Raw genomic sequence first — 57671 nt, 5'->3', positions numbered from 1 at the left:
GCGGCATGTCGTGCTTCGACCTGAAGGGCGGCATCGGCTCCGCGTCGCGCGTGGCGGTCGCTGCCGGCAGGCCCTATACGGTCGGCGCGCTCGTGCTCGCGAACTTCGGCCGGCTGCCGATGCTGACGCTCGCCGGCGTGCCGGTCGGGCGCATCGTCGCGCAGCGGCGCGCTGTATCGTGCGTATCGCGCGCGCAGGCAACCGACGCGACGGCGCCCGAGCAGGGCTCGATCATCGTGCTGCTCGCGACCGATGCGCCGCTCGACGCGCGCCAGCTGTCACGGCTCGCCCGTCGCGCGGGCGCAGGCCTCGCTCGGACCGGTTCGGTCTACGGGCACGGCAGCGGCGACCTCGCGCTGGCGTTTTCCACTGCGTACACGATCGCGCACGATGCGTCGACCGTGTCGCTGCCGGCGCTCGTCGCCGACGCGGCACTCGATCCGCTGTTCATGGCCGCGGCCGAAAGCGTCGAGCACGCGATCGTCGACGCGTTGCTGCAGGCAGTGACGGTGACCGGCCGCGACGGCCACGTGCGGCAGTCGCTGCGCGATGCGGTGAACGACCTCGACCGCCTGTTCGGCGGCCAAGACGACGGACTTCCTACCCGCTCATGAAAATTCTGATTTCAACCGATATCGAAGGTGTGGCCGGCGTATTCGCCGTCGAGCAGACCCGCGCCGGCAATCCGGAATACGAACGCGCGCGCCGCTGGATGACCGGCGAGGCGAATGCGGCGATCGAAGGCGCATTTGCCGGCGGCGCGCAGGCCGTGTGGGTCAACGATTCGCATGGCGGATACCGCAACCTGCTGCCGGACGGGCTCGACGCACGCGCACGCGTCGTGCTCGGCAAGCCGCGCACGCTGGGGATGATGGCGGGCCTCGAGCAGCGGCCCGATCTCGTGTTCATGATCGGCTTTCACTCGAAATCGCAGACGCGCGGCGTGCTGGCGCACACGATCAACAGCTTCGCGTTCGCGCAGGTCTGGGTGAACGGCGTCGAGCTCGGCGAAGCGGGGCTGTATGGCGCGCTCGCGCACGAATACGGCGCGCACGTCGCGCTGGCGTCCGGCGACGACGTGTTCGTCGACGAAACGCGGCCGCTGTTTCCGGACGCGCGTTTCGAGGTGCTCAAGACGGCCGGCGGCGCATCGAGCGGCGACACGCTGACGCCCGCCGCGGCGTGCGGGCGCATTGCGGTCGCGGCACGCGAAACCGTCGCGCATGCGCTCGCGTCCGGCTGGCACGCGGATGCGCATCGGACTGCCCCGGCCGCGTGTACGGTGCGCGTGCAGAGCGCCGCGCTCGCCGATCTGTTCTGCGTGCTGCCGTCGCTCGAGCGGGTCGATGCGGTGACGCTGCGCTTCGACGGGCCGTCGGTCGAGCACGTCGTGCGCACGCTGAACAGCCTGTCGGCCATGTCGTTCATGCTGCGGTGATGCGTGCCGAGCCGATGCCGCGCAGCGGCGGCGCATCAGGCGGGCGCGGTCGCTGCATCGTCGAGAAAGCGTTCCATCGCCGCGACGAGCGCGAGCGGCGTTTCGTTCATCGGGTAATGGCCGGCATTGCGTAGCACGTCGACGCTTGCGCGCGGGTAGCGGCGCAGATAGGTGCGCGCCATCAGCGCGGCGTCGAACGCCGGGTCGTGTTCGCCGATCAGCACCTTGACCGGATGACGGCCTGCAATTTCGTCGCTGAAATCCGTGTCGGCCCAGGCGCGGAAGTACGCGCCGAACGCCGTCGGCGACGAGCGGGATGCAGAATACGCGGCTTTCCACTCGACCCAGGCGGCGGGCAGGCGGCTGCCGGTGCTGCGCTCGATGATGGTCCGGCGCGCGGCGATGCTGTCGGCCGCGCGTTCGAATAGCGCGCGACGCGCCGCGTCGAACGGCAGGCCGCCGCACGGGACCGGCGCGATCGGCACCAGCGCGCGTACGCGTTCGGGCGCGATGGCGGCAACCTTCTCGATCGCCATGCCGCCCATCGAGTGGCCGACGAGGCTGAAGGTGCGCCAGCCGAGTGTGTCGGCGAGCGCGAGCGTGTCGGCGGCGATTTCGGCGATCGAATACGCGCCGTGTGCGTCGCGCATGCGGCCGTAGCCGCGGTAGTCCATGAAGACATAGGTGAAGCGCTCGCGCGACAGCCACGGTTCGACGGGCTCGAACGCATGTGCGTCGCCGAACCAGCCGTGCAGCACGAGAACAGGGTGGGGGCCGTCCCCCACGCGATGAAACGTATTGGGCATGTTCGCTCCGATGAAGTCGCTATCCGGCCGGTTCGGCCGTCGGGTTGCGCGGCCGTCCGGTCGCGCAGGCGTGGAGCGGATCGTAGATCGATCGAAGGTGACCCGCCTTCGATATCGGGTCATTGACGATGGAATTCGGGCCGTGAGAAATACGCTGCTGGACCCTTACGAACATATCCCGCGGAGCGTGGTGGTCACTGCCAACGACTACGCGGCGGGCACGACTTTCCGCGAGCACGCGCATGCGCGCGGGCAGTTCGCGTTCGCGTCGCGCGGCACGATCAGCGTGTCCACGCCTCACGGGCGCTGGCTGGTGCCGCCGCAGCGCGGGTGCTGGGTACCGGCCGGCGTGCGGCACGAGATGACGATGACCGGGCCGGTCACGATGCTGAACGCGTTCGTGTCGCCCGATGCGGCGCAGTCCGTCGGCTTGCCGGACCGGTGCGGCGTGTACGGCGTGTCGTCGCTGTTGCGGCAACTGCTCGACGACGCGATCGATCTGCCGCCGATGTACGACGTCGAGGGCCGGCCGGGCAAGCTGATGGCGCTGCTCGTCGCGGAAATCGCGACGATGCCGCAGCTGTCGCTGCACGCGCCGCTGCCGGCCGACGCGCGGCTCGCGAAGATCTGCCGGCATTTGTTGGAGTCGCCGTCGATCTCTGCCGATCTCGACCAGGTGGCGACCGATGCGGGCGTGAGCCGGCGCACCTTCACGCGACTGTTCCGCGCGCAGACCGGCGTGAGCTTCGCGGCGTGGCGTCAGCAGGTGTGCATGCTCGCGGCGATCGCGCGGCTGAGCGACGGACAGCCGGTCACGCGTGTCGCGTTCGACCTCGGATATGCGAGCGCGAGCGCGTTTACGTCCGCGTTTCGGCGGATTCTGGGCGAGACGCCGAGTCGGTATGTGGAGGTGCGGCGGTAGGGAGTGGCAGCAATTGCAGAAATGTGGGGGCCGGTAATTGCCGTAGCGCACTTGCGCTTGTCCGTCTGTTGCTCAAGCTTTGTGTCGCGAATCCGTTAACGCGTGGGTCCAGTAGATGTTTGGCCGATGAATACGCGTGGAGATTAGACGGACATGTTGCTGAAAAAAACCGGTTTCGCCGCTTTGATGCTGTTGATTTCGATCGCGGGCCATGCGCGCGATACGACCTCCGAAGTCAATGCTGAAAGAGTGAGTGCGGTCAAGACTGTGACGGTCGTCTATCCAGGCAAGGCCGTGTACATCACGGTGGGGCCGTCCGGCCCGATTCATATTCCGGTTCCGATTCCAGGTGTCGGCGTAGTGGGCGCGCTCGCCATGGGGGCTGTCGCAGGGGCCGTCGGCGTCGGGCTCGGCAAGCACGACAACGATTCGCCGACATCCCTCAATGATCTCGTCACCGCCAGATTCGGCGATACGGGGCTTAACCGGCGCTTCACCGACAGTATCGAAACGGTCCTGCGAAATCATGGCTTCACGGTGCAGGAGGTCGATGCATCGGCGCCGGGCTTGCCGACGCTCAAACCGGACGCACACCGCATGTGGCAGGCAAGCGGCTCGCCCTATCAGGGTAGCGATGCGGTCTTGTTCCTGCGCGTCGGCACCGGTTATGTCACGCCCGGCGGTTTTCACGGTTTCACACGCCGGGTGATCGGCGACATCGTCATGTTCCAGAGCGACACATACGATGCGATTCTCCGACAACACGTCAACTGGAAACAGTCTGGCGACCCGTACAGCTATTCGTCGATCGATGCGCTGGACAGCGATCTCCGACGTGCGATCGATGGGCTCGACGAAGGTCTGATGGCGCAGGTCGATCCGTTCAACAAGTTGCTCGATTCGATTCCGCGTTAGCGGATAGCGTCAGGAGGGGGCCGCGGGCGACGAGGGTGCAAATAGGCGCGGCTCATGGAACGCGCGGTGTGGTGGCCAATGCCCGCAGAGGATGGTGGCGCCTTCGATACGCCGGCGCAGCGGTCTTATCCATTCGCTGCATCGACGGGATGAATTCGCATTCCCGGAACCGAAGGTCATGCGGGCCATGCCGGAGCCTCGGCCAACAGTTGGCGCAAGATTACGTTTCGAGACCGCGACCGCAATCGGCCAGTTCTCGTTGCCCGCAGAGTGCGGGCTTTATTGCATCAATATTTCGCGCGCTATCTGCCCAGCACAATACTGCGTTCCATATATCCGCCTATTCCCATCGCTCTCGACGACCGTTAACCGAGGTGAGCAGCATACGTATGCTCGCAACCTCTAGGAGATGTACATGAGCGTTTCTTCTGTTGGCGGTAACCAACAACTCCAACTCCCGATTCAGACTGCGCAAACGGCACAACGCGGCATGACGTCGTCGGAAGCCCGCGAAGTCGGTCCCGATGTCGACGGTGACGGCGACGATGCGGGCGCAAAGGCGGTCCAGGCAGCAGCTGCGCAGCCGGCGCCGAGCGTGAACAGCAGCGGCCAGCAAGTCGGGACGATCATCAACGTCAAGGCCTGAGCGCGCGATTCGTTTCAGCAACCGCGTTCCTTGGCATGAGGTTTCTCGCGGCCTGAACGCGTCCTTCGCACGTCTTCGCTGACGTGCGCTAAGCCCGCACACTGCACCCCAGAAGTTGGCTCCGATCCGACCTTTGGGGTGTTTTCCATGGCGAAGTACATGGCTGCGCTACCCGGCGCTACGGGCAGCGGGTAAGCAGGTAGCGAGCGTCCGGACGAGGACTAAAGCCCGCCGTTCGAGCAATCCGTGCCGGATCTGATGGAGCGCGAAGGCGCGTCTGATCGGCAAGCTGCCGCGCGCTTCAACATTCGCAATCGCCCGATCATGCTGAACGCGCAGCGTTTTCGGTCCGGATCGGAAAGACGTGCGGCAGCATGCCTCAATGATTTCCGAGGTCCTTATTCCGTAGTCGGCCTTACCGAACCCCGCCGCCAGGCAAAAGCAAAGAAGGCCGCGGCACCGAGGATCAGCGGGAAATAAAGCGTCGCGAAGCGCCAAAGAACCAGAGCCGACGCCATGGCGTCTTGCGGAATCCAGTTTGCAAATGCGGCCGCAAGCGCCAAGTCGCCGGCAGCACCGCCGGCCGGTATCCCGGTCCAAAGCGCCGCATGCAGGACCACGGCCTGCACCGCCACAACGAATCCGAATGGCAACTGGTAGCCGAGTTCGAGCAGCACGAACCACAGGACGCCATAGCGCGGCAGCCATTGCAGCGTAGTGAAGACGAGCAAGCCGGCAAACCGGTGGCGAGGCCCCATCATGAGCAGCCCCGCTTGCCGGCGCACACTCTGGCGGAACCCGTCCCACCGGGCTCGCTGGCTCCCGAGCCACTGAATGCGGCCACATGCAGCATCCAGCGCGCTCGCGACTTTCCGGCGGCACGCCCATAGCGTCGCTACAAGAATCGCGACACCTGCCAGCATTCCGACGACCATCGACACGTTTGGCCTCGGCACGACCTGAGCCAGCGGACCGACAGCGAACGCAATCGCGATCGGAACCGCCACGGCCAAGAAAGCCAGGTCGAGCGCCTGGTCGGCGCCGACGACCGTCGTGGCTGTTGCCCACGAGGCTCCAGCGCGCTGCAGCAACCCGATATTGACGCCATATCCTGCCGCCCCCAGGGGCGAGACGAGAAAGGCAGAATCGGTCACGAGGGCGATGCCATATGTGCGTCCGAAAGGAAGACGCAAGCCCAGTGCCGTTTGTATCAGGTGCTGTTTGCCAGCCTTGCCGAGCGCGCTCGCAGCGGCGCTTGCCGCCAACACCAGGAACATCTGCATCGAGACGGTCCGCAGCCAGGCAAGCGACTGGTGGGAGCCCACTATGAAAGGTGCCCCCACGGCCAGTCCAACGCCAAGCACAGCCAGCATCGTCGCCGTATTACGTTTGAAAGGCCTGCTCAAAGGAGCCGCCCCGGAACTCGCCGCGGGGCAACGTGGCCTGGCGTTCGCGAGGTGCGCTGCGTCGACGTAAGCGGAAGAATATGAATAAGCATGCGGATGTAAGGATCGTTCCAGCAGCAGCGGCGTTACCCCGAGTGCGAAGCGCGACGCTGCATAGCACGGCCGGCGGCCGCACTCGTACCAGCTTTCAGCGTTTTGAATGTAGCATGCCGTTCCGGTCCACGTGAAAAGTGAAGCCGCGCCAGGTGACCAGGGTCGAACTGTAGCTCGCGAGGAAGATCAGGAACAACGCAATATCCCATATCGGCAGCAGCCACAGCTCGCGATGGGGATGGCACAAGGCCCGGTCTGCCCGGAGCTTCAGCCAAAGGCGGGCCAGCAGGGCGATCGCGGCGAGCGACCACGACCAGCTTGCGGCGCCCGACAGTACGATGGTCAGCGTGGCGAACGCAAACGGATGCATCAGCGCAGAGCCCAGGTGGCCCGCCGGATCGATGGAGCGGATCGTGCGGCTCCAGCGTAATTCGTGCGAGATCAGGCTTGCGGCGCTCGTTTCAGCACAGGCGTGTGAAATGAAGAACGGTGGAATCACGACGCGCTCGCCGGCCTTGCGCACGGCCTGACCGATCGCGTGGTCCTCGGCGAGGTGATGCGCAAACTGTTCGAAACCGCCGATCTTGTCCACCGTCGCGCGGCGCATTGCGATGGTCGGTCCCATGCAGGGTTTGGCCAGCCCCAGTGTCAGGCCGGTCACCACGCCCGGAACGAACTGATAGTTGATCGCATTGACAGCCAGGCGTGGCCAGAACCCCGGCGCGGACTTTCCACGATAGATACAGCTCACGAGGCCCACGCCCGGCTTTTGCAATTCGCCTACGACGCTGCGCAAATACTCTGGGCTCACACTGACGTCGCTGTCCGCAAAGATCATCACATCATGGGCCGCCTGCGTCAGCATGTTCACGATGTTGGCGATCTTCCTGTTCGGCCCGTACAGGCGGGCATCCGCTACCACCGTGATGTACGCGTCGGGGTAGAGCGTGCGCAGCATCTCGACCGCCTCCAACGCAGGGTCAGCCGCATCGTGCACGCCGAACAGATACTGCACGTCGCCCGGATAGTCCTGCTGAAAGAAGCTCGACAGGTTATCGAGCAGGTTCCACTCGTTACCGTGTAGCGGCTTGACGACCGTGACAGGCGGATAGCTGGAGGGAACTGAAGTCGGGCGCGCAAAAAAGCGCGACATCAATACGCTTGCCAGCAACGTATAAATGATGCCGCCTACGGCCGCCGAAGCTGAGATACCCAGCAGCGCAACGAGCAGCAGATGGGCTGCCCGCATCGTACCTTCGAATGCGGCCAGTCCGGTCATGAGCAGCAGACCGGGTGGGAGAATGATCGACTCAGGCAGTGGTCGATCAGTGCAGCCGAAAAATTTTGACGTGTGGAGGTGTCGAACACGCTCCTGATGGGACTAGCGTCGGTCAAAAGATCGTTCCGGTTGTCGTGAAAACGGTCATGTGCTCTGTCCGGCATGGAACTAGCTATCCTGAAAACGATCCAGGTTGGCAAGACTACGCCTAAATTCTTACATCTTGATGCTCGCCGCTGGATTGTTCCTACCGTCAGGTCGTGCAGCTCCTTTACAGGCTGCGGTATTGCTGCGGCATACGTTTACGTGTACGGACGCCGAGCATCAGAACGCTCGGTTTGCGTGGTGCGGGAATCCGGGATGCCATCTTCGAAGATTTTCGTCCGCCAAGCGCCACGGGGTCTGCACCGGCCCGTGCCTCGGCGGATTTCGGACGGCGGTGCAAGTATCGTCCACCGCAGAGTTGCTATGCGGGGTCTGGATCAGCAAACTGCTGCCGTCTCCCTTTGCACTTCACCCAGCCCGTGGTCATCATCCGCAACAGGGATGGAGCGAGCCCGATTCAGTCGATCAGCTTGTTGAGCGTTCGAACCGCGGTCTCCAACACCGCGCGTTCTTCGCGGCTCGTCTTCGTCAGCAGTTGCTCGGTAAGCCATTGCGAACGTGCATCTCGCGCCTGCGCAGTCTGCGCACGCCCCGTATCGGTCAGATCCACGACCCAGGCGCGGCGGTCTTCATTGTCTACCGTCAAGGTCACCAGCCCTTGTTCGACCAGTTTCTGCACGATCAGCCGCATGGTCTGATGGGTCACCGCTCTGCGCACGGCGAGTGTCGCGATACTGACCGGGCCGCAGCGTTCGAGTAGCGCAAGCGTCTCGTTCTGCGCGTTCGATTGCGTACCGCTTTGCTCGCGAACGACCTTGACCAGACGGCTGACGACATCGCGAATCGCTTCGCCCAACGCCGCGGCTTCAGCGACGCGGTCGCTAGAGGCATTCCTGGAGATCCGACTCATTTCGGCTGCACCGCGCGTTCGCGAAGTCGCGCAACGACGGCGGCAAGCGTATTGACGCCCCAATGCTCGACATATTGCCCGTCCCGAATGCGGACGATATCGATGACGTCGATCGAAATGTCGTCGCCAGTCGCGTCGACGCCCAGCAGTGGCCCGACATGTTTGCCGGTGATCGACTTCCGCGTCGTGACTTTGTCACCGTCGCATAGTTGCTCGTGAATGTGGATCTCCATGTCGGCAATGGCCGGCCGAAGCACGGACGCAAACGTTGCCCACATCGCTTCGGCACCTCGGCTCGCCTCATTCGGCGCGGACCAGTTGACGAAGTCGGGCGCCATGAGCGCTTCGAAGCAGGCTCGATTGCCATCGCGGATCACTTCGTAGTTGAACCGCTCGACGACAGCTTTGGGATCGTTGCTGTTCATGCTTGTCCTCAATTGTTCGGAAATTCGTTCGCCCCGGCCGAAGGGGGGGGGAACGAATAATATACAGCAAGGCTGTATATTTCAACCGAATGAGTGCCCGGCTCGGTAGGTGCCCGACCCGGGCGTTCGACTATTCGATATGAACGAGGACTTGCTACGCCGCCTGGTGCCGAAAGCGCGCATATCGGGATGCCCGCCGTAATCAAGCGGTCGCGCACATCAACGCATTCAATCTGTTGCCATTGACGAGGCGCCCGGTCCGTTCACCGGCGCTTCCCGGACGGAAAGCCGTGGGTCTTCGCTCGCCATGCCGTGAACAGCCCAATCGCAAGCAGCGACGAGACCACCCACGGAAATGCAACGACACCAGTCGTTTCAAGTAATACGCCACCGATGATCCCACTGCCAGCAAACGAGAGATTGAACACCGTCACCAGCGCGGATTGCGCAACGTCGGCGCCATCGCCGGCTGCATCGGCCAGGGCAGTTTGAAGAAGTGTCGGCGCACCGCCGAAACTGAAGCCCCATATCACCACGCCGACCCAGATAACCGCGGGTGACGTGACGCCCAGCCCGAATATCAGCGAAACCAACGCGAAGGCCGCCAGTCCAGCCAGCACCAGCAGACGCAGCGATCCGTCAACGAGAGCACCGATTACCCAAATCCCGAGCATGGCGGAGATACCAAACAGCAACAGCACCGAATCCATGTCGCGGGTGAGTCCGACGGATGCGAGGAACGGCGCAATGTAGGTGTAGAGAATGTAGTGCGGAAGAATCCACGCGCTGACCACGAACAGCACGGACCGCACGCCCGGGATAGCGAGAACTCGCCGCATCGGCAGACGCTGGCCCGCCATCTCGCCGGGATAGTCGGGAACCTTCCAGCACACCAGGGCCATCAGCGCGAGCGACATTCCGGACATGATGCCGAAGATGCTGCGCCAGCCGACCATACTGCCGAGCCACACGCTTAACGGCACACCGACCGACAACGCCAAAGGGATGCCGATCATCGCCACCGCGAGCGCGCGTCCCTGCATCGCCGGGGGAACCATACGCCGCGCGTAAGACGCCAAAAGGCTCCACGCGAGCCCGGTGGCGAGTCCCACGGCAAAGCGCGTCGCCAGCGTCAGCATGTAGTTCGACGACACTGCGGTGATCGCATTGCAAGCCGCAAAGACGCCGAGCACCAGTAGCAGGACATGCCGGCGCTGCCACCTGCGCACGGCTGCGGTCAGCGGGATGGCCGCTACACCGGAGCCGAGCGCGCAGCACGTCACCAATTGCCCGGCCCACGCTTCGCTCACATGAAACCCTCGTGCAATCTCCGGAAGCAAGCCGGCCGGTACGGCTTCGTTTGCCGTGGCGATGAAGCTGGCCATCGTCAACGCGAGCAACGCTGCCATCGGGAGACGATTTACCGTCGCCGCGCATCCAATACCAATGGCCGCTACACCGCAATCTTCATCCATCTTTCTCTCCATGTTTCCTCGCTTGCCTGCATCCGGGCTTGCGAAGTGGCAGTCTGCTTGGTAAATACGGATTTGATAATTGGCCGCCCGTTTGAATACATCTCAAATCTGGATGAAGAATGGCAACTGATCGACTGGGTGATATGCGTTTGTTCGTGGAAGCGGCGGCACTGGGCAATTTGTCGGCCGCCGGCCGGAAGCTGGGATTTTCCCCAGCAGCAGCGAGCGCACGGCTCGCCAAATTGGAAGCGGCACTATCGACGCGGCTATTCGACCGCAATACGAGGCAACTACGCCTGACCGAAGAGGGGCGGCTATATCACCATCACTGCAGCATTGCATTGAGGGCCATCGAGGATGGCGAGGCTGCTCTCACTGCGAGCCGGGGCATAGCGCGGGGCAAAGTCCGGATCTCGGCATCGGCCGATTTCGGTCGCCATCTGCTGAACTCCTGGCTGGAAGCCTTCGTCCGCACGCAGCCCGAGCTCAAAATCGCACTCGACCTTACCGACTCGGTATCGGATTTGCTGCAAGACGAGGTCGATCTCGCGATCCGATTTGGCCGGCCGAACACCCCCTCACTGATTGCACGCCGGCTTGCACCGAACTGGCGAGTGCTATGTGCGTCCCCCGACTATCTGGCCAAATGCGGCACGCCGCTCGTTCCGGCCGATCTGGTTGCGCATGAGTTCGTCGTTCTGGTTACGGCTGCAGGGCCACTGAACGAGTTTCGCCTGGTGTCGGAAGGCAAGCGTTGCAATCACACCGTGGCAATGGAAAATGCGTGGGAAACCAATGACGGCGCGTTGGCTCGCGCGTGGACACTGGCCGGATATGGCATCGCTCGAAAAACGATCTGGGACGCCGCAGCGGATATTCGCGCCGGCAAACTCCAGGTCGTTCTGCCGGACTGGATCGAAAGCGAACCCGGCATTTATGCCGTGTTGAACCGGAATCGCTATATGACGCCGCGGGTGAGAGTGCTACTGGACTTCCTGGTCGAGCGCTTCCAACGTGCGATATCTGACGGCATCCTGGCCGGGCTCCCGTCGCCATCCGTGTCGGAAAACGCGGACTGATTGCCGTCGCGCGAGTGCTGTGCGCCGGTTGTACGCCCGGCGCGGGCCCACCCGCGCTCCGCCTCATTCAAAACCGCCCCACGCTCGCGCATTCGACGAAGCGCAGCATCGCCCCGTGCGAAACCGCTCCCTCGACCACCACACCGCGTTCGCTTCGCCGCATCTCGACGCCGGCACCGCCCAGCACATCGGCAAGCCGATCGAGCGACTGCACCGTGAACGCGAGCTCCGTGAAGTGCGGTCCGGTGCGCAGCGCCTCTGCGCGCGCTGCGCCGTCGATACGAACCTCGACCTTCCCGCAGCGGATCAGATAGCTTGCATCGTCCAGGCGCGTCGCGCTCGCTGCGAGCACGCGTTCGTAGCGATCGACGGTCATCTCGAGCGCGGCAGCGTCGACGGCAATCGTTATCCCCGCAAGGCTCGTTACGCCGTTCGGATGCAGCGCGCCACCGGGCGGGTAGACGAGTTCCGGCGTCAGATGTTCGCAAGCGAACACGCGGCCGCCCGGCGTATAGGCGACGTCGACCTGCGTGATGCGGAAGCTCGCATCGCCGGTGCCGTTGCGCGTCGCGACGGGCCGCGAAAACGCCACCGGCGGCTCGGCCGGTACGCCCGCCGCGTGCCAGTCGCGATACAGCGCGTCCGCGCTGTCGGTCGCGACCACCATCGCAGCCGCTCCGTCACCGTGTTCGAGAAAGTCGGAGAAGAATGCCGTGACGGGATGCGGCCGGCGAACCGTCAGCAGTTCGAGGTAGCAGCCGTCGAACATCGCGCAATGATTCTCGGAGCCCATGGTGTGATAACCACGCGGCGTGAGTGCGAATCCCATCCGCGCAAAGTCGTCGCGCGCGGCATCGAGGTCGCGCACCGCGATGACGAAATGGTCGATTCCCGAAAGATGCTGTGTCATGGCAGGTTCCTAATCGCGGTGATCTTTCCAGCGGTAATAGAGCATCGCGCCGATCGCAACACGCCTGACGAGCCCATGGGCGGCGATCGTCCGCAACGTGGAAAACGGCAGCCGCGACGCGCGCTCGTCGCCCGTCAGTGCCACTTCCGCAAGCTCGGGGCCGACCGCGGTCGACAATGCGACGCCGCGACCATTGCAGCCGAACCACGTGTACAGACCGTCATCCAGTTTCACGAAGCGAGGCATCCGGTCCGGCGTGACGGCGAAGTCGCCATGCCACAGATATTCGAAACGAAGCGGCACGTCGTTCAGCTGCGGAAACATCCGCCGCACGCGCGCACCGATGCGCTGCGGCAGCCGGCGCTCATAACCCATCGGCACGACGAGCGCGCCGCCGGTCACAAGCCGCCCGTCGCGATCGAAGCGGGCGAAGTGGAGATCCGATTGCGTATCGGACATCGCGTGATCGAGCGGCAGGATCGAGGCGCGCAGATCGGCCGGTAGCGGCTGGGTGGCCATCTGATACGAGCGCATCGGCAGCAGCGCCTTCGCAATGCCGGGCCACGGCGCGCGCGTTGCGTGGCCGCTGTAACTGTGCGTGGCAATCACGACCCGGCTGGCATGCACCGCCGCGTCGCCGTGCGCGGCTACCCAGTGCGTGCCCTGTCGCGTCAGCGACGACACGGGCGTGTGCGTATGGATGCACGCGCCCGCGTCCTGCGCGGCGCGCGCCAGTCCGCGGACGAACGCAAGCGGATTCACGTGCCCGCCGGTCGGGTTCTGCCAGCCGCCGTGCCAGAACGACGAGCCGGTCAATTCGGCGGTGCGATCGCGATCCAGCAACTCCACTTCGACGCCGCGCCGCCGCCATTGCTCGACGCGCGAGCGCGCAAGCGCCAGGCGGCTCGCGCGATGTGCGGGCTGCATCCATCCAGCCTGCACGGCCGCGCAGTCGATCCGGTGCCGGCGTGCGAGCTCGAACACGGTGTTCGCAGATTCGCCGATCAGCGAGACGAGCGTTTCGCCCTTGTCCGCGCCGTACTCGGCAACGATCGCGTCAGGATCCGCGCGCGTCATGGCCGGGATCACCTGTCCGTTGTTGCGGCCCGACGCGCCCCAGCCGATCTCCGCTGCCTCCAGCACGACCACCCGGGCGCCGCGCTCGGCCGCATGCAGCGCGGCGCTCAGGCCCGTGAAGCCGGCGCCTATGACGAGCAGGTCCGCGAAGTACGTGCCGCTCGGCAGCGGCGCAGTTGCAGCGGCGGGCGCGGCGGTGGCCGCCCACAGCGATGGAGGCAGGCGGCTCGGGTCGAGGCTCGCGTCAGGCATGGCAGATTCCCCGTCCGGAATGGTCCGGTGCGTTTGCATGAATAGGCGTCGTTGAAGAAAACGGGCGGGTGAGGTTCGCCGAGGGTAGGCCGAGCGTGCCTGGCAAACGGCCGGGATACCGTCCGCCATGACTGAGACGGGCTTGCATCGAAGGTTGTCTTGCGTCGAGGGCCATGCGTGTCCTTTCCGTTCAGAGCGGGCACCGCGCGAGCCGGTCGACGACGGCTCGCTTGCTGCGCGCGACTGCTTCCCACATATCGGGTAGTGCGTGCGATTGGGGAATCATATCGTCCGGCAAGGAGAAGCCAATTTCCCTATCTTTTTTGATTCCGATGATTTGGAGATATTTTTTCTATCTGACGCAGGCGCGGCACACGATGCCGAGCGGCGCGGGGAAGCCGGGCGAACTTGCGGACGCCGCGGCGGCTCATTCGAGCCGCTCGTGCGAATCCAGATCGGGGGGCTTCGACGTCGCGCCGATTCGGCGCGGAGCGTTCGCTTGCCGATTGGCACGTCTCGGCATCAGCCACTTCCGGACGACGCGGTTCGACGGCTCGGCGTAGTTGCGCGCAATGGTTGCGCCCAGGCCGACGGAAAGGAGCAGATAGCCGACGAGAAGCGCCAATTTCTCGTCGCCGGTGACATGCGACGGCGGATAACTGGTCCTCAGCAAGCCGAGCACGATAAGGTGGAACAGATAGAGCTCGTAGCTGAGCTTGCCGAGCGCTTCGATGAGCGCGGACACGCGCGCGGGCCGCAGCGACGTGCCGGCTGCGCAATTCGCGGACAGCAACAGAACCGCCGTGCCGAAGGCAATGGCGGTCACGCCGAGCACGTTGCTTTGCCCGATCGGCCAGGACAGGTAGACGAGCGCCATGCCCGCGGCCGTCAACCCCGTGAACATGGTCTGCGCGCGGCCGTGCCATTTGACTTTGCGTGCGAGCAGGGCCGCGCAGCAACCGATGGCGATGGCATCGAAGCAGGCGAGATACGCATAGAGATAGCCGCCCTCGTCGCCTTGGTGGAAGAAACGATAGGCGGGGCCGGCGACGATGCACGCCAGCCAGAACGCCACGAGCCGCGCCTCCCGGCGAAGCGCGACGCACAGCAGCGGAAACGACAGATAAAACACTTCCTCGACGGAAAGCGACCACAACACGCCGAGCGCATAGTTGGTCCAGCCGTGAGAGCCGACCAGCACGTTCATCCAGAACGTCAACGACGCGAGATTCACCAGCCAGAACGAAACCGGCGTGCCGGCCGGCGAATGATTCTGAAAGATCGCGATGCCGGCCAGCGCCAGCGCGTTGACGATGGCCAACAACAGCAACAGGCAGGGGACGATGCGGGCGATGCGCAGCGCATAGAACGTTCCGAGATCGACGTGGCCGAGTTCGGACCAGCGCCGCATCGCGTTCGTCGTGATCAGATAGCCGGAGATCACGAAGAACATCGTGACGCCGTAGTTGCCGTTTCGCGCAACGGCACGCACCGCATTCCAGCCGAATACGTGCGACAGCGCAGTGTCGTCGAGCCGGTAAGCGATATTCAAATGGTGAAACAGCACGAGCAGGATCGAAAAGCCCCGCAGGAAATCGATCTTCCGGTTTCGCATGTCGGCGCCGTTCATCCCGCGTTCGTCGCCCACTGCACGAATGCCGAGCCGGCCTCGCGCAACACGGCCTCGCGTGCGTCCATGCTGACACCCGGCGCGTCGTAGTAGACGGCGACGAGCAACGGCGCGCGCCCGGGCGGACGGACTAGCGCGTAGTCGTTCGTCTCGCGGTCGACGCTGGTGCCGGGCCGGTCGGCGGCTTGCCAACCGGCGGGCAACACGGCGCGAATCCGGTTGAGCCCCGGCTTGCAGTCGGTCATGCCGCGCTCCAGTCGCGCGCGCGAGCCGGCGCTGAGCACGTCGCCGAGCAGCAGGCGCTGCGCCGTGGCGGCGATGGCCTTCGGCGTGGTGGTGTCGAGCACGCCGTGATAGCGGTTCGAGTCGGGCTCGTAGCGGTCGGAGCGCGTCACGGTATCGCCGAGGCCGCGAACGAAGCGCGTCAGCGCCGCAGGGCCGCCGGCGCTGCGCATCAGCAGGATCGCGGCCGTGTTGTCGCTCTCCACCAAAACCGCGCGGCAGAGCGCCTCGATCGACATCGCACCCTGAGCGACGTTGGCCTTCGTCACCGGCGACGTGAAAATCAGGTCCTTTTCCGTGTAGTGGACGAGGCGATCTAGCCGCTCCGAGCCGCTGTCGACGCGTGCCAGGATCTGCGCGGCGAGCAGTCCCTTGAACGTGCTGCACATCAGGAAACGTTCGTCGGCGCGATGGCCGAGCGTGCGTCCCGAGCCGGTATCGATCGCGAACACGCCGAGGCGGCCGCCGCTTCTGCGCTCGATTTCGGCAAGCGGCGATTCTTCGGCTGCGCGCAGCGCGGGAGCCATGCACGTGCCGGCGAGCAGCGGTAATCCGATCAGTAGTTTTCTGCGCAGGAGCGAGTGGGGCACGGTCGGGTCCGGTGGGTTAGGGCAAGGAACAGGAGGAGACACGCTCGACACGTCGAAGCGTGTCACGCGAATCGAGTATCACGTCGCGACGGCCGATGACCGCGCGCGCTTCGAGTACATCGTCGCCGTACGTCGGGGGATTTTCGCAGAGCAGAGGCGCTGTTTGCACGGCACGTTCGAGCCGCTTGGGTCTCTCGCTGCGCTGCGACACACGGGCATCGATTACGGCCTCGAAGAACAAAAAAAGCGCCTGCCGGGTATGGGACAGGCGCGTTTAAAGGCACTCGGTCAGAAAAACCGCGCGAATGAGCCGCCGCTTGAATCACGCATCGCTCGGGCAATTGCTGCGCGGCCCGATTCAATCGCGGCACTTCGCTTGCGATAAGAAAGCATACGCCGCACAACACGCAAACGATATCGCGTGTCTGAGGAAATCGATGTGCTCGTGCAGCATGCGTTTCAAGCGCATGTTTGATACATGTTCAGAATTCGCCGAACGGGCGCGCATCCGCCCACGCCGGTCGTGGATGTTGCGACACGGCATCGAAGCTCGCGAGAAAAACGAAACCGCCGGACGACGCGCCTGCTGGCGGCGCGTCGACCCGGCGGTCCGGTGTGATCGACCGGCCGATACCGGCCGGCGCAATTACACGTCGAAGAACACGGTTTCGTCCGGCCCCTGCATGCGGACGTCGAACCGATACACGACCGGGCGCCCCGGCTGCGCGTCGCGCTTCGCCACCAGCGTCGCGCGACGCTCGGCGGGCACCAGGTTGAGCACCGGATCGGCCGCGTTCGCCGCGGCTTCGTCGTCGAAATACACGCGCGTGAACGCATGCGTGAGGATCCCGCGCATCATCACCGTCACGTTGATGTGCGGTGCTTCGTCGGCGGCGATGCGGCCGGGCTTCACCGTCTCGACGACGAAGCGGTGCTGCGCATCGGTGCCCGTGCCGACCCGCGCGAAGCCCGTGAAGCCGGACTTCGCGACGTCGTCGCGCGATGCCGGAAAGCGGCCGGCGCCGTCCACCTGCGTGAATTCGAGCATCGCGTCGCTGACGACGTTGCCGTCGCCGTCGAACACCTGCCCGACCAGCAGCACGTGCTCGCCGTCGGCATGCGGTGCGGCGATCGTCGGCGTGAACAGGCTCTTCAGGTCGTAACCGTATTGCTGCGGGCACAGGCCGTACGCGAAGTACGGGCCGACGGTTTGCGAAGGGGTTTGCTTCAGCGTCGTCATGGTTCAGCGCTCCATCGGGGTAGCGTCACGGCCGCGCAGCACGATGTCGAATTCGTAGCCGAGCGCATGGCCTTCTTCGGTGGTGTCGAGCGAGAAGCGCGAGATCAGGCGATCGCGCGCGGCCTCCGGCGTGCCCTGGAAGATCGGGTCGTACGCGAGCAGCGGGTCGCCGGGGAAGTACATCTGCGTGACGAGGCGCGAGCCGAAGTAGTCGCCGAACAGCGAGAAGTGGATGTGATTCGGACGCCACGCGTTCGGATGGTTGCCCCACGGATAGGCGCCGGGCTTGATCGTCAGGAAGCGGTAGCGGCCTTCGGCGTCGGTCATGCAGCGGCCCGCGCCGAGGAAGTTCGGATCGAGCGGCGCGTCGTGCTGGTCGACCTTGTGCACGTAGCGGCCGGCCGCGTTCGCCTGCCACACTTCGACGAGCGTGTTGCGCACCGGTTTGCCGCCCTCGTCGAGCACGCGGCCCGTGACGACGATGCGCTCGCCGAGCGGTTCGCCGTTCTTCACCGCGTTCTTCGTCAGGTCGTGGTCGAGCGGGCCGAGATCTTCCGCGCCGTAGACGGGCGCGTACTGGTCGCGCAGCCGCTCCTTCAGCGGGATCATCGGGCGCGTCGGGCCGCGCTTGACCGACGAACGGTAGTCGGGATGGACATACGCGGGATGCGACGGCCAGTCGCGCGGCGTGAGAATCGTGGGGGAATCCATCGGGCGTCTCCTGTTGGGTTATTTCGCGTGAGTGGATGGCAGGACTTTAGCTAATCCGGAAAGTTATGAAAAATGACCTTTTTTCGCGAATTGCATAACCGGGAGTTATGGTCGGCCGCCCAATGAAAGATCCGCCGGACAGAAGATCCGTCCGGCGGAGAAAGCGATCGGGCGTCGCATCGTCGGTGACGACTCCGTGCACGGCCCTCCAGCCCGCCCGTCGCTGCTTTTTGTCGGTTCTTCTTGTTTTTGTTCGAAGGTCTCCCCGCGCGCCGCGCGGTTCGCCGTTACGGGCGGGCGGGATCGAACACGATCCCGTCGAACTCGACCGACAGCCGGCCGCTGCGCAGTAGCGCGGCGGCCGTCGCCGCGCGGTCGGCGCCGATCACGTCGGCGACGTAGTTGGCGCAGAACCCGCGCCCCGCCAGCATGCCGAAGCGGCCGCCGAGCAGCACATCGATCCGCTGTTCGGCCAGCGCGTGCACGCTGCGCTGCGCGTCGGCAGTCGCGGCCGCGACGCGGCGCGCCAGTGCGATGCGGCCGCCGTCGGCCCGGGCGACGAAACGCGACAGCGGCGTGAGCTTCGTACGCGCCCAGGCGGGTTCGGCGATCAGCGGCTCGTCGCCGGACGTATCGACGACGATGCCGAACCGGTCGGCCCACGAGCCGCCGTGGTCGGCCGCGGCGCCCGGCTTGCGGGACGGCGCGCGGATGAACAGCAGATCGCCGACGTGCGCGCCGGCCGCCAGCGTGCGCAGCGTGGCGAGCGGCAGCATGCGCTCGGTGTCGCGCGCGGCGCGCGGCGCGGGGTGATGCGGCTCGAAGGCAGGGGCGTCGGTTCGGGTGTTCATCGCGGCTCCGTCGGTGGGTGACAGCACGGAGCGGATTATGCAGACGAGTAACCCAAAGTGCTCACGCGGATGCGCCGGTAGCCTAATATCCGACCTGGAGCATCATTTTTCGATACTGGAATGACCGAAACCGCCCAACTCATCCACACGTTGAAGCGCCTGTTGAAGGCGCATGGAATGACCTATCGCGACGTCGCGCGTGCGCTCGACGTGTCCGAGACGAGCGTGAAGCGCCTGTTCGCGAGCGGTCGCTTCACGCTGGAGCGCGTCGTCGAGATCGCGCAACTGCTCGGCTATACGCTGGCCGAGCTGGTGCAGGAGGCCTCGGCGTCCGCGCCGCGCCTGCGGGTGCTGACCGAGCAGCAGGAGGCGCTGCTGGTCTCGGACGAGAAGCTGCTGCTGGTCGCCGTCTGCGCGGTCAATTACTGGACCGTGCAGGACATCGTGTCGGCCTACTGCCTGACGCACGCCGAATGTGTGAAATACCTGCTGATGCTCGACCGGATGAACGTGATCGCGCTGCTGCCGGGCGACCGCATCCGCGTGCGCGTCGCACGCGATTTCGACTGGCTGCCGGGCGGGCCGATTCGGCGGTATTTCCACGCGCACGTGCTCGACGATTTTCTCGGCAGCCGCTTCGACGGGCCGGGCGAGACGATGATGTTCTCGCAGGGGATGCTGACCGACGCGGCCGCGGCGGAACTCGAGCAGGAACTGCGGCGGCTCGGCAGCAAGGCGGCGGCGCTGCATGCGGAGTCGTCGTCGGCGCCGCTCGGGCAGAAGCGCGGAACGGGCCTGCTGATCGCGAAGCGCATCTGGGAGCCGACCGGTTTCCACGCGCTGCGGCGTCACGGGTAACGCCGCAGCGGCGCGCTTGGGTCTTTCCGGAAAGTTATGCAAAATGGCGCTACATCGTCATTCGTATAACTGCCCGTTATGAATAACCGTATCGCGGACGGCCGCGTCAAGTTCCGGCACCTGCAGTGTTTTCTCGCGGTCGCGCAACTGGGCGGCGTGCAGAAGGCGGCCGAAAGTCTGTCGATCACGCAGCCGGCCGTGTCGAAGACGATCGCCGAACTGGAGGCGATCCTCGGCGTGAAGCTGTTCGAGCGCGGGCGGCACGGCGCGCAACCGACCCGCGAAGCGCAACTGTTCATCCCGCATGCGAACGCGTGCGTGCTCGCGCTGCGGCAGGGCGTCGGACTGCTCGCGCGCGAGGGCGGGGCTGCTGCGGCGACGCTCGAAATCGGCATGCTGCCGACGGTCGCCGCATCGCTCGCGCCCGCGTTGATGAAGGCGTTGGCCGCGCGCTGGCCGCGCGTCGTCGTGCGGATCGCGACGGCCGCGAATGCCGAGCTGCTGGAGCGGTTGAAGGCGGGGGCGATCGAATGCGCGATCGGGCGTCTGTCGGAGCCCGAGCGGATGATCGGACTCGCCTTCGAGCAGTTGTACAACGAGCCGCTGGTCGCGGTCGTGCGCGCCGGCCATCCGCTGCTCGCCAGCGCCGCGCCGGCCGCCGAACTGGCGCGCTATCCGGTCGTGCTGCCGCCGTTCGGCACGCTGATCCGCCAGTCGGCCGAGCAGGTGCTCGGCGCATGCGGCGCGCCGCCGCTCGATTCGTTCATCGAGGTGTTGTCGGTGTCGGTCGCGCGCGCGCTTGCGCTCGAGAACGACGCGGTGTGGTTCGTGCCGCTCTACGCGGCCGAATATGATCTCGCGGCCGGTACGCTCGCGCGCTTGCCGTTGCCGTCGGCCGGTGCCGACGAACCGGTCGGGCTCGTGCTGCGCACCGATGCTCAGCCGTCGCCCGTGGCCCGGACGCTGATCGACGCGCTGCGCGAGATCGCTCGCACACGGTTGCGCGACGTGCAGGCGAGCCGCGCGCCGCGCGCTGCACGCAAGCCGGGGCGCCGCGAGCGCTGAGTTGGGCTGGCCGGTGCGCGGTGCCGGGTGTCGTCGTTCGCGGCGAAGCGTCCGGTCGGCGATGCGGCTGGCGCCGGCAGCGGCTTCAGCGCCGGCCTCACGTCATCGGGGTGATTCGTTGCGCCGACAGATTCGATCGGCGACGCGCCGTGCGGCGACGCAACGCGGCACGCTGCCGCGCCTCGCGCACGAATGCGCGTTAGTGCACGTTAGTGCGCCGGTCACGCGCGCCGTCGCGCGAGCCGCAGATAAAGCAGCGCCGCGCCCGCCAGCAGCAACGGGAAGAACAAATACCAACCGGTCGTCAGAAACAGCCCGGCCACGGCGATCAGCGAAACCCACGCGCAGCGATACGCGGCGCTCGCACGTGGCAGCAGCTTCAGCGCGGCGGCGGCGCCGAGCCCGTACACCATCACGAAGCAGCCCGACGTGACGAGCACGAGCGGTTTCGGCCCGACGTCGGAGAACGCGGTCGCGGCCAGCGCGGCGGCGGCCAGCGCCGCGATCACGCCGAGGCTGCGGCGCGGCACGCCGCCCACCTGACTGCCTTGCGCGAGCCACGCGGGCAGTGCGCCGTCGCGCCCGAGCGCGGCCCCGAGCTTCGCCGCGCCGGCGAAATACGCGTTCATCGTCCCGAGCGTGAGCAGCAGCGCCGCGGCCGCGGCCAGCACCTGCGCATGGCCGCCGATGCCGCCCGCGATCAGTTCCGCGAGCGGCGCGCCCGACGCGCCGGCCGACGGGCCGAGCACCGTCACGCTGGCCGCGGCGACCGACAGATACAGGAACCCGACCACCACGACGGCGATGCCGGCCGAGCGCGGCATGTCGTGCGCCGGCCGGCGGAATTCGGCGGCGAGGTGCGTGATCGCCTCCCAGCCCGCGAAGCTCCACACCAGCAGCGCCGCGGCCTGGCCGACCGCGAGCCAGCCGTGCGGCGCGAACGGCTGCAGATTCTCCGGGCGCGCATGCGGCGCGGACGCGAGCACGGCGGCGAGCAACAGCGTGACGAGCAACGCCGACAACACGAGCTGCATGCGGCCCGACACCGTGACGCCGAACGCATTCGCGGCCGATACGGCGGCGATCAGCGCGGCGGCCGTGACCACGACAGTCGTATGCCCGCCGCCGATCACGGCCGCCACGTATGCGCCGCCGAACATCGCGGCGGCCGGTGCGCCGGCCGGCACCGCGAAATAGAAACACCAGCCGACGATCGCCGCGGCCTTCGGCCCGAACGCGCGGCGCGCGTAGGTGGACACGCCGCCCGCGTCGGGATAGCGCGCGCCGAGTGCGGCGACGGTCGCCGCCAGCGGCCCGGACAGCACGACGAGCGCCGCCCACGCGAGCAGCGAGGCCGGCCCGGCGACCTCGGCGGCGAGCGCCGGCAACGCAATGACGCCGGTGCCGAGCACCGCGCCGATATACAGCGCGGCGCCCTGGAAAATCGTCAACGAGCCTGCGTGATGGACGGCAGGCGAATCGGCATGCGAGGGCATGAAAGGCAGTCTCCGGAACGCGTGAGATGCGCGCGGTCGGGCGCGCGTCGAGTCGTTCGATGCTACCCGAACCGGCATGGCGAAACGGCGCGGCGTTCAGTAGTCCGCGACCTGCGGCGTGTCAGCCTGTGTCAGTGGCGGCGCGCGAGCCGCAGCCGCGCATCCTCGCGCGCGGCGGGCATCAGGTCGGCCGCGTAGTGGAACGTGCCCGAGACGAGCGAGGCGATCGGCACGCCGTCGCGGAACAGCAGGCGATTGCCGGCGAGCGCCGGCACCTTGTCGCCGGGCAGCAGCGTGCCGGCAAGGTTCAGCGGGTCGACGCCGGTCACGCACACGAACTGCCCGTCGCCCGGCTGCCGGCGCACTTCACGCAGGACCGGGATCGCTTCCGGCAGCGCGAACTGCTCGCCCGCGATGCCGGCGACGAAGCGGCCGCCGCGAATCTCGCCGCGCGCCTCGAGCCGTTGCAGCACGCGCACGAGCTCCCGCCAGCTCGGCAGCCATTCGGCCTCGCGCTCGAGCAGCCGCCAGAACACCACGCCATAGCGGCGCAGCAGCGTCCACACGATGTGCTCGAGCGCATCGCGATCGGTCGCCGTTGCGCCGCGCTTCGGCACGGGCGCCGGCGCATCGTCCGGCACCGCGCCGCGCTGCACGAGCGCCCAGCGGCCCGCATCGTCCATCCCGCCGATCAATGCGCCGCCGCGCCGCGTGCGCGGCGCATACGTCGCGCTGCGCTTGACCGCCGGCTTCAGCAGCGCGCGCAGCCCGGCGAAGCTGTCCGCATTCACGAGGCCGGCAGACACCAGCTCGCCGAGCGCCTGCTCGAGCTCGACGGGGAGCATGTGCAACTCGTCGAGCAGCGCGTCGAAGAACATTGCGCCATGGGTGACGAGCGCGTCGCGCACCTGCGTCGCGCGCGCGGACAACGCCGGTTGCGCGTCGGGGTCGCGCAGCGCCTGCCATGCGCGCAGGTGGCGGCGCGGCAGCAGCACGACGGGCGTGGTCTTCACCGGCGTGCCGGCCGCGCGTGCCGGTGCGCCGATGCGCGTCCACACGAGCTTGCCCGAGCGGCACAGCTCGTCGAGGCCGCCGGCCGTGTAGTCGGTCAGGCGCGCAGGCAGCAGCGCGTCTTCCCAGGCGCCGGCCGCCGCCTCGTAGCCTTCGAGTTGCTCGACGACGGCCGCGAGCGCGTCGCGGCCCGTGCCGCGCGTGTCGGGCGTCAGGTGCTGCCAGTGCAACAGGAACCGCATGAAATCCGCGCGCTCGACCGGCTCGATCTCGCGGCGCAAGCGCTTGACCGTATAGCGATGAATCCGGGCGAGCAGGTGGCGTTCGCACCATTCGTCGTTCGTCGCGCCGGGCGTGAAGCGGCCGCGCATCACGTAGCCCTCGCGCTCCAGCGCGGCGAGCGCCGTCTCGACCGACGCGGGGGGCAGGCCGAGCGGCTCGGCGATCGCGCCGACCGTCAGCGGCCCGAAGCCGGTGAGCCGCGCACGGATCACGTCGACGAGCGCCGCGTCCGCTTCCCACGGCTGCGCGCACGCCGCGGGCACCTTCAGCGCGGGGCTGAAACGTGCGTCGGGATGCAGCGCGCGCATGCACACCAGACGTTCGACCGGCACCCACAGCACCTGGCCGTCGGGCGTGACGCAGCGCGTCGCGCGACGGTGTTCGGCGAGCGCCGCGAGCCATGCGGGCCAGCCGTCGTGCGCGTTCGCCTCGCTGTCAGCGACGCACGCGAGCGTGAGCAGCGCGTCGTGCATTTCGTGCGCATCGCGTGCGAGCGGCCACGCTTCGTCGCGCACCGCGGCGATCGCATCGGCGTCGAGCGCGCCGAGATCGTCGGCGGATTCGGGGTCGCTCCAGCGGCGCGACTGGACGGCCTGCGTGCGGCGCTCCTCGAGCGGCGCATCGTCGAGGAACGCATACGGTTTCGCGTTCAGGATCTCGGCCGCGAGCGGCGACGGCGCGGGCAGGTCGCGCGCGATCAGCTCGATTTCGCCGCTTTCGATCCGGCGCAGCAGCGCGAGCCAGCCGTCGGTGTCCATCGCGTCGTGCAGGCAATCGTCGAGCGTCTGGTCGACGAGCGGATGATGCGGGATCTCGCGTTCGCCGACGACGTTCTCGAGGCAGGCGGCCTGATCGGGGAACACGGTCGCGAGCAGATCGTCGCTCTTCATCCGCTGCAGTTGCGGCGCGGTGCGCCGGCCGCCGGTGAAGCGCGGCAGCGCGAGCGAGGTCGTCGCATTCCAGCGCCAGCGCACGCCGAACAGCGGCGCGTCGAGGAGGGCCTGCACCAGCACATGCTCGGCGCTGGCGGAGCGCAGGTAGCGCCACACTTCGTCGAGCGCGAAGCTGTGCGCGAGCGACAGCGACAGGACGATCGCGTCGTCGGTCGCGGCCGCCTGCAGTTCGAAGTTGAAGCTGCGGCAGAAGCGCTTGCGCAGCGCGAGCCCCCACGCGCGGTTGATGCGGCTGCCGAACGGCGAATGAATCACCAGCTGCGTGCCGCCCGACTCGTCGAAGAAACGCTCCATCACGAGCGTGTGCTGGGTCGGCAGCGCGCCCAGCGCCGCGCGCGTGCGTGCGAGGTAATCGACGATCTGGCGCGCCGCTTCGGGCGATAGCCGAAGCTCGTCGACGAGCCAGCGCAGCGCCGGCGCGAGACGGCTTTCCGCGGCGGCGAGGGCGGTGTCTGTCGCATTGCTGCGCGACGCTTCGATCGGCTTCGACTTCGATTTCGACTTGGCCGCTGCGCCGTTCGCGTCCGCGCCCGCGCTCGCGCCGCGCGGCCGATCGATCCGCGCGGGCTCGCGTTCGCCGGCCTGCACGAGCCGGTCGCCTTCGGCGAGCAACCCGTCGAGCCGCGCGCGCAGCCGGCCGACCGCTGCCGACAGCTCGTCGCTGCGTCCCGGCGCCTCGCCGAGCCAGAACGGAATGCTCGGCGGCTGGCCGCGCGCATCCTCGACGCGCACGCGGCCCGTCTCGACGCGAATGATCCGGTACGACTGGTTGCCGAGCTGGAACACGTCGCCGGCCAGGCTCTCGACCGCGAAATCCTCGTTGACGGTGCCGACCTGGATGCCCTGCGGTTCCAGCAGCACCGCGTAGTCGGCCATGTCGGGGATCGTGCCGCCCGACGTCGTCGCGGTCATCATCGCGTTGCGGCGGCCGCGCACCGTGCCGCCGACCACGTCGCGATGCAGATACGCGCCGCGCACGCCGCGCCGGCTCGTGAAGCCTTCGGCGAGCATCTTGAGCACGTCGTCGAAGCGCTCGCGCGACAGGCGCGCATAGGGCGCCGCGCGCGTGAAGGCCGCGTACAACGCATCTTCCTGCCACGGCGTGCAGGCGACCTCGGCGACGATCTGCTGGGCGAGCACGTCGAGCGGCGCTTCGGGAATGCGCAGCGTGTCGAGCTCGCCGCGCCGCACGCAGTCGAGCAGCGCCGCGCATTCGACCAGCTCGTCGCGCGACAGCGGAAACAGGCGGCCCTTCGGCACGCCGCCGACGTGGTGGCCCGAGCGGCCGACGCGTTGCAGGAACGGCGCGATGCCGCGCGGCGAGCCGACCTGGCAGACGAGATCGACGTCGCCGATGTCGATGCCCAGTTCGAGCGACGCGGTCGCGACCAGCAGCTTCAGTTCGCCGCGCTTCAGCCGCTGTTCGGCCTCGAAGCGGTGTTCCTTCGCGAGACTGCCGTGATGCGCGGCGATCGCGTCCTTGCCGAGACGCTCCGCGAGATGGCGCGCCATGCGTTCGGCGGTGCGCCGCGTGTTCACGAATACGAGCGTCGTGCGATGCGCGGCCGCGAGCGCGGCGATGCGGTCGTACACCTGGTCCCACACGTCGGTCGCCATCACCGGTTCGAGCGGCACGTTCGGCAGTTCGAGCGCGAGGTCGCGTTCGCGCGTGTGGCCAGTATCGACGATCGTGCAGTCGCGCGGCGCGTCGGCCGGGCCGCCGACCAGGAAGCGCGCGACCGCCTCGATCGGCTTTTGCGTGGCCGACAGCCCGATGCGCGGCAGCGCGCGGCCCGTCAGCGTGTCGAGGCGCTCGAGCGACAGCGCCAGATGGCTGCCGCGCTTGGACGACGCGAGCGCGTGGATCTCGTCGACGATCACCGAACGCACGCTCGACAGCATCTGCCGCCCGGACGTCGACGACAGCAGCACGTACAGCGACTCCGGCGTCGTCACGAGGATGTGCGGCGCGCGTTTGCGCAGCGCGGCGCGCTCGGACTGCGTGGTGTCGCCGGTGCGCACCGCGGTGCGGATCGCCGGCACCGGCAGGCCGAGGCGGGCGAGTGACTCGGCGATGCCGGCGAGCGGCGCGTCGAGGTTCACGTGGATGTCGTTCGACAGCGCCTTCAGCGGCGACACGTAGACGACGAGCGTCGCGTCGGGCAGCGCGCCATCGTGGGCGAGCGCGTCGCGCACGAGATCGTCGAGCGCGCACAGGAACGCGGTGAGCGTCTTGCCCGAGCCGGTCGGCGCGGCGACCAGCGTCGAGCGGCCCGCCTTGATGTGCGGCCACGCGAGCGCCTGCGCGCCGGTCGGCGCGGCGAACGTGCGGCGGAACCACGCGGCGACGGCCGGGTGGAACGCGTCGAGCGCTTGGGCGGGGCGGGTGGCGGTGACGTCCATCGGTGCGTTGAAATGGGGTGCGAGCGGGCGGGCGCGCGAACGGCCGGCGCGCATCGTCAGTGTGCCAGACGTCGCGTGCGCGTGTCGGGCGTGGGCGGCGCGGCGAATGCGCGCTTCAGGAATGCAGATGAGGTGCGCGCGCGGGGTTTCAATAGGCGCGCGTGGGGATGGCGCCGGTTGGTTACGGGGGGCGGGTGGTTGGGGGAGGCTGTGTTGTTGTGTGAATGGCACTGGGAGCGGCCGGCCGGGCGAGCTGCTTGCGGGTGCACGTGCGGCTCGTGCGGCCAATGAGACCGACGAGACCGATTCGACCGATTCGACCGATTCGACCGATTCGACCGATTCGACCGATTCGACCGATTCGACCGATTCGACCGATGCGACCGATGCGACCGATGCGACCGATGCGACCGAGGAGACCGATGCGACCGACGCGACCGACGCGACCGAGGAGACCGACGAGACCGACGAGACCGACGAGACCGACGCGCCGAACGCGCCTACACGCGCTGCAACCAGCCGAGCCAGTGCTCGAGCAAGGGCGTGCGCGTCCACAGCGACTGCGTGAGCCAAAGCGTGCCGCCCCATGCGGCTGCGACGACGAGCAGATCGCAGTGGCCGCTCTTCCAGAGATTCAGCGAGTGACGCCGCCAGATCCACGGCACGCCGAGCGGATTGGGCCAGTCGGCGAGCAGATGCATCACGCCGCCGCACGCGAAGCCGAACAGCGGCGCGGCCCACAGCGGATGCGGACGATGGGTGAGGCCGTGCCAGCCGAGCGCGAGCAGCGCAACCCAGGCGATGCCCCAGTGCGTGATGGTGCGGTGCGTGATCCACAGGCGGCGCTTGCGCGTCCACCACGCGACTTCGAGCCAGTCGGGCGCGGTGCCGCCGACGACGCCGGCCGCGAATGCGGCGAACAGGCCCGCATGCCAAGGGCCGCTGGCGCCGGTTTGCACGACGAGAACGGCGGCGGCGACGCCGGCTGCGAATCCCGACGCATGATGCGCATTGTGTGATGCCATACGAGACGAAACGAAAAAACGTGAAGCGTGCGATCCGGGCGGGCGGGATCGCACGCGAAAGCGGGGCGCTATCTTCGCAGATCGGCCCGCGTAGCGGGCGATTCGCGCGCGGATTTTTTGCACTCGGCACTCGGCACTCGGCACTCGGCACTCGGCACTCGGCACTCGGCACTCGGCACTCGGCAGACGGCAGACGGCAGACGGCAAACGGCAAACGGCACTCGCCAGCCGCGCCCCGACCCGCGCCCACACTTCGCGCTCACCGCCCGCCAACATGTACCCAACCCCACACAGCCCATCGCGATCCGTAGCCACCGACGACTTCTTCCTGCATATTCCCATCTCGACTACGAAATCGACATATCGGCGCCGCCGCGGCTGCGGCTATAAGCGGATCAGGGCCTGATCCCGGCCCCCGCAACTCAACATGGGGAACATCCAATGACTACGCTGAACCGGTTCAAATCATCCGCGGCGGTGCTGGTAACGGCAGCGGGCCTCGGCTTCGTGCCGGCCGCGCCGGCCTGGGCGAAGGCGCCCCAGCCGGCGCTGCTGACGAGCTCGGCGGTGGCGGTGGCCGACAAGTACAGCGCGGACGCTGCGGAGCAGATCTTCAAGGAAGGCGGCAATGCGATCGACGCGGCCGTGGCGATCGCCTTCACGCTCGCCGTCACGTATCCCGAGGCCGGCAACATCGGCGGCGGCGGCTTCATGACGATCTACAAGGACGGCAAGCCGTACTTTATCGACTACCGCGAGCGCGCGCCGCTCGCCGCGACCAAGGACATGTACCTCGACAAGAACGGCAACGTCGTCGAGGGCATGAGCCTCTACGGCCCGCGCGCGGCCGGCGTGCCGGGCACCGTGGCCGGCATGTGGGAAGCGCAGAAGCGCTTCGGCAAGCTCAAATGGAAGCAGGTGCTCGCGCCGGCGATCCACTATGCGCGCGACGGCTTCGTCGTCGACGAGCAGCTCGCGCAGCGCGGCGTCGACGCATCGAAGGAGTTCGGCGGCAAGACCAACTTCGACAAGTACTTCTCGACGATGACGGCCGGCGAGAACTTCAAGCAGCCCGATCTCGCCGACGTGCTCGCACGCATCGCGAACGACGGCGCGAACGGCTTCTACAAGGGCAAGACGGCCGAGCTGATCGCCGCGTCGATGAAGACCGGCGACGGCAACGGGCTCATCACCACCGAGGATCTCGCGCAATACCGCGCGGTGTGGCGCCAGCCGGTGCAGGCGAAATGGAACGGCTACGACGTGATCACCGCGCCGCCGCCGAGCTCGGGCGGCATCGGCCTCGTGCAGCTGCTGAAGATGAAGGCCGACCTGAAGCAGGACTTCGCCGGCGTGAAGCTCAACTCGCCGCAGTACATCCACCTCGTCGCCGAAATCGAGAAGCGCGTGTTCGCCGATCGCGCGCAGTATCTCGGCGATCCCGACTTCTACAAGGTGCCCATCGCGCGCTTGATCGACGACGCGTATCTCGCGAAGCGCGCGGCCGAGGTGAACCCGTCACGGATCAGCGATACGAAGAGCGTCCAGCCGGGCCTCGGCACGTCGATGCCGGAGAAGGCCGAGACGACCCACTTCTCGGTCGTCGACAAGTGGGGCAACGCGGTGTCGAACACGTACACGATCAACGGCTATTTCGGTTCGGGCGTGATCGCCGACGGCACCGGCATCGTGCTGAACGACGAGATGGACGACTTCTCCGCGAAGCCCGGCGTCGCGAACATGTTCGGCGTGGTCGGCAGCGACGCGAATGCGATCGAGCCGAACAAGCGCCCGCTGTCGTCGATGTCGCCGACGATCATGACGAAGAACGGCAAGGTGTCGCTCGTGATCGGCACGCCGGGCGGCTCGCGGATCTTCACGTCGATCTTCCAGGTGATCAACAACATCTACGACTTCAGGATGCCGCTGAAGGACGCGGTGGCCGCGATGCGCTTTCATCATCAGCTGCTGCCGCCGAATACGATCTACTGGGAGCCGTATCGCCCGATCGAAGGCGAACTGGCGGCACAGCTCGAAGCGCGCGGCTATACGCTGAAGGGGCAGGATTTCAGCGGCGACATCCAGGTGATCAAGATCGACGGCAGGACGCCCGAAGCGATGGCCGACCCGCGCGGGCGCGGCGTCACGCGCATCATCCGCTGACGGCGCGGGCCGGTCCGCCGGCGGACCGGCCCCTTTTTCATCAATTTGACGCGCGACGCTGGGATAATGGAAGCGTTTGCTTGGCGTCAATTGATGGAAGGAGGCCCCATGGGCGACAACGACAACCGCACCGAGACCGACGACTTCACCGCTCCGGAAGCGCGCGAGGACCGCCGCCGCCGTCTGGAGGAAGATCTCGTCGACGCGTACGACGAAGAGCTCGAAATGGAGCTCGACGATCGCCGCTTCGACAATGCCGACGATCTGCTGTTTTCGCCGGAGCGGCGCGAAGTACGCAAGCAGTATTTCCGCGAGCTGTTCCGGCTGCAGGGTGAGCTCGTCAAGCTGCAGGACTGGGTCGTCAGCACCGGGCACCGGCTCGTCGTGATCTTCGAGGGGCGCGACGCGGCCGGCAAGGGCGGCGTGATCAAGCGCATCACGCAGCGGCTGAATCCGCGCGTATGCCGCGTCGCCGCGCTGCCGGCGCCGAACAACCGCGAGCGCACGCAATGGTATTTCCAGCGCTACGTCGCGCATCTGCCGGCCGGCGGCGAGATCGTGCTGTTCGATCGCAGCTGGTACAACCGCGCGGGCGTCGAGCGTGTGATGAACTTCTGTACCGACGACGAATACGAGGAGTTCTTCCGCTCGGTGCCCGAGTTCGAGAAGATGCTCGTGCGCAGCGGGATTCAGATCGTCAAGTACTGGTTCTCGATCACCGACCCCGAGCAGGAGCTGCGCTTCCAGAGCCGCATCGAGGATCCGCTGAAGCAGTGGAAGCTGAGCCCGATGGATCTCGAGAGCCGTCGCCGCTGGGAAGCCTACACGGCCGCGAAAGAGGAGATGCTGCAGCGTTCGCACATCCCGGACGCGCCGTGGTGGGTCGTGCAGGCCGTCGACAAGAAGCGCGCGCGGCTGAACTGCATCCACCATCTGCTGACCCAGGTGCCGTATCACGAGGTGCCGCGCCCGACGATCGATCTGCCGCAGCGCGAGCATCACGAGGATTACATCCGTCGTCAGGTGCCGGACAGCATGATCGTCCCCGAGGTGTATTGAGCATTCGCAGGCCGCCGCGCGCGGCCGCCTGCGTCACAGCGCCGGGAAGCCCGAACGGCCCTGCGTCAGGTCGAACAACGCCGTTTTGGCCGCGGCGGCGGCGGTTTCGGGGAGCTTGATGACGAGCCGCACCGTCATGCCGTACGCGCTGTCGACGAGCGTGTAACCGGCCTGTTCTATCCAGCGCCGCACGCGCGCCTCGTCCGGGTAGCCGATTTCGATCGCGAGCCGCGTGTAGTGAATCCGTTCGACGCGCTCGGCATCGAGCAGCGTCGATGCGATCGCATCGGTGTATGCCCGCACCAGGCCGCCCGCGCCGAGCTTCACGCCGCCGTAGTAGCGCACCACCGCCCCGAGCACGCCGTCCAGATCGTGATGGCGCAGCACTTCGAGGATCGGCCGGCCCGCGGTGCCCGACGGCTCGCCGTCGTCCGACATCCCCGACTGTCCGCCCGCGAGCAGCGCCCAGCAGACGTGGGTCGCGGCCGGATGCGCGTCGCGCAGCTGTTGCAGCGCCTGCATCGCAGCGTCGCGGTCTTCGACGGGAATCGCGAATGCGATGAAGCGGCTCTTGCGGATTTCGAGTTCCCGGGTGTAGGTGGTGGCGAGCGAGTAAGTCATGGTCCGGGACACGATGAAGGGGTGAAACGCGGCGAGACGGCGGCGCCGATGCACGGGGTCGTCGATCGTCGGAAAGCGGCGCCGGACGTCATGCCCGGTGCGGCGCCGCAATGCGGCGAGCACGAATTTTACCGTGCCGCGCGTCAGTGCCTTTCGTTGCGGCCGGATGCGTGTCGATGAGGGTAGGGATGCGCGCGTGTCGAGGGCGAAGCGGCGGGGGCCCACGAGGCGCACGAGCGCAAGAAGCGGCAGCAAGTTGTCGCGATGGGTGAGAGGCTTCGGATCGCGGCAAGGCTCGACGCTGCCAGCGGCAACTCGCGAAACTTCATTCGATGCTCCCAACGATGCGGCAGGCCTTAAGCCACACGTAATGATCGGGCTGAAGGACGTGGCCAAGTGTTGTCGCTCAAAGCAACGCGTCACGGTGTCGCAAGCGTTGGAAATCTCTTCGCAGTCGCCTATCACAACCGGTCAAGCCAACACATTGCAATCGTAGGAAGGCACTGTTCCTGGAGCGAGCGCTAATCCGGGCCGGCGTTCAAGCCGTAAATCAGTTGTGTCAGTGGGCGCCGCGTCGGCAGGCGCTGGCCCATGCCCGCTGCGTGGATTTTGCCGCTTGATCGATCACTCTCTCCATTCATTGCCCATGAAACTCCTTGCGCGATTCAGCCTGACTCATCGCCTGTACGCAGTGTCGGCCACATTGATCGTTGCCTTGACGGCAGTCGCCGCGATCTCGTGGATCCAGTTGACCGATGCGCAGCGTATTGCAGCCGCTGCGGGCAATGTGCGCATGCAACAGCTGGAGCGCATTGCCAGCACTGAACTCAGCGTGACGCAGGTATTGCTGAATTTGCGGCACGCGATGCTGGTGTCGTCGCCTGGCGACGTACTGGTTGCCGCGCAGAGCATCGATGCGGCGCGCCAGCAGATTCGTCGCAACGATGATGCGTTCTTGAGCAACATTGCCACCGAGGAAGGAAGGGAAGCCTTTCGGAATGTCTGGCTCAAAATGCAGGCCGACGCGTGGCCGGTGGCGGATGCCAATCTTCGGCTGGTTCAGGATGGCCATCGTGACGAAGCGTTCCAGATGTTGACAACGCAGACGGCCCCGACCTTCGCACGCATTCAGAAATGGCTGGGCGAGGAGCGGGCGAGACAAGGCGAGCAACTTGGCGGTCAGGTCGCGGCAATCGAGGGAGCCTTGCAGTCGATCCGGGTGCTGCTGGTGAGCCTCGTGGCGATAATCGCGAGCGGCCTCATTGCGTTCTCCTGGTATATCGGAAGCAGCCTTCGCAGCCGTATTGGCGAAGCGCAGAAAGTGGCTGAACGCGTTCGCGATGGCAACTTTACCGTTGCAGTCGTCGATTCCCATGCCGACGAAATCTCGCCATTGCTGGCTGCGCTTGGCGCCATGCAACGTTCGCTCGCCGACGTCGTGCGCAGTGTCCGCATCAATGCGGAAAGCGTGGCGACGGCCAGCGCGCAAATTGCGAGCGGCAACACCGACTTGTCCTCCCGCACCGAAGAGCAGGCAGCGTCACTGGAGCAAACGGCGTCGAGCATGGAAGAACTGGCCGGCACGGTTCGTCACAACGCCGATAACGCAAGGCAGGCGACCTCGCTGGCAAATACCGCGTCAGACATCGCGCAGCGCGGCGGCGAAGTGGTCGGGCGGATGGTCGAGACCATGCACGGCATCTCCGACAGCTCGGCCAAAATGGCGGAGATCATCACGGTCATCGAAGGAATCGCATTCCAGACCAACATCCTCGCGCTCAATGCGGCGGTCGAGGCAGCTCGCGCCGGTGAGCAAGGGCGGGGGTTTGCCGTCGTGGCAGGCGAAGTCCGCACGCTTGCCCAGCGCAGTGCCAGCGCGGCCAAGGAAATCAAGGATCTGATCGGCGACTCGGCGAGCCGGGTGGACGCGGGTTCGAAGCTCGTTGAGGAAACGGGCAGCACGATCAGCGAGGTCGTCCAGTCGGTCAAGCGCGTGACGGACATCATGAGCGAAATGGCTGCCGCCGCGGCGGAGCAGAGCACAGGTATCGAGCAGGTCAGTCAAGCGGTCAGCCAGATGGACCAGGTGACCCAGCAGAATGCCGCACTGGTCGAGGAGGCATCGGCTGCTACGCAGTCGATGGCCCAGCAGGCCCAAGGGCTGCGTGATGCGGTGTCCGTCTTCAAGATCGACGATGTGAGCGCATCCGCGCCGCGCGTCGCTGCCCCCCAAACGGCAGCGCCTCGTTCGGCACCCGGCGCTCGCCCACCCGCGGTTGCAGCGTAGAGGGTGGCGGCGTCCACGCCGACCGCAGCCACGAACACCCCGGTTGCGGGCGGCACGAGACGGCGAGGCGGGTTCACCACGAGTCGATTGCGTCATTGAATTCGCACCCGACCTGGGTTCGGACACAGGTCATGCGGGAAATGAATCCGACGGATATCGAACGGGAGCGACTGCTGTCGATCGCGCCCGTTCAATCGAGCGGAACGGTCAGCCGGTCGATCACCGCGCGCGTCTCAGGCCGTACGCCGCGCCACCATGCGAATGCTTCGGCCGCCTGCTCCACGAGCATCCCGACACCATCCGCGATACCCAGCACGCCGGCGTGGCGCGCGTGTCTCAGGAACGGGGTGAGACGCTTGCCGTAGACGAGCTCGTAAGCTGCTCCGCGCGGGTCGAATACGCTCGGCGGCACTGGCGGGAGTTCGCCGCTGAGGCTCGCCGACGTCGCGTTGACGACGAGGTCGAAGCGTCCCATGGCTGCGAGGTCGTCGTACCCGCAAGCGACGAGAGAATCGCCTGTCGCGACTCGTGCGATCAGCGCCTCGACCTTCGCGACATCCCGGTTCGCGACGACGAGTTCCGCAGGACGCGCCGCGATGAACGGCAGCAGTGCGCCGCGCACCGCGCCTCCCGCGCCGAGCACCAGCACGCGCTTGCCGGCCATCGGGAGGTTCAGGTTGACTTCGATGTCGCGTACCAGGCCGACGCCATCGAAGTTCTCCGCGATGATGCGGCCGTCCCTGAAGCTCAGCGTATTCGCCGCGCCGGCGAGTGCGGCGCGCTCGCTGCGTTCGTCGGCCATCGCGAACGCCTTCAGCTTGAACGGGGCCGTCACGTTCATGCCCTTGCCGCCGGCGGCGAAAAACGACCGCACCGTCGCCGCGAAAGCGTCGTCCGGCTCCAGCGGTCCTTCGATCGCCGTGTACGAAATGTCCTGATGCGATTCTTCAGCAAACAACCCGTGAATCAGCGGCGATTTCGTGTGTCCGATCGGATTGCCGATCACTGCGTACTGGTCGCTCATCACGGCCTCGCTTTCGAATACAACACGCCATCGGTCTGCATGGCGTCAATCTCTGCCGCAGTGAAGCCCAGCGACGTTGCCACTTCCGCATTGTGCTGACCGAGGTCCGGCCCGACCTCGCGGATGGTCGTGTCGCAGTCGGAAAAGCGGAACGGCAGATTGGGCAGGCGCAAGGTGCCGAAGCGGGGGTGTTGCTGCTCGAGCACCATGCCGCGCGCGATGATCTGCGGGTCGGCGAGCACCTCGTCGATGCGCTGCACCTTCGCGCACGGTACGTCGATGCCGTCGAGCAGTTCCAACACCGCCGCGACCGCTCGTCCGGCAATCCACGGCTTCACCACCGACAGAATCTCGAGCCGGTTGGCATTGCGCCCGTTCAGTGTGTGGAACCGCGGGTCCGTACCGAAGCCGGCAGGCCCGCCATGCGCCTCCACCAGGGCCGCGAAGCGTTTCCACGCGTCGTCGACCTGGGCGGCGATCACGAGGTCGCCATCCGCCGCACGAAACACGCCGTAGAGCGTCGAGGCAGGCATGTCCTGACCGGTCTGTTCGGGAACGATGCCCTGCATCGTGTAGCACTGCACCGCGTATTCGTGCATCGAAACGAGCGTGTCGTACAGCGCCATGTCGATGTGCTGTCCCCGGCCGCTCTTCACGCGACCGAACAGCGCGGCATTGATGGCCGCCACCGCGTGAATGCCGGTGTACATGTCGCCGAGCGAGATGCGCATCAGCGGCGGCGGTTCGCCCGGATTCCCGATCATCTGCATGATCCCGCTCTTGGCCTCGGCAATCAGGCCGAAACCGGCGCGGTGCGCGTCCGGTCCGGTGTGGCCGTAGGCGGAGATCGAGCAGTAGACGAGGCCTGGATTACGCGCCGACAGTTCGTCGTAGCCGAGTCCGAGCCGGGTCAGCGCGCCGGGCCGGTAGTTCTCGACGAACACATCGGCCGAATCGCACAGGCGCTGCATGAACTCCTTGCCGCGCGGGTCGCGCATGTTGACGCTGACGCCGCGCTTGCCCATGTTCATCTGCAGGAAATAGGCGCTTTGCTCGTCATCGAGCACGGTCGCATGCTGACGCCCTGCGTCGCCGGTGACGGGGCGTTCAACCTTGATGACTTCGGCGCCGAGCGCCGCAAGACAGCGCCCGACATACGGACCGGCGAGAAAGTGGCTGTAGTCGACGACGCGAATACCTTCGAGCGGACGTGCCTGCATCAGAATGCTCCCGGTCGGCGCGGCACCATCAAGCGGTGCTCGCCATGCTGGACGACCTGGCCGTCCTGATTGATCAGCTGCGACGGCAGCACGACGATGCCCCAGCCCGGACGGCTCTTGCTGGCCCGCATCGTGCCGACGCGGAATTTCACGTGCAGCACGTCGTTCACTTTGATCGGCAGATCGAAGTCCCAGGTCCAGCCGAGCGACATGCCCGGCAGAAAGCGGTACGCGCTTTGCGTCTTGAGGCCGTCCGCGATCGACAAGCCGAACAGGCCGTGCGCGACGATCGAGCCAAAGTGGCTCGCGTTCGCGTAGTCTTCATCGACGTGCACCGGCGTGTGATCGCCGGTCAATTCCGCGTAAGCCAGGATGCGCGCTTTGGTGACGGTGTAAGTCGGGCTGACGCACTCGTCGCCTTCGCGGGCGTCGTCCCAGTATTTCTCGACGATCGTCATCTCAAGCCTCCGCACGCGGGTCGATAGCCAATGCGCGCGCCACGCACGAGGCGGGCCTTGCCTGGATCAGTTCGATGGCGAGACCGTCCGGCAGTCGCAACCAGTTGCGTCCCTGCGGCATCTCGGTGACGCCGTACCTTTGCGCGGCGGCGAGCGCGGCTTCCATGTCTTCGCACATCACGCCGAGATGGCCGAGCCGGCCTTCCGGGGCATCGTGGTCGGGGGCGTGGATGAATTGCAGGCCGCCGAGCGTCCAGTACTGGCGCGGTGCGTCGACGGTGCCGTCGACCTCGCGCATCGTCATGCCGAGCACGTCTTCGAAAAAGCGGATATGCCAGTGGATATCCTTGACCCAGATCGCCACGTGTTCGAGATAAGCCTTGCTGCCGTTCATGCGGTTGTCTCCTGTTTTTTCCGGTCGGCCATGCCGCGCTCGATGCCTTTGATGCAGGCGACCAGCGTCGCGTTGACCGGGGTCGGCACACCATGCCGTCGTCCCCAGCGCACGACCGCGCCGTTGATGAAGTCGATCTCGGTGATGGATCCTTTCTCGAGGCTCTGCAGCATCGACGTCTTGAAGCCCGGCGAAAGCCCTTCGCCGGCGAGCGTCCAGGCGCGTTCGGGATCGTCCGTGGAAAGGGGCACGCCGGCGGCGCGGGCGACCGCCATCGCTTCTGCGACTGCTGAGAGTGCAGTCGCCTTCAAGAGCGGTTCGTCGTAAAGCTGGCCGTAGGTGAGGCCGGTCGCGCCGGTCAGTGCGCCGGTCGCGACGTTGACCAGCAGCTTGTCCCACATCGTGCCGACGATATTGGCGCTGACCGTCGTGTCCAGTCCGGATGCGTTGAACGTGTCGGCGATCGCGTTTGCGCGAGGGGTGATACGACCGTCCAGCTCGCCAATGTGAGTGGCTTTGCCGACGACGCCCGATTCGATGTGCCCCGGATTGCGCATGACGCCGCCGACATAGGTCTTGCCGGCCAGCACGCGTTCGAGCCCTACGATGTCGGCCAGCACATCTTCGTGTCCAAGGCCGTTCTGCAACGACAGCACCAGCGTTTCCGGCCCGATCAGTTCGACTGCGCCGCGCATCGCGGCGTCGGTATCGAACGACTTGACCAGCACAATGACCAGATCGACGACGCCGGCCTCAGCGGCCCGCGTCGTGGCGCGAACTTTCACGTGACGCGAGCCGTTCCTGTCGTCTACCCGTAGACCGTCGCGCCTCATTGCCTCGACGTGCGCCGCCGAGCGGTTCAGCAACCAGACTTCATTGCCGCCTTCGGTCAGCGCGGCCCCAATCGCACAGCCCAATGCGCCGGCGCCCAGAATTGCAATCTTCACTGCCGTCTCCTTAACGTGCAGATCAAGATACGAGCGGACGCCCATTCTCGCAATGCTATGATCGCAATGACGTCATTACGTAGAGCAATAGTGATATGAGTTCGGCCCCACTCCCGGATTTGAAGCTGCTGCAGCTGTTCGATCTCCTCTACGATGTCCGCAGCGTGACGCGCGTGGCCGAACAGCTGGGACAAAGTCAGCCGACGATCAGCATCTGGCTGGGGCGTCTGCGGGATCATCTGCAGGATCCGCTCTTCATACGAACGCCGACCGGCATGGCGCCGACGCCGCAGGCCGATGCGCTGATCGGCCCTTGCCGGGAAATTCTGGAATCGCTGCGGCGCTTTGCGGCCTGGGAAATTGCGTTCGATCCGGTCACCGCGAAACGGCGCTTCCGGATCTGCATGACCGACGCCAGTCACATCACGCTACTACCGCGAATGCTGGCGCACGTGCGCGAGCAGGCGCCCGGTATCCGGCTGGAAGCGGCGCGTATCGACGGCAACACGGAACGGGCGCTGGAGTCCGGCGAAGCTGACCTGGCCATCGGTCACGTGCCCTGGCTTGGCGGCGGGATTTATCAGCAGCAGCTGTATCTGCAGGACTGGGTCTGTCTGACGAATCGCCATCATCCGCGGCTAAAGACCCGACTGGGGCTGAAGCAGTACCGCACCGAGGGGCATGTCGCGATCACGGCCGGCACGGGCGCGCAGCTACTCGAACAGGCGCTGTTGCGCGAGCAGATCGAGCGCGAAGTCGTGCTGGAGTTGCCGGGGTTCCTTGGGCTCGGTGCGATCATCGAAAGCACCGATCTGATCGCGACACTGCCGCGCCACATCGGCGAGACGCTGGCGAAAATCAACGATCTGACCGTGCACGCCTGTCCGGTGCCCGTCGATGGATTTGCGGTCCGACAGCATTGGCATGCCAGATATCACCACGAAGCGGGAAACCGGTGGCTGCGGAGTCTGGTCGCGCAGTTGTTTTGCAGTGGGGGGTGATCCGATGCGGATCGGCTTCCTTGCGCTGCGCCATGCGCGACCGCACGCGCAACGGCCTTATCCTTCAGGCGAGGCGCCGGACCGTTCCGAGAACGCGACGCGCCACGCGCGGCCGTAGACGACGGGGCGTGCGGCCGAACGGAATGCCCGATCGTCGACGCACGCGACCCATAGCCGATTCGCCCGACTACCGCTGCGCCACCGCGCTCGTCTCCGACCAGCCGCCGCCCAGTACCTTGTACAGCGTGATCAGGTTCGACTGCTTGGCGAGCATGTCGGTGACGAGCTGCTGTTGCGCCGTGTAAAGCGTGCGCTGCGCGTCGAGCAGGGTCAGGAAGCTGTCGGTGCCGCTGCGGTAGCGTGCCTGCGCGAGGTCGTAGTACTGCTGCGCCGAGCTCACGTAGTCGCGGTCCGCGGCCACCTGCGTGACGTACGTCGTGCGTCCCGCCAGCGCATTCGACACTTCCTTGAACGCCGTCTGAATGGCCTTTTCGTAGTTGGCGACGTCGATGTCCTTTTCGACTTTCGCCACGTCCAGCGACGCGCGGTTGTAGCCGAAGTCGAAGATGGGCACCGAGATGGACGGCGCAAACGCCCACGCGCCCGTGCCCGCCTTGAAGAGGTTCGAGAGGCCGCTGCTCGTGGTGCCCGCGGAAGCCGTCAGCTCGATCTTCGGAAAGAACGCGGCGCGCGCCGCGCCGATGTTGGCGTTGGCCGCCTTGAGCGTGTGCTCCGCTTCGACGATGTCGGGCCGGCGCGCGAGCAGATCCGACGGCACGCCTGCGCCGATGTCCGCGAGGGTGTGCTCGCTTTCCATCAGCGAAGGGCCCTGGGGCAGATCGTCGGGCAGCGGCGCGCCGATTTCGGCCACCAGGTCGTTGCGGTCCTGCGCCACCGCACGCGTGTACGAGGCGAAGCTCGAGCGCGCGCTCGCCAGCGAGTTTTCGGCCTGGCGCACGTCCTGCAGCGATGCGCTGCCCAGCTTCATCATGTTCACCGTGAGGTCGTAGGTGTGCTGGTCGGCGTCCACGGTGTTCTGCGCGATCTGCAACGAAGCCTCGTCGGAGAGCAGTTGCAGATAGTCGGTGGCGACGGTCGCGATGAGGCTGATCTGCGTGCTGGTGCGCGCGGCATCCGTGGCGAGGTACTGTTCCAACGCCTGGCGCTTCAGGCTGCGCAGGCGGCCGAAGAAGTCGATTTCCCACGACGTGAGGCCCACGCTCGCGCTGCTCGAACTGTATGCGCTCGTGGAGCCGGCCATGTGTTCGCGCGTGAGCGACCCCGACGCGTCGATGGCCGGCGCGAGGTTGGCGCGCGCGATGCGGTACTGCGCTTCGTACTGCGCCACGTTGAGCGCGGCCACGCGCATATCGCGGTTGTTCGCGAGCGCGAGTTCGATCAGCTTTTGCAGGCGCGGGTCCTTGAAGAAGTCGCGCCAGCCGAGGTCGGCACCCAGCGGTGCCGCAGCGGTGCTCTGCGTCGCCTGCGGCTGCGCCGGCGCGGCCACGGTGGACCACGTGTCGTCGATCGGCGCCGCGGGCCGCTGGTACGTCGGGTCCAGTGAGCAGGCGCCGAGTGCGCCCGCGCAAAGAAGGGCGATCAGTGTGCGTTTCATGCGTTGCCCTCGTTGATTTCAGCGGAGTCGGTGGCGTGACCGTGTTCCTTGAACAGCCTGCGCACCACGACGAAGAAGACCGGGACGAAGAAGATGGCGAGCACCGTGGCCGCGATCATGCCGCCCGTGACGCCCGTGCCGATCGCATGCCGCGCCCCGGCGCCGGCGCCCGTGCTGATGACGAGCGGCAGCACGCCGAACACGAACGCGAGCGAGGTCATGAGGATGGGGCGCAGCCGCAGGTGGGCGGCTTCGAGCACGGCGTCCACGAGGTTGTGCCCCTCGGCCTGCAGGTCCTTTGCGAACTCGACGATCAGAATGGCGTTCTTCGTGGACAGGCCGATGGTGGCCAGCAGCCCGACCTTGAAGTAGATGTCGTTCGACAGACCGCGGCCGTGCGCGGCGAGCAGCGCGCCGAGCACGCCGAGCGGCACCACGAGCACCACCGCGAGCGGAATCGACCAGCTTTCATAGAGACCCGCCAGGCACAGGAACACGACGACGAGCGAGATCGCATAGAGCGTCGTGGCCTGGGAGCCGGCCTGCTTTTCCTGGTAGGACTGTCCCGTCCATTCCAGGGCGAAGCCGGGCGGCAGCTTGCGCGCGAGCTGCTCCACGGCATTCATCGCTTCGCCGGTGCTGACGCCGGGCCGCGTGGCGGCCGAAATGCCCATGGCGAGTTGCCGGTTGTAGCGCTCGATCTGCGGCGGGCCGAACGTCCAGCGGCTCGTTGCGAACGACGAGAAGGGCACCATCGTGGCGTCGTAGCCGGCGGTGTTCGTCACGGTGCTCGTGCCCGTGGCGGTGCCCGAAGACGAAGACGACGAACCCGATGAGCTGCTGCCCGCCTTCACGTACCAGTCGCCGAGGTCGGAAGGCATCATGCGATACGGCGCATCCGCCTGCACATACACCTTCTGCACGCGCCCCGTGTCGATGTAGTTGTTCACGTAGGACGAACCGAACGCGGTCTGCAACGTGTCGTTGAGGTCGGCGACGGAAAGCCCCAGCGCGTTGGCCTTTTCGCGGTCGATGTCCACCTGGAGCTGCGGCGTGTCCTCGAGGCCGGACGGGCGCACCATCGCGAGCGTCGGCTCCTTCGACGCCATGCCGAGAAACTGGTTGCGCACGGCGAGCAGCTTGTCGTGGCCCGCGCCGCCGCGGTCCTCTATCTCGAAGTCGAGGCCGCTTTGGGTCCCGAGCTCCTGAATGGCGGGCGGGTTCAGCACGAAGATGCGCGCATCGCGATTCGCGGCGAAATGCTGGCTGGCGCGCGCGATGATGGCCTGCGCGCTGTCGCGCGAACCGCGCAGGCTCCAGTCCTTGAGCGTCACGAACGCGATGGCGTTGTTCTGTCCTTGGCCGTTGAAGCTGAAGCCGTTGATGGCGATCACCTGCTTGACGCCCGGTTCGTCCTTCAGCACGTACTGCTCCACGGCCTCCACCGTCTTCAGCGTGCGCGATGCCGGCGTGCCCGCCGGCGCGCTGATCGACACGATGAAGTAGCCCTGGTCTTCGTCGGGCAGGAACGAGGAGGGCAGCGTGACGTAGAGCAACGCCACGATGCCGGCGATCGCGCCGTAGACCAGCATGTAGCGCGCGGGCTTCGCGACCACGCGGGCGAGCGAACTGCTGTAGCCCGCGTTGCCTTTCGCGAAGCAGCGGTTGAACCAGCCGAAGAAGCCGCGCTTCTCGTGGTGCTCGACGTCCGCGCGCTTGAGCAGCGTGGCGCACAGGGCCGGCGTGAGCGTGAGTGCGAGCATGACCGACAGCAGCATCGCCGAGACGATCGTGATGGAGAACTGCCGGTAGATCGCGCCCGTCGAGCCGGAGAAGAACGCCATCGGAATGAACACGGCGGTGAGCACCGTCGTCACGCCGATCAGCGCGCCCGTGATCTGGCCCATCGCCTTGCGGGTGGCTTCCTTCGGTTCGAGCCGTTCCTCGCTCATGATGCGCTCGACGTTTTCCACCACCACGATCGCATCGTCCACCAGCAGGCCGATGGCGAGCACCATCGCGAACATGGACAGCACGTTGATCGAGAAGCCGATCATCGACATCACGCCGAACGTGCCGAGCAGCGCGACCGGCACGACGATGGTGGGAATCAGCGTGGCGCGCACATTCTGCAGGAACAGGTACATCACGAGGAACACCAGCACGACCGCTTCGAGCAGCGTCTTCACGACCTCTTCGATCGAGATGCGCACGAACGGCGTGGTGTCGTACGGATAGCTGATCGCCACGTCCTTCGGCAATTGCGGCTGCAGTTCCGCGAGCTTCGCGCGCACGGCGTTGGCTGCTTCGAGCGCGTTGGCGCCGGTCGCGAGCTTGATGGCGAGCGCGGATGCCGGCTTGCCGTTCAGACGCGACGACGTTTCGTAGCTGTCGCCGCCCACTTCGACGCGCGCCACGTCCTTGAGCAGCACGCGCGAGCCGTCGCTGTTCACGCGCAGCAGGATGTTGGCGAACTGGTCGGTGCTCGTGAGCAGGCTCGACGAGCGGATGGTCGCGTTGATGGCCTGCGAATCCGTGGCCGGCGCGCCGCCCACCTGGCCGGTGGAAAGCTCGACGTTCTGGTTCGTGATGGCCGTGGTGACGTCCGAGGTCGCGAGTCCGAAGCTGTGCAGCTTCACCGGGTCGAGCCAGATGCGCATGGCGTGCTGCGCGCCGAACAGCGTCACGTCGCCCACGCCGTTCAACTGCGAGAGCGGGTCTTCGATCTGCGTGGCGATGATGTTGCCGAGGTCCACCGAATTCCAGGTGCCGCCCGGCGACGACAGCGCGACGATCATGAGGAAGCTCGTCGACGCCTTCGCCACCTGCACGCCTTGCTCCTGCACCGTTTGAGGCAGGGTGGGCGTGGCCTGCGACACCTTGTTCTGCACCTGCACCTGCGCGATGTCGGGGTTGGTGCCGGGGTTGAACGTCAACGTGATGGTGGCCTGTCCCGCGGAACTGCTCGTGGATGACATGTACAGCACGTTGTCGATGCCGCTCAGTTTCTGCTCGATCACCTGGGTCACGGTTGCGGCCACCGTGTCGGCGGAGGCGCCGGGGTAGGTGGCCGTCACCTGCACCGAGGGCGGCGCGATGGTGGGGTACTGCGCAACGGGAAGGGTCGTCACCGCCGCCGCGCCCACCAGCATGATGACGATGGCCATGACCCACGCGAGGATGGGACGCTTGATGAAGAACTCTGCCATGCCGCTCTCCGCCTAGTGTTGCGCCGACACGGGCGAGGCCGTGCCGGCTGCGGATGTGTCGGTGGCAGCGGACGCCGCAGATGCCGCAGATACCGCGTTCCCCTGCGTCTGCGGCGTATCGGCGGCCACCTTAACCGGCGCGCCCGCATGCACGCTCTGCAGGCCGCTCACGATCACGCGGTCGCCGGCGTGCAGGCCCGAGGTCACGATCCACTGGTCGCGGAATGCGTTGTCGGCCGTCACCTGCACCTGCTGCGCATTGCCGGCCGCACCCACCACGTAGACGCTCGCCTTGCCGTCCGACGCGCGCGTCACGGCCATCTGCGGCACGAGTATCGCGTCGTCGTTCTCGCCTTCTTCCAGGCGGGCGCGCACGAACATGCCGGGCAGCAATTCGCGTTCGGGGTTCGGGAACGTACTGCGCAGCGTGACCGAGCCCGTCGTGGCATCGACCGTCACGCCGGAGAACTGCAGCGTGCCGGCGTGGGCGTATTCGGTGCCGTCCTCCATCACGAGCGTGACGGCGGCGCTGTCGCTGCCCGTCTTCTTGAGGCGCCCCGAAGCGAAGGCCTTGCGCAGCTTCAGCCACTCCGTGCTGGGGCGCGTGACGTCGAGATACATCTGGTCGAACGCCTGGATGGTGGCGAGCGCAGTGGTCTGGGCGGACGTGACGAGCGCGCCTTCGGTCACGGTGGAGGCGCCGATGCGTCCTGAAATGGGCGCCCGCACGCGCGTGTATTCGAGGTTCACGCGCGCCGATTCGAGCGCGGCCGCGTCGGCCGTCACGGTGGCGGCGTCCTGGTGGACGGCGGCGACGGCGTCGTCGTAGTCCTGCTTGCTCACGGCGTTGATCTTCACGAGTTCCGTGTAGCGGTCCGCTTTCGTCTTCGCATCGGCCAACGTGGCGCGGGCGTTTTCGAGCGTGCCGCGCGCCTGGTCGTAGGCCGCCCGGTAGGTGGCCGGATCGATCTGGTAGAGCACCTGGCCGGCCTTCACGTCGCCGCCTTCCACGAACAGGCGCTTGAGGATGATGCCGCTCACCTGCGGTCGGACGTCGGAGACCTTCTGCGAGGAAAGGCGGCCGGAGAGTTCGGTGGTTTCGACGATGCGCTGCGGCGCGAGCGTGAGCACGCCCACCTGCGCGGTCTGCGCGGCGGCGCCGCCGGGCGGCCCGCCTGCTTGCCTGTTGCAGCCGGCGGTGCCGACTATCGCCAGTATCGAGAGGGCGGCAAACAGCTGGCGCGGCCTGCACGTCATGCGGCGGTGCGCGTGGTTGGGGAGGATTGGCGTTTTCATCTTGGACCTGTTTGGACATCGCGACGTCGCGCGATGCGAGAACGGGACGGCACCGGACGCTTCCGGCGCACCTTGGTGGCGCCCCGACGGAACCGGTACTGGGCAAGGCGTAACGCTACCGACGGCGCATTTTTTCGTGCTTACGGAAACTTACTGTCCCGTGACGCGCGAATACGGCCGAAAGAGAACCGGGCTTTCGGCGTACGAACTACCGTCGCGGCCGGGTCTTCGTGCGGGTTTCGTCAGCGGGCGCAATTCTCGGTAATATTCCGAAAGCCAGCCGGGCCCTCTCCGGGCTACCATCATTTCGTCCTCACGCCGCCCTGAATGCCCGAAGTGCACGCACCTTCCATCCCCGACTCCGCGCTGCAAGTCCTGCTCGTCGACGACGACGCCGAACTGCGCGACCTGCTGCGCAAGTTTTTCCAGCAGCGCGGCATTGCGTTCTCCGTTCTGCACGACGCCACGAATCTCGCGCGGCGGCTGGAGCGCGAACGGCCGTCCATCATCGTGCTGGATCTCATGATGCCGGGCGTCGATGGCCTCACCGCGCTCAAGCAGTTGCGCGCGCGCGGCGACACGATTCCGGTCATCATGCTGACCGCGCGCGCCGAGGGCGTGGACCGCGTGCTGGGGCTCGAACTGGGCGCGGACGACTATCTGGGCAAGCCGTTCATGCCGCAGGAACTGCTCGCGCGCATCCATGCAGTGCTGCGCCGGCAGGGGCCGCCGCCGCCCGCGGTGGTCCAGGAGAAGCGCGCCCCGTGCCGGTTCGGCCGTTTCGAGCTGGATTTCTCGACGCGCACGCTGCTGTGCGAAGGCGCGCCCGTCAAGCTCACGGGCGGCGAGTACGCGCTGCTCGAAGTGCTGGCCTCGCATCCGATGGAAACGCTGTCGCGTACGCGGCTCATCGAGCTGCTCCACGGTCCGGACGCCGACGTGACCGAGCGCGGCATCGACGTGCCGGTATGGCGCCTGCGCCGCCTGATCGAGGACGACCCGTCCAATCCCCGACGGCTGCAGACCATGCGCGGCATCGGCTACATGTTCATTCCCGACAACCCGGCCGATGAAGAATCCGTTTGATTCGATGTTCGGGCGGCTCGTCGTCACCACGGTGGGCCTGCTCGTGCTGGTTCACCTCACGTCGCTGCTGCTGATCGAGCAAAGCCGCGCGAGCCTTGCCGCCTTCCATATTTCGCGCGTCGTGGAGGCTGCCGCGAGCATGGGCGAGCGGGAGAGCGGCGGCGATCGGTCGGTGGCCGACATCCTCGGTATTTCGTTCGCGGACCTGAAGCAATTGCCGGCCGCCGACGCGCAGCGCTTTCGCGGCGACACCAATGGGCCGATCGAACGGCAATTGCGGCACGTGCTGCCGTCGGGCACCCACGTGGCAATGGACGGCGACGGCACGCTGCGCGTGCTCCCCGCGGGCAGCGTGCGCGGCATCGTGCTGCCGCAGGCCGATGTGCCGCTCTACCGCTTCACCGGCGCGCTGGCGTTGACGTTGGCGTTTGCCGTCGTGGTCGCGGTGATGCTCGCGTGGCGGTTCAACGGGACGGTGCGCGACCTCGCTGCCGCGGCGCGCGAGCATCGCACGGGCGTTCATGTGAGCGTCGTGCGCAAGCGCGGACCGCGTGAAGTGCGCGAGCTGATCGACGACTTCAACGACATGACGCGCGAACTGGCCGAGGCCGAACGCGAGCGCGCCGTGATGCTCGCGAGCATCGCGCACGACCTGCGTACGCCGCTCACGCGCATGCAGGTGCGTGCGGATCTGCTGACCGATCCCGGCGATCGCGACGGCTTTCTGCGCGACACCGAATCGATGTCGCGCGTCATCACGCAGTTTCTGGACTTCGCCCGCGAAAGCCCTGAAAGTTCGCCGCAGACGAGCGTGGACGCCCACTGCCGGCGCGATTACACCGACGCGCTGGCTCCCGGCGGCGCAGCGGACACCGACGCGCTGGTGATGCTCGATCTGCGCGCCGGGCCGGACTTCACGCTGCCCATCGTGGATATCGACCGCATTCTCTCGAACCTCGTCGAAAATGCGCTGACCTACGGCGAGCCGCCCGTGGAAATCGCCACGCGAGCGCATGACGGGCACTACGAGCTCGTGGTGCGTGATCACGGGCCAGGCGTGTCCGAGCCGGACCTCGACCGCGTGCTGCGTCCGTTTGTCCGGCTCGATCCTGCGCGCGGCGGCACCGCGCACAGCGGCCTCGGCCTCGCCATCGTGCGCCGCCTCGTTCGCCATCACGGCGGTACGCTGCAGATTGCCAACGCGGCCGACGGCGGGCTCGTCATCACGATGAGGTTTCCGAACAACAGTGGCGCGCGGTGAGGCGTGATGAAGCGCCGCATGCGGTGCCTTCTCCCGTTTGCATGCCCGCCCGCGGCGGCTAGTCGAGCTTCCATGCGCGCATCGCGTCGGCAAGCGTGCGGGCGCGTCCGTTGAGGTCCTCGGTGGTGCGGCAACCGATAAAAAGACTATACGTCGTGGATCGTTTGCGAGGACGGATAGTCACCGGATTCGACCCCGTGTCAGGGCGAATTGACCAATATATTCAGCCATCGTGAGGAATACTTCCTCAGGCACGGAAAGCGCGAATTACAGTAAGTCTTCCTGCTTGCCGACATAACGAAACAACACAAGGGGAGGAAGAACATATGGGCTCCATGACAGTCGGCAGGAAGCTGGCCGCAGCATTCGGTATCGTCGTACTAATTGCGTTGATCGGCAGCGCCATCTCGATCGTCAATTTTCTGAAGCTGAACCAGGCGAACGGCTGGAACGTTCATAGTTATCAGGTTCTGCGAGCGAACGACGACATGTTGACCAGCATGGTCAACATGGAGACGGGCGTGCGCGGCTACGTGGCTGCGGGAGACGACCGGTTTCTGGAGCCCTATAAGGCCGGCCTCAGGCAGTTCGCCAAGTCGTTCGACGTCGTGCGCAGCCTCACATCGGACAATGCCGCGCAACAGCGCCGTCTCGAGACGCTGCGCGACATGCATCGGAAGGTGGCGGAGGTCGACGACAAGCTGATCGCGATGCGGCGTGACGTCAATGCCGGTACGCAGCCTGCCAACGTGCTGATCGACTACTTCAAGCAGGGCGACGACAAGCAGTTCATGGATCGCTATCGAGCGGTAGCCGCCGAGTTGAACGAGGCCGAGCAGTCGCTGCTCGATCAACGTTCAGGAGAGGTGGCCAGCTTGACCGCGTTGACCAAGGTGACGCTCGCGGCAGCGGGCGTCATCACCGTCATCCTGTCGATCGTGCTGGGAACCGTCATCACCCGCGGCATCATGCGGTCGCTGGGTGGCGAGCCGGCCGACGCCGCGGTCGTGGCCGGACGTATTGCCGAAGGCAATCTCGAAGCACCGGTGCCGGTCGCGCCGAATGATCGCGGCAGCCTGATGGCGTCGCTTGAATCGATGCGGCGGCAACTGAGCGGCATCGTGTCGGAAATTCAGTCGACCGCGGAATCGATCACGACTTCGGCCGGCGAAATCGCGCAGGGTAACCTGGATCTCTCGCAGCGAACGGAAGAGCAGGCGGCGTCGCTCGAGGAAACGGCGGCCAGCATGGAGCAGTTGACCGCGACGGTTCGTCAGAATACGGAAAACGCGAAGCAGGCGAATGCGCTTGCGGGCAGCGCCTGCGAGGTCGCGATGCGCGGCGGCGAGGTGGTGAACGAGGTGGTCGACTCCATGCGCGCCATTTCGAGCAGTTCCGGCAAAGTTGCCGAAATCATTGCCGTGATCGAAGGAATTGCGTTCCAGACGAACATTCTCGCGCTGAACGCGGCAGTCGAGGCCGCGCGTGCGGGCGAGCAGGGGCGCGGGTTTGCGGTGGTGGCCGGCGAGGTTCGCACGTTGGCGCAACGCAGCGCGAATGCGGCGAAAGAGATCAAGGACCTCATCACGGGTTCGGTCGAGAGCGTGGCGCTGGGGTCCCAGCAGGTCGAACGCGCGGGCTCGACCATGTCGGATATCGTGCAATCCGTGCGGCGAGTGACCGACATCATGAATGAAATCGCATCGGCCTCGGACGAGCAGGGAACGGGTATCGAGCAGGTCAATGTCGCCGTGGGCCAGATGGATTCGGTTACGCAGCAGAACGCGGCACTCGTCGAGCAGGCGTCGGCAGCCGCGCAGGCGATGGCGCAGCAAGCGACCACGCTGCGCGACGTGGTCGGGGTATTCAGGATCGGACGCGTCGCCGCGCGCTGAGGACTTGGCCCTCGGTGCTTCGCCGGAAGTCGATGCGAGTGGGAGCCGAGCCGCTCGCGCGGCGATGCTTTCGTAGATCCGCAGCGGCCGGTCCGCGCGGACCGGCCCTGCGCACGACGCACGGCAATCGCGCACGTCGGGGCGGGCAGTCGGACGCCGATCACCCCCCGGCGTCCGCCCCTGCCAGCCGCTTGCTCAACTGCCCTGCAAACGGATATCGCGCGACGACGCACCGACATACACCGTGCCGCGCGCGACGTAACGCCAGCCGTTGTGCGACGTGTCCCACACGCTCTGCATGCGCGGCGTCACGGTGATGCTGACGCGTCGCGCGTCGCCGGGGTTGAGCCGGACCTTGTCCCAGCCGACCAGGCGTTTCGGCGGTTCATCCTTGTACGGCACGCCGAGGTAGACCTGCGGCGTTTCCGTGCCGGCGACGCGCCCGTCGTTGCGCACGGTGAACGCGACGTTGAGCGAGCCGTCCGGCTGCCGCGACACCGACAGCCCCGAGTATGCAAAGTGCGTGTACGACAGCCCGTGGCCGAACTCAAACAGCGGCGCGATGTTGTGCGCGTCGTACCAGCGATAGCCCATGTTCAGCCGTTCCGCGTACAAGGGATCGTTGTCGAACCCGCCGTTTTGCACCCACGCCGGCGAGTCCTGATCGCGCGCGGGGAACGTCACGGGCAGCTTGCCGGACGGATTCACCGCGCCGAACAGCACGTTCGCGATCGCATTGCCGCCGCCTTCGCCCGGATACCACGCTTCGACGATCGCCGACACGCGATCCTTCCACGGCATCAACACCGGATTGCCGCTCTCGACCACGACGATCGTGTGCGGATTCGCGCGCGCGACCGCTTCGACGAGCGCATCCTGATTCGACGGATTCTCGAGGCGCAGACTCTGCAGATCGCCGAAGTCCTCGCCGGCCGGCTGCGCGACCACGACGATCGCCACGTCGGAATGGCCCGCGAGCGTCGCGGCCTGATCGATTTCCTGCTGCGTGTAGGCGCGGAACGGCGACTGCTGATCGCTGTTGCCCGCGAACGTCACGCGTGCGGACGGCGCGAGCGCGCGGATCGCCGCGACGATCGGCACGTCGACCTTCAGCCACGGATTGCGCCACCAGCTGCAACCGGTCGAGGATCCGAACACCAGCCCGCCGCAGCCGGCGAACGAACCGGTGACGGGGTCGCGCGTGTTGCCCGAGCCGCCGCCGGACAGCACGGCCGCATCGGCGTGCCCGCCGATCACCGCGATGCGCGACAGCGCGGACGCCACCAGCGGCAACTGGTTGCCGTCGTTCTTCAGCAGCACGATCGACTGCTCGGCGACCCGTTGCGCGAAGCGGTTCGCGGCCGCGAAATCGATCGTGCCGCCGGCCTTCGCTGGGTCATCCATCACGCCGACGCGGATCATCACGGCCAGCTTGCGGCGCACCATGTCGTCGAGGCGCGCGGTCGATACCGAGCCGTTCGCGATCGCCTGCTTGACGGCCTCGGGCGTCAGGTAGACGGTCGGCCCGACGTCCTCTTCCTCGTCGAGCCCGGCGTTGATCGCGGCGGCGGTGCTGTGCGCCGCGCCCCAGTCCGATTGCACCTGCCCCTGGAAGCCCCATTCGTTCTTCAGCACGTCGTTGAGCAAATGGTTGTTCTCGCACGCATACGTACCGTTCAGGCGGTTGTAGCTGCACATCACGCTGCCGGGTTGTCCGCGTTTCGCGGCGATTTCGAACGGCAGCAGATAGAGCTCGCGCAGCGTGCGCTCATCCATCTGCGTGTTGCCGCCCATCCGGCCATGCTCCTGTTCGTTGCCTGCGTAGTGCTTGATCGTCGCGATCACCTTGTGCTGCTGCGTCGCGATCGTGCGTTCCGCGAGCAGCTCGCCGGCAAGCATCGGGTCTTCGCCGAGATACTCGAAGAGCCGGCCGCCGCGCGGCTCGCGGGCGAGATTCGTGCCGCCGCCGAGGCCCATGCCGAACCCTTGCGCGCGCAACTGAATCGCGACCTGCTTGCCGAAGTCGTACGACAGCCGGCGGTCCCAGCTCGCGGCGAGCGCGATCGTCGCGGGGAACGTCGTGCTCGGCTGCGACGTGCTGCCGGAGCCCGTTGCCGAGTCGACCATGTTCAGGTCAGGAATGCCGAGCCGCGGCACGCCCTGGATATAACCGGCGCCGCCGCCCGGCACCTTCGACATCTCGTACTGGGAATGGATGAACTGCAGCTTTTCGTCGAGCGTCATCTTGCGCACGAGCAGGTCGGCGCGCTGCTGCGCGGCCGACGACGCGAACGCGTCGGCTGCACTGCCCGGTGAATCGAAATCGGCGTTGGCCGCATAGACGCTGGTGCAGAGGGTCGCTGCCAGCACGGCGGCCGGCCAGAGTTTGTCCCGCATGTTGCTCTCCATGATCGTATTGCCGGTTGTTCGGATGATGTCTGGAGCTGCACACGTTCGATCGATTCGCATCGAACGCCTTCGGCCGGCGATGCACGGTGATTGCGTGTCGGCACGCCACGCCGGGCGGGGAATCGTTACGGCCGGTTGGGCGCGAACGGCACCGACGACGGCGACGCGGACCGTCGAACGCTGCCGAATCGTATGTAGCGATTCTCTGCAGCGACCAATCCTACGAATGTAGTTTGGCTACAGCATCGGTGTTTGTACCGATACGTACGATCTTTTTTTGACGCGGTCGTGCGGGGTCGCGAAAACGCGGTCATCGTTCCCGAGTGCCGCGATGCAGCGTCGTAACAACTACCTGCATTCCGGCGGTTGCGTCGAAAACGCTGCACATTGCCGCGCACTGAACCGGCCGCCGAAACGCCGTTGGTGCACTGCGACGAACGTAAGTGAGGTGGCTCACATACGCATCGCGCGGGACGGTATTCAATCGCGTGATGCCGCGTCGCCGTGTGCGCGCCGGAGGGCGTGTTTTGAAAATGTAATGTGCCGTACCGAATGCGGCGGCATCGAATGGCCTAATCGCCGCGTGGGAGCAGGCCGAGTGCCAGGCCTGCGACGCCGATTCCGCGAGCGCGTAACGGCCAGGTGGCGCAGCACGAATCAAACAATTGCAAAGACCAAGCTCAACCCAGAGGCGCCTGCACGTCAGGTGATGCTCGACAGACACGCGCGGCCCGCTCGGGCATGCGGGTGTTTTCATATACGGGTGTATTCGTGGGAACCCAAATCGATACGCAAGGACGGAGCCGGCTACGGGGATACGGCTCAACGCGTCGCAACGTCAGTCGTTCCCGATCCGTCGAATGCGGCCGCCCGGGCATGCGTGTGCGCTGCGCGCGCACGCTGCGGCTGCGCCCGCCGATGTACGTGCAATGCGTTTCGCAGTCCGGCTGCTCGCCCCGTGGCGGAGCGCCGGCGCATCGGGCGTTCAGCAGAAGGACCGCATCATGATGCCGATTCAGTTCGACGGATGTGTCGGCTGGCTTCACGCGGGCGATCGGTCGCATGGGATCGTGATCTGCGAGCCGCTCGGCCACGAGGCGCTGTGGCTTCACAAGCTCGTGCGCTCGCTCGCCGAGCACCTCGCGGAGCGCGGCTTTCCGGTGCTGCGATTCCATTACCCGGCGAGCGGCGACTCGCTCGGCGACGAACACGATGCCGAACGCTTCGACCGCATGCTCGCGAGCGTCCGGCATGCGGTCGACGCACTGCGCGAGCGTGTCGCCGTCGATACGCTGTCCGTCGTCGGCATGCGCGCCGGTGCCACGCTGGCGTTGCTGGCCGCGGACGGCATTCCCGAATTGACGCGCTTCGTCGCGCTGGCGCCGGTGGTGCGCGGACGCGGCTATCTGCGCGAGCTGTCGCTCGTCGCACAAAGCTGGCTCGACAACGTATCGCCCGCGGTGCGCGACGCGGTTCGCGACGAACGGCCGCTGCGCGTGCTCGGCCATGTGTATCCCGAAGATCTCGTCGCGCGCCTGCGCAGCATCAATCTGAGCGAGTGCGTCGCACGCGCGCGCGTGTTGCCCGCGCGCGCATTGGTCGTCGATGCGCCCTACGGCGATGGCTCCGCGCTCGCGGACGCGCTGCAGGCGCGCGGCGTGTCGGTGGAGATGCGCACCTGCGCCGACTGGGGCGGCATGATGCGCGAGCCGGTGTGGTCGCGGCTGCCCGCCGGCTTGCTCGACACGGTCGTGAACTGGATCGACGACGGCACCGACGGTGGCGTACGCGGGCCGCTACCGGGCGCCGGGCTGGGCGTGACGTTGACGGCGCAGAGCAGCGTCGAACGTATCGTCGCCGTCGAGCCGGCTCGAATGATCGGCGTGCTGTGCGAGCCGGCCGGCATGGTCCGGCGCGCTGCCGCACCGACGCTGCTGATCGCCAATACGGCGACCAATCCGCGTGTCGCCGACGGTCGCTTCGCGGTCCGGCTTGCGCGCTCGCTCGCGGCGGCGGGGATCAGCAGCCTGCGCATCGATTCGACCGGCGTCGGCGACAGCGGCCCGCGCGCGACGGACGATCAGTCGAACATTCCGTATTCGGATCAGGCGATCGCGGATGTCGTCACGGCGGCGCGCTGGCTGAACGCGCACGGGCATCGCGAGATCGTCGCGTTCGGCATCTGCTCCGGCGCGTATGCGTCGCTTCATGCGGCCGCGCGCGAGCAACTGGCCGGCGTGATCGCGGTGAATCTGCCGGCGTTCGTCTGGCCGCGCGGGCAAACGCTCGCCGATGCATTGAACAACCAGACGAATTCGATGCGCGGCTACTGGGCGTCGCTACGTTGCGGTCGCAAGCTGCGCCGGCTGCTGACCGAAGGACGCGACCTGCGGCCGGTGCTGCGTGCGATGTTCCGGTTCGCCGCGGGGGTCGCGACGGGGCCGCTCAAGCGTGTCGGCGAACATCTCGGCTGGCGGCCCGGCAAGGACACGCCGCGCGGCATGCTGCGCGACATGTCGGCGCGCGGCATCCGCACGCATCTGGTCTACGGCACTTTCGACCCGGGCGTCGACGTGCTCGTCCGCCACTTCGGTCCTGCGGCGCATGCGTTCGCGCATCTGCCGAACGTGTCCGTCGACATGAAGGACGCGCTCGATCATTCGTTGCACGGCGATGTCGCCGCGCAGTACGTCGTGACGCGCTGCGCGACGCTGCTGTCCGGCTGGGATGCGCCGGCCGAACTCGCCATGCCCGCGCAGCCCGAGCACGCACCGCTGTAGCGCGCTTACGGCACGTTCGCGCGGCATGCGGCGATCGCATCGTCGCAGCCGCCCGTACGCTTCGCGAGCCGCATCGCCGCAGCACGGCGCCTGCCGCCAACGTAACCGGACGAACAGATCGCGCGCGTCGGCGGCCGTATCCTGACGCTGTCGAATTTTCATGCGAGCCTGTTCGCAGGCGCAGCCGCGACCCCGCCCAGGAATGACAATGAAGCAAGCGTGCCGGAAACATCGGAAGTGGAAAGGCCGTCACGGCGAGCGCGCGATGCGCGCGCGCTTCGACGCGTCGGCGCACGACGCGGCCTCGCGCGCCCGGCATTGCGGCGGCCGGGGGCGAGCGTGATGCGCGTGCTGGTGATCAACGACTTCGCGCGCAAGGGCGGCGCGGAGGAGGTGTACCGGCTGTCCGCCGACGTGCTGCGCGCACGCGACGGCGTCGCAGTCGAGACGTTCGATCAGCAGGCGGTGCCCGAGCTGGCCGGCAGCGCGCGCGCGCATGCGTGGTCGCCTGCCGCCGCCCGCGCGCTCGACGCGCTGCTCGACCGGTTTCGCCCGCAACGCATCCTCGTGCACAACTACCACAACCTGTTGTCGAGCGCGATCCTGCCCGTGCTCGCGCGCTACAAGCGCCACGCAGATTGCGGCCTGTTCATGACCGCGCACGACTACCACCTGCTGTTCTACAACCCGAGCCTGCTCGTCTACTCGCGCGGCCGCGCGCAGCCGTTGTCGATCGAACGATTGCGCAGCCGCCGGCGCATCGCGATGACGGCCAGCCCGCGCGGCTTCGTCCACGACGTCGTGAAGAAGCTGCACTGGCATGCGGTCGATACGCTGTTCGATCCGCTTGGGCTGTTCGACGAGATTCTGTGTCCGAGTCCGTTCATGCGCGATCTGATCGCGCAGCGCGGTCGCGCCCGCGCGACGCTCGTGCGCAACCCGATCGATTCGACGCTGGTGCCGCGTCCGCCGAAACCGCCGCGCGGCGAGCGGCTCGATCTCGCCTTCGTCGGCCGCGTGGACTGGGACAAGGGCCTCGCGCCGTTCCTCGCGCTGATGAGCGGGCCGGCCGGCGATGCGATCGCGTCGCTGACCGTCTACGGCGACGGAACGGAGCGCGGCGAGCTGGAGCGGCAATACGCGGCGCTCGTCGAATCGGGGCGGTTGCGTTTCGCCGGCCGCGTCGACCATGCCACGCTGTTTGCCGCGCTCCCGCTCCATGACGCGCTGATCTTGCCGTCGATCTGGGCCGAGAATGCGCCGCTCGTGATCGTCGAGGCTGCGATGCTCGGCTTGCCGGCGCTCGTCCACGACATCGGCAGCCTGTCGACGTTCGGCGACGAGATCGGCCACAAGATTCTCTACCGCAACACGCCCGACGGCTTCGCGCGTGCGCTCGCCGAATTGCGCACGCATCTCGCTATCGCCGATCGTCGCTACGACTGGTCGCCTTACTCGGTCGAGTGCTACGCCGCGTCGCTGTGTGCGGTGCTCGGCATCGACGCGCACGCACCGCGCGCGTGTGCGCCTTGACGGTCGGCACACCGTTCTCTCACCGCCTGAAAGCCCGATGACCGCTGTTCGAAAAAACTTTGCGTTGTTGTTCGCGCTGCAAATCTCGACGTATGTCGTGCCGCTCGTGACGCTGCCGCTGCTGACGCGCGTGCTCGGGCCGCAGCAGTATGGGCGGCTGTCGTTCGTCCTCGCGGTCACCACGTATTTCATCAATCTGGCCAATTACAGCTTCGACCTGACGGCGACGCCGCGCGTCGCGCTCGCGAACGGCAAGCTGGAGCGCTCGCGCATCTTCTGGGCGACCGTCAGCGCGCAATGGGCGATCACGGTCGCCGGGTTCGCGGTGCTGCTCGCGTTGACGCTGCTCGTCCCGCATTTCGCGGCGGAACGCACGGCGCTGCTGATCGGGTTCGGGATGGCGGTCGGCGCGGCGCTGACGCCCGGCTGGTACTTTCAGGGCATCCAGAAGTTGAGCGTCTACAGCGTCACGGTGGTCGTGTACCGCGCATGCAGCGTCGTCGCGTTCTTCGCCTGGGTGCGCACGCCGGACGATCTGCTGCACGCGGTCGCGATCAATGCGGCGGTGCCGGTGCTGTGCGGCGTGACGTTGCTCGCGTACCTGTTCCTGCGGCGCGAGGTCGACAGCGTGCGCGTCGGCGTGGCCGATATCGCCGCCGCGCTGAAAGGCGGCTCGCAGGTGTTTCTCGCCTCGACGTCGATCTCGTTCTACGCGTCGACCAACACCGTGTTGCTGAGCATCGTCTCGGGCAGTGTCGCGGCCGGCTATTTTGCCGCCGGCGACAAGCTGATCCGCGCCGCGGTCGGGCTGCTGCAACCGCTGAGGGCCGCCACCTATCCGCACGTCACGTACTTGATGCACCACGCGCGCGACGACGCGTTCGCGTTCCTGCGCAAGCTGATCGTGCTGCAGGGCGCGCTGGTGCTGGCGATGTCGGCGACGATCTACGTATGCGCGCCGTTCGTCGTCAGGATGCTGTACGGCGATGCGTTCGCGCCGACGGTCGGCGTGCTGCGCTGCCTCGCGCTGGTGCCGTTCATGGCCTGCATGACCGACCTGTTCGGCGTTCAGACGATGCTGCCGATGGGCATGAAGCGCACTTTCAGCATCATCCTGATTTCGTCCGGCGCGCTGAACGTGACGCTGCTGCCGCCGCTCGCGATGCTGTTCGCGGAACGCGGTGCGGCCATCGCGGTGCTGATCGCCGAATCGGCCGTGGCGGTCGCGCTCGCATACGTGCTGTGCCGCGAACGCGTGGGCTTGCTGAACCTGTCGGC

45 protein-coding genes (2 of these 45 only partly in view) are annotated in these 57671 nt (G+C 66.7%); 19 read left to right on the top strand and 26 right to left on the bottom strand.

Translation table 11 applies throughout. The features are described from left to right. Both MYA_RS21600 and MYA_RS21595 read left to right on the top strand, forming a co-directional pair. A protein-coding gene (locus MYA_RS21600) for a DmpA family aminopeptidase (protein WP_014725050.1) crosses the window boundary here: on the top strand, nt 1-614 show its 3' portion. 487 nt of this gene lie to the left of the window's left edge; the window shows 614 of its 1101 coding nt (coding positions 488-1101); the start codon falls outside the window, past its left edge; the stop codon is at nt 612-614. After that, on the top strand, nt 611-1438 hold the full coding sequence (locus MYA_RS21595; protein WP_014725049.1) for a M55 family metallopeptidase: 828 nt from the start codon (nt 611-613) through the stop codon (nt 1436-1438). The genes MYA_RS21600 and MYA_RS21595 overlap by 4 nt, the downstream gene beginning before the upstream one ends. A gap of 35 nt (nt 1439-1473) precedes the next feature. Here the strand turns inward: MYA_RS21595 and MYA_RS21590 are convergent, their stop codons facing one another. Then, nucleotides 1474-2244 (bottom strand): alpha/beta fold hydrolase, encoded by a 771-nt coding sequence (locus MYA_RS21590; protein WP_041494160.1) that lies wholly within the window; start codon nt 2242-2244, stop codon nt 1474-1476. 142 nt (nt 2245-2386) lie between these two features. Between MYA_RS21590 and MYA_RS21585 the strand changes: the two genes are divergently transcribed. The 3 genes from MYA_RS21585 (at nt 2387) to MYA_RS31390 (ending at nt 4727) form a co-directional block, all read left to right on the top strand. Next, on the top strand, nt 2387-3166 hold the full coding sequence (locus MYA_RS21585) for an AraC family transcriptional regulator (protein ID WP_041494159.1): 780 nt from the start codon (nt 2387-2389) through the stop codon (nt 3164-3166). A 153-nt stretch (nt 3167-3319) separates the two neighbouring features. Continuing rightward, nucleotides 3320-4081, top strand: a complete 762-nt coding sequence (locus tag MYA_RS21580) for a hypothetical protein (protein WP_011882013.1) — start codon at nt 3320-3322, stop codon at nt 4079-4081. A gap of 415 nt (nt 4082-4496) precedes the next feature. Beyond that, nucleotides 4497-4727, top strand: a complete 231-nt coding sequence (locus MYA_RS31390; protein WP_106919417.1) for a hypothetical protein — start codon at nt 4497-4499, stop codon at nt 4725-4727. A gap of 398 nt (nt 4728-5125) precedes the next feature. On the opposite strand, the gene MYA_RS21570 is transcribed toward MYA_RS31390, so the two are convergent. The 5 genes from MYA_RS21570 to MYA_RS21550 form a co-directional block, all read right to left on the bottom strand. Continuing rightward, nucleotides 5126-6100, bottom strand: coding sequence for a lysylphosphatidylglycerol synthase transmembrane domain-containing protein (locus tag MYA_RS21570; protein ID WP_041494158.1), 975 nt, complete (start codon nt 6098-6100; stop codon nt 5126-5128). Between the two features lie 220 nt (nt 6101-6320). Further along, nucleotides 6321-7475, bottom strand: a complete 1155-nt coding sequence (hpnI, locus tag MYA_RS21565) for a bacteriohopanetetrol glucosamine biosynthesis glycosyltransferase HpnI (protein ID WP_014725045.1) — start codon at nt 7473-7475, stop codon at nt 6321-6323. Between the two features lie 592 nt (nt 7476-8067). Next, a complete protein-coding gene (locus tag MYA_RS21560) occupies nt 8068-8520 on the bottom strand; it encodes a MarR family winged helix-turn-helix transcriptional regulator (RefSeq protein ID WP_050991235.1) in 453 nt (150 codons plus the stop codon). Then, entirely contained in the window at nt 8517-8945 is a 429-nt protein-coding gene (locus tag MYA_RS21555; protein ID WP_011882018.1) for an ester cyclase, read from the bottom strand. Before MYA_RS21555 ends, MYA_RS21560 begins: the two co-directional genes overlap by 4 nt. A 263-nt stretch (nt 8946-9208) precedes the next feature. Next, on the bottom strand, nt 9209-10420 hold the full coding sequence (locus MYA_RS21550; protein WP_014725043.1) for an MFS transporter: 1212 nt from the start codon (nt 10418-10420) through the stop codon (nt 9209-9211). Between the two features lie 119 nt (nt 10421-10539). Here MYA_RS21550 and MYA_RS21545 point away from each other — a divergent pair, with 119 nt between their 5' ends. Next, nucleotides 10540-11499, top strand: a complete 960-nt coding sequence (locus MYA_RS21545) for a LysR family transcriptional regulator (RefSeq protein WP_014725042.1) — start codon at nt 10540-10542, stop codon at nt 11497-11499. 67 nt (nt 11500-11566) lie between these two features. On the opposite strand, the gene MYA_RS21540 is transcribed toward MYA_RS21545, so the two are convergent. From MYA_RS21540 to bla, 4 genes are all read right to left on the bottom strand, one after another. Further along, entirely contained in the window at nt 11567-12409 is an 843-nt protein-coding gene (locus MYA_RS21540; protein ID WP_014725041.1) for a VOC family protein, read from the bottom strand. 9 nt (nt 12410-12418) lie between these two features. Further along, complete coding sequence (locus MYA_RS21535; RefSeq protein ID WP_014725040.1) at nt 12419-13738, bottom strand: NAD(P)/FAD-dependent oxidoreductase; 1320 nt, start codon at nt 13736-13738, stop codon at nt 12419-12421. Nucleotides 13739-14165: 427 nt separating this feature from the next. Further along, nucleotides 14166-15368 (bottom strand): acyltransferase family protein, encoded by a 1203-nt coding sequence (locus tag MYA_RS21530; RefSeq protein ID WP_014725038.1) that lies wholly within the window; start codon nt 15366-15368, stop codon nt 14166-14168. Continuing rightward, complete coding sequence (gene bla / locus MYA_RS21525) at nt 15365-16177, bottom strand: class A beta-lactamase (RefSeq protein ID WP_014725037.1); 813 nt, start codon at nt 16175-16177, stop codon at nt 15365-15367. The genes MYA_RS21530 and bla overlap by 4 nt, the downstream gene beginning before the upstream one ends. 4 nt (nt 16178-16181) lie before the next feature. Between bla and MYA_RS31845 the strand changes: the two genes are divergently transcribed. Beyond that, entirely contained in the window at nt 16182-16625 is a 444-nt protein-coding gene (locus MYA_RS31845; protein WP_162471375.1) for a hypothetical protein, read from the top strand. Between the two features lie 261 nt (nt 16626-16886). Here the strand turns inward: MYA_RS31845 and pcaG are convergent, their stop codons facing one another. The 3 genes from pcaG to MYA_RS21510 all read right to left on the bottom strand — a co-directional run bounded on the left by pcaG (nt 16887) and on the right by MYA_RS21510 (nt 19042). Next, nucleotides 16887-17480 carry a protocatechuate 3,4-dioxygenase subunit alpha gene (pcaG, locus tag MYA_RS21520; protein ID WP_011882025.1) on the bottom strand — a complete coding sequence of 198 codons (594 nt, stop codon included), beginning with the start codon at nt 17478-17480 and terminating at the stop codon, nt 16887-16889. Between the two features lie 3 nt (nt 17481-17483). Continuing rightward, on the bottom strand, nt 17484-18191 hold the full coding sequence (pcaH, locus tag MYA_RS21515) for a protocatechuate 3,4-dioxygenase subunit beta (protein WP_014725036.1): 708 nt from the start codon (nt 18189-18191) through the stop codon (nt 17484-17486). Nucleotides 18192-18478: 287 nt separating this feature from the next. Beyond that, on the bottom strand, nt 18479-19042 hold the full coding sequence (locus tag MYA_RS21510) for a YiiX/YebB-like N1pC/P60 family cysteine hydrolase (RefSeq protein WP_014725035.1): 564 nt from the start codon (nt 19040-19042) through the stop codon (nt 18479-18481). A gap of 120 nt (nt 19043-19162) precedes the next feature. On the opposite strand from MYA_RS21510, the gene MYA_RS21505 reads away from it, so the two are divergent. Then, nucleotides 19163-19900: a helix-turn-helix domain-containing protein gene (locus tag MYA_RS21505; protein WP_011882028.1), complete on the top strand. Its 738-nt coding sequence runs from the start codon at nt 19163-19165 to the stop codon at nt 19898-19900. Between the two features lie 78 nt (nt 19901-19978). Then, nucleotides 19979-20965, top strand: a complete 987-nt coding sequence (gene pcaQ / locus MYA_RS21500; RefSeq protein ID WP_011882029.1) for a pca operon transcription factor PcaQ — start codon at nt 19979-19981, stop codon at nt 20963-20965. A gap of 221 nt (nt 20966-21186) precedes the next feature. Here pcaQ and MYA_RS21495 read toward each other — a convergent pair whose 3' ends face one another. From MYA_RS21495 to MYA_RS21480, 3 genes are all read right to left on the bottom strand, one after another. Beyond that, nucleotides 21187-22461 (bottom strand): APC family permease, encoded by a 1275-nt coding sequence (locus MYA_RS21495; RefSeq protein ID WP_014725033.1) that lies wholly within the window; start codon nt 22459-22461, stop codon nt 21187-21189. Nucleotides 22462-22592: 131 nt separating this feature from the next. Beyond that, nucleotides 22593-27110: a DEAD/DEAH box helicase gene (locus MYA_RS21490; protein ID WP_041494156.1), complete on the bottom strand. Its 4518-nt coding sequence runs from the start codon at nt 27108-27110 to the stop codon at nt 22593-22595. A gap of 500 nt (nt 27111-27610) precedes the next feature. Further along, nucleotides 27611-28135: a metal-dependent hydrolase gene (locus MYA_RS21480; protein ID WP_011882032.1), complete on the bottom strand. Its 525-nt coding sequence runs from the start codon at nt 28133-28135 to the stop codon at nt 27611-27613. 441 nt (nt 28136-28576) lie between these two features. On the opposite strand from MYA_RS21480, the gene ggt reads away from it, so the two are divergent. Next, nucleotides 28577-30298 carry a gamma-glutamyltransferase gene (gene ggt, locus MYA_RS21475; protein ID WP_014725031.1) on the top strand — a complete coding sequence of 574 codons (1722 nt, stop codon included), beginning with the start codon at nt 28577-28579 and terminating at the stop codon, nt 30296-30298. 108 nt (nt 30299-30406) lie between these two features. Next, on the top strand, nt 30407-31357 hold the full coding sequence (gene ppk2 / locus MYA_RS21470; RefSeq protein WP_014725030.1) for a polyphosphate kinase 2: 951 nt from the start codon (nt 30407-30409) through the stop codon (nt 31355-31357). Nucleotides 31358-31390: 33 nt separating this feature from the next. Here the strand turns inward: ppk2 and MYA_RS21465 are convergent, their stop codons facing one another. Continuing rightward, a complete protein-coding gene (locus MYA_RS21465) occupies nt 31391-31978 on the bottom strand; it encodes an IMPACT family protein (RefSeq protein WP_011882035.1) in 588 nt (195 codons plus the stop codon). 646 nt (nt 31979-32624) lie between these two features. On the opposite strand from MYA_RS21465, the gene MYA_RS21460 reads away from it, so the two are divergent. Beyond that, nucleotides 32625-34265 carry a methyl-accepting chemotaxis protein gene (locus tag MYA_RS21460; protein ID WP_041494155.1) on the top strand — a complete coding sequence of 547 codons (1641 nt, stop codon included), beginning with the start codon at nt 32625-32627 and terminating at the stop codon, nt 34263-34265. Between the two features lie 190 nt (nt 34266-34455). On the opposite strand, the gene aroE is transcribed toward MYA_RS21460, so the two are convergent. Genes aroE through MYA_RS21435 form a run of 5 tightly spaced genes read right to left on the bottom strand, consistent with a single transcriptional unit; the run spans nt 34456 to nt 38308 of the window. Further along, complete coding sequence (aroE, locus tag MYA_RS21455) at nt 34456-35289, bottom strand: shikimate dehydrogenase (protein WP_014725027.1); 834 nt, start codon at nt 35287-35289, stop codon at nt 34456-34458. Then, nucleotides 35289-36509 carry a CaiB/BaiF CoA transferase family protein gene (locus MYA_RS21450; RefSeq protein ID WP_014725026.1) on the bottom strand — a complete coding sequence of 407 codons (1221 nt, stop codon included), beginning with the start codon at nt 36507-36509 and terminating at the stop codon, nt 35289-35291. The genes aroE and MYA_RS21450 overlap by 1 nt, the downstream gene beginning before the upstream one ends. Then, nucleotides 36509-36967 (bottom strand): MaoC family dehydratase, encoded by a 459-nt coding sequence (locus MYA_RS21445; protein ID WP_011882040.1) that lies wholly within the window; start codon nt 36965-36967, stop codon nt 36509-36511. The genes MYA_RS21450 and MYA_RS21445 overlap by 1 nt, the downstream gene beginning before the upstream one ends. A gap of 1 nt (nt 36968) precedes the next feature. After that, nucleotides 36969-37361, bottom strand: a complete 393-nt coding sequence (locus MYA_RS21440; RefSeq protein WP_011882041.1) for a VOC family protein — start codon at nt 37359-37361, stop codon at nt 36969-36971. Beyond that, nucleotides 37358-38308, bottom strand: coding sequence for a ketopantoate reductase family protein (locus MYA_RS21435; RefSeq protein ID WP_014725025.1), 951 nt, complete (start codon nt 38306-38308; stop codon nt 37358-37360). The genes MYA_RS21440 and MYA_RS21435 overlap by 4 nt, the downstream gene beginning before the upstream one ends. 95 nt (nt 38309-38403) lie before the next feature. Between MYA_RS21435 and MYA_RS21430 the strand changes: the two genes are divergently transcribed. Then, the gene (locus tag MYA_RS21430; protein WP_041494154.1) at nt 38404-39309 is read left to right on the top strand and encodes a LysR family transcriptional regulator; all 906 of its coding nucleotides are present in this window, start codon (nt 38404-38406) and stop codon (nt 39307-39309) included. Nucleotides 39310-39496: 187 nt separating this feature from the next. Here MYA_RS21430 and MYA_RS21425 read toward each other — a convergent pair whose 3' ends face one another. Genes MYA_RS21425 through MYA_RS21415 form a run of 3 tightly spaced genes read right to left on the bottom strand, consistent with a single transcriptional unit; the run spans nt 39497 to nt 45429 of the window. Continuing rightward, nucleotides 39497-40924, bottom strand: a complete 1428-nt coding sequence (locus tag MYA_RS21425; RefSeq protein ID WP_014725022.1) for an efflux transporter outer membrane subunit — start codon at nt 40922-40924, stop codon at nt 39497-39499. After that, on the bottom strand, nt 40921-44133 hold the full coding sequence (locus tag MYA_RS21420; protein ID WP_041494153.1) for an efflux RND transporter permease subunit: 3213 nt from the start codon (nt 44131-44133) through the stop codon (nt 40921-40923). The genes MYA_RS21425 and MYA_RS21420 overlap by 4 nt, the downstream gene beginning before the upstream one ends. 12 nt (nt 44134-44145) lie before the next feature. Further along, a complete protein-coding gene (locus MYA_RS21415) occupies nt 44146-45429 on the bottom strand; it encodes an efflux RND transporter periplasmic adaptor subunit (protein WP_011882046.1) in 1284 nt (427 codons plus the stop codon). 327 nt (nt 45430-45756) lie between these two features. Here MYA_RS21415 and MYA_RS21410 point away from each other — a divergent pair, with 327 nt between their 5' ends. The 3 genes from MYA_RS21410 (at nt 45757) to MYA_RS21400 (ending at nt 49671) form a co-directional block, all read left to right on the top strand. Next, a complete protein-coding gene (locus tag MYA_RS21410; RefSeq protein WP_011882047.1) occupies nt 45757-46515 on the top strand; it encodes a response regulator in 759 nt (252 codons plus the stop codon). Next, nucleotides 46499-47776, top strand: coding sequence for an ATP-binding protein (locus tag MYA_RS21405; RefSeq protein ID WP_041494152.1), 1278 nt, complete (start codon nt 46499-46501; stop codon nt 47774-47776). The genes MYA_RS21410 and MYA_RS21405 overlap by 17 nt, the downstream gene beginning before the upstream one ends. 326 nt (nt 47777-48102) lie before the next feature. Then, complete coding sequence (locus tag MYA_RS21400; protein WP_014725018.1) at nt 48103-49671, top strand: methyl-accepting chemotaxis protein; 1569 nt, start codon at nt 48103-48105, stop codon at nt 49669-49671. Between the two features lie 195 nt (nt 49672-49866). Here MYA_RS21400 and MYA_RS21395 read toward each other — a convergent pair whose 3' ends face one another. After that, nucleotides 49867-52068: a glycoside hydrolase family 3 C-terminal domain-containing protein gene (locus tag MYA_RS21395; protein ID WP_041494297.1), complete on the bottom strand. Its 2202-nt coding sequence runs from the start codon at nt 52066-52068 to the stop codon at nt 49867-49869. Between the two features lie 1016 nt (nt 52069-53084). On the opposite strand from MYA_RS21395, the gene MYA_RS21390 reads away from it, so the two are divergent. The 3 genes from MYA_RS21390 to MYA_RS21380 form a co-directional block, all read left to right on the top strand. Further along, nucleotides 53085-54860, top strand: a complete 1776-nt coding sequence (locus MYA_RS21390; protein ID WP_041494296.1) for a serine aminopeptidase domain-containing protein — start codon at nt 53085-53087, stop codon at nt 54858-54860. Nucleotides 54861-55202: 342 nt separating this feature from the next. Next, entirely contained in the window at nt 55203-56393 is a 1191-nt protein-coding gene (locus MYA_RS21385; RefSeq protein WP_041494151.1) for a glycosyltransferase family 4 protein, read from the top strand. A 37-nt stretch (nt 56394-56430) separates the two neighbouring features. After that, nucleotides 56431-57671: the 5' portion of a flippase gene (locus MYA_RS21380; protein ID WP_014725014.1), read on the top strand. It continues 13 nt past the right edge of the window; only the first 1241 of its 1254 coding nucleotides appear in the window; its start codon is at nt 56431-56433; the stop codon falls past the right edge of the window.

Source organism: Burkholderia sp. KJ006 (assembly GCF_000262695.1).
Taxonomy (GTDB): Bacteria; Pseudomonadota; Gammaproteobacteria; order Burkholderiales; family Burkholderiaceae; genus Burkholderia; species Burkholderia vietnamiensis.
Note: the sequence above shows the minus strand (reverse complement) of the source record. Positions and strands in the feature narration are given on the sequence as shown.

Coding starts and splice junctions, on each gene's coding strand:
- MYA_RS21595 (WP_014725049.1), top strand. CDS start 611: ATGAAAATTCTGATTTCAACCGATATCGAAGGTGTGGCCGGCGTATTC.
- MYA_RS21590 (WP_041494160.1), bottom strand. CDS start 2,244: ATGCCCAATACGTTTCATCGCGTGGGGGACGGCCCCCACCCTGTTCTC.
- MYA_RS21580 (WP_011882013.1), top strand. CDS start 3,320: ATGTTGCTGAAAAAAACCGGTTTCGCCGCTTTGATGCTGTTGATTTCG.
- MYA_RS31390 (WP_106919417.1), top strand. CDS start 4,497: ATGAGCGTTTCTTCTGTTGGCGGTAACCAACAACTCCAACTCCCGATT.
- MYA_RS21570 (WP_041494158.1), bottom strand. CDS start 6,100: ATGCTGGCTGTGCTTGGCGTTGGACTGGCCGTGGGGGCACCTTTCATA.
- hpnI (WP_014725045.1), bottom strand. CDS start 7,475: ATGCGGGCAGCCCATCTGCTGCTCGTTGCGCTGCTGGGTATCTCAGCT.
- MYA_RS21560 (WP_050991235.1), bottom strand. CDS start 8,520: ATGAGTCGGATCTCCAGGAATGCCTCTAGCGACCGCGTCGCTGAAGCC.
- MYA_RS21555 (WP_011882018.1), bottom strand. CDS start 8,945: ATGAACAGCAACGATCCCAAAGCTGTCGTCGAGCGGTTCAACTACGAA.
- MYA_RS21550 (WP_014725043.1), bottom strand. CDS start 10,420: ATGGATGAAGATTGCGGTGTAGCGGCCATTGGTATTGGATGCGCGGCG.
- MYA_RS21545 (WP_014725042.1), top strand. CDS start 10,540: ATGGCAACTGATCGACTGGGTGATATGCGTTTGTTCGTGGAAGCGGCG.
- MYA_RS21540 (WP_014725041.1), bottom strand. CDS start 12,409: ATGACACAGCATCTTTCGGGAATCGACCATTTCGTCATCGCGGTGCGC.
- MYA_RS21535 (WP_014725040.1), bottom strand. CDS start 13,738: ATGCCTGACGCGAGCCTCGACCCGAGCCGCCTGCCTCCATCGCTGTGG.
- MYA_RS21530 (WP_014725038.1), bottom strand. CDS start 15,368: ATGAACGGCGCCGACATGCGAAACCGGAAGATCGATTTCCTGCGGGGC.
- bla (WP_014725037.1), bottom strand. CDS start 16,177: ATGGCTCCCGCGCTGCGCGCAGCCGAAGAATCGCCGCTTGCCGAAATC.
- pcaG (WP_011882025.1), bottom strand. CDS start 17,480: ATGACGACGCTGAAGCAAACCCCTTCGCAAACCGTCGGCCCGTACTTC.
- pcaH (WP_014725036.1), bottom strand. CDS start 18,191: ATGGATTCCCCCACGATTCTCACGCCGCGCGACTGGCCGTCGCATCCC.
- MYA_RS21510 (WP_014725035.1), bottom strand. CDS start 19,042: ATGAACACCCGAACCGACGCCCCTGCCTTCGAGCCGCATCACCCCGCG.
- MYA_RS21505 (WP_011882028.1), top strand. CDS start 19,163: ATGACCGAAACCGCCCAACTCATCCACACGTTGAAGCGCCTGTTGAAG.
- pcaQ (WP_011882029.1), top strand. CDS start 19,979: ATGAATAACCGTATCGCGGACGGCCGCGTCAAGTTCCGGCACCTGCAG.
- MYA_RS21495 (WP_014725033.1), bottom strand. CDS start 22,461: ATGCCCTCGCATGCCGATTCGCCTGCCGTCCATCACGCAGGCTCGTTG.
- MYA_RS21490 (WP_041494156.1), bottom strand. CDS start 27,110: ATGGACGTCACCGCCACCCGCCCCGCCCAAGCGCTCGACGCGTTCCAC.
- MYA_RS21480 (WP_011882032.1), bottom strand. CDS start 28,135: ATGGCATCACACAATGCGCATCATGCGTCGGGATTCGCAGCCGGCGTC.
- ggt (WP_014725031.1), top strand. CDS start 28,577: ATGACTACGCTGAACCGGTTCAAATCATCCGCGGCGGTGCTGGTAACG.
- ppk2 (WP_014725030.1), top strand. CDS start 30,407: ATGGGCGACAACGACAACCGCACCGAGACCGACGACTTCACCGCTCCG.
- MYA_RS21465 (WP_011882035.1), bottom strand. CDS start 31,978: ATGACTTACTCGCTCGCCACCACCTACACCCGGGAACTCGAAATCCGC.
- MYA_RS21460 (WP_041494155.1), top strand. CDS start 32,625: ATGAAACTCCTTGCGCGATTCAGCCTGACTCATCGCCTGTACGCAGTG.
- aroE (WP_014725027.1), bottom strand. CDS start 35,289: ATGAGCGACCAGTACGCAGTGATCGGCAATCCGATCGGACACACGAAA.
- MYA_RS21450 (WP_014725026.1), bottom strand. CDS start 36,509: ATGCAGGCACGTCCGCTCGAAGGTATTCGCGTCGTCGACTACAGCCAC.
- MYA_RS21445 (WP_011882040.1), bottom strand. CDS start 36,967: ATGACGATCGTCGAGAAATACTGGGACGACGCCCGCGAAGGCGACGAG.
- MYA_RS21440 (WP_011882041.1), bottom strand. CDS start 37,361: ATGAACGGCAGCAAGGCTTATCTCGAACACGTGGCGATCTGGGTCAAG.
- MYA_RS21430 (WP_041494154.1), top strand. CDS start 38,404: ATGAGTTCGGCCCCACTCCCGGATTTGAAGCTGCTGCAGCTGTTCGAT.
- MYA_RS21425 (WP_014725022.1), bottom strand. CDS start 40,924: ATGAAACGCACACTGATCGCCCTTCTTTGCGCGGGCGCACTCGGCGCC.
- MYA_RS21420 (WP_041494153.1), bottom strand. CDS start 44,133: ATGGCAGAGTTCTTCATCAAGCGTCCCATCCTCGCGTGGGTCATGGCC.
- MYA_RS21415 (WP_011882046.1), bottom strand. CDS start 45,429: ATGAAAACGCCAATCCTCCCCAACCACGCGCACCGCCGCATGACGTGC.
- MYA_RS21410 (WP_011882047.1), top strand. CDS start 45,757: ATGCCCGAAGTGCACGCACCTTCCATCCCCGACTCCGCGCTGCAAGTC.
- MYA_RS21405 (WP_041494152.1), top strand. CDS start 46,499: ATGAAGAATCCGTTTGATTCGATGTTCGGGCGGCTCGTCGTCACCACG.
- MYA_RS21400 (WP_014725018.1), top strand. CDS start 48,103: ATGGGCTCCATGACAGTCGGCAGGAAGCTGGCCGCAGCATTCGGTATC.
- MYA_RS21395 (WP_041494297.1), bottom strand. CDS start 52,068: ATGCGGGACAAACTCTGGCCGGCCGCCGTGCTGGCAGCGACCCTCTGC.
- MYA_RS21390 (WP_041494296.1), top strand. CDS start 53,085: ATGATGCCGATTCAGTTCGACGGATGTGTCGGCTGGCTTCACGCGGGC.
- MYA_RS21385 (WP_041494151.1), top strand. CDS start 55,203: ATGCGCGTGCTGGTGATCAACGACTTCGCGCGCAAGGGCGGCGCGGAG.